This is a genomic window from Rheinheimera sp. UJ63 (genome assembly GCF_021568285.1).
Lineage (GTDB): Bacteria > Pseudomonadota > Gammaproteobacteria > Enterobacterales > Alteromonadaceae > Alishewanella > Alishewanella maricola.
This window is the reverse complement of the sequence record NZ_JAKGTQ010000010.1, coordinates 1-50876: the sequence shown is the minus strand read 5'-3', so window position 1 is coordinate 50876 and position 50876 is coordinate 1. Positions and strand designations below refer to the sequence as shown.

The following is a 50876-nucleotide window of genomic DNA, read 5'->3' as shown; positions in this document are numbered from 1 at the left end:
AACCGTTTCCAAAGCCTGACCAATATGCATAAAAAAAGCCTACAGTGTTTATTCTGTAGGCCTTTATATACCAACCACTGGATCGGTCAACCGATCTGAAAAGTTCTTAACTGATCGGCATTAAGCTTCGGCTGCCTTTTTTGTTTCGCCTTTACTGTTTGTAAAAGTGCATATCCCGATATTCGTGGCGCTCGCCAGGCTCCGCTGCATAAGGCTCTAACCTAAAGCCGGTGACTTGCCGCAGATTATTAATCTCAAAATGAATTAACGCATTGCGCGCGACATTGGCATCATCCCACTGCACGATAAAGCTATGATCGGCAAACGGCTGCAAACTGCCTTGTAAATTAATCATTTTGGCCGACTGCAAACGTAAACCGCTATCCGTTTGGCTGATTTCAATGCCACCAAACCATTGGTCCGCATAGTTGCCTGCGTAATCTTGTAAAGCCAACAACACCTCACCCGTACCCACCGGTTGCGGCGGCGCTGCACGCTTTGCCAAGGCTTGTCGTTGATCGGCATAATAACTGACCCAATCACGCTGCAGTTCAGGCGCTAGATAATGTTTTAACACCGTTTGTACCACCGACTGGCGTGCACCACTGTTCGAGCCATTATTTAATACCACAACCCCCAACTGCTGCTCTGGCACTAACAACACATGCGCCTGAAAACCCGATAAGGTGCCGGTATGATGAATCACCTTGTAACCATGCATATCAGCCATGCGCCAGCCCATACCGTAGGCACTAAAATGGGTGAAATCTAATTCCAAATCGAGTGAACTAACGGGCATCAGCGTTTGTGCTGTCCACATTTGTTGTAATTGCTGACGAGTGACCGGCCCCGCTTTTGCGGTACGGGCATCGGCTTGAGCCAATAAAAAACTTAACCATTTCGCCATGTCGGAGGCGCGACACACCACGCCACCTGCAGCTGCGGCCATCAACATTTTACCGTCAATCGCATTTCGTGGGATCGGCAAAAAACCCGCCTCAGCACGAAACTCATACGGTAGTGCCGCCTCGGCTAAGGCGCTATCAGGCACGGCACCGGCATAACACTGCATCTCCAGCGGCTGAAAAATCTGCTCAGCAACAAAATCCTGCCAAGGCTGGCCACTGACTTTGGCCACTAATTCGGCGGCAGTGATATACAGCACATTACTATAAGCATATTGGCTGCGAAAACTGCTTAACGGTGTTAAGTAGCGTAAATTGTTGATCACTTCATCACGACTAAAACCACTGGGCTCAGGCCAAATCATACTGTCGCCTGCGCCACTGGCTAAGCCACTGCGCTGACTCAGTAAATCACGTATCGTAAACTCGGCGGTGACCCAAGCATCTTGCAAACGAAATTGCGGTAGATGCTGTACGACTTTGTCGTCCCAATTTAACTTCCCGGCATCCACTAAGATCGCCACACTGGCAGCGGTAAAGGCTTTGCTCGCAGAGGCCAAGCGAAAGTACGTCTCCGCGGTCACTGGCGCTTGGGCACTAATATCACGTTCACCATAACCCGCCTGATGCACCAATTGGCCATCTTTAATAATAACCACAGCCATCCCCGGCGTATCAAACTGCTGCAGCGCCGCGGGCACCACTTGCGCTAAATCGAGCGGGTTGGCTTCAGGTGTTAGCGGTTCAGCCTGCAGCATGGCCGCCGTGGTTAAGCCTAACAAGAATGTGCAGAGTTGCCGTTGCATCGGTTTATCCTTAAATTTTTGGTCGCAATAAGCTAAATTTATTCGCGGCATTTAACGTGTAATAATCGCCAGGGCCACCCGCCCGCAATACCGGATCTGCAGCCAAGGTGTCATACACCCCATCAATTAATAACGATGACGCAATATGCACCCCGACTACCTCTCCAAGCACCAACCAAGTGGGTACCTGCTCGCCATTCGCTGCCTGTAATGGGATTAACTGGCTTAGCTTACATTCAAATCGCACAGGGCTTTCGGCTACCTGTGGCGGTTTAATCAATTTAGACGCAGCCATGGTTAACCCCGCCAAGGCAAACTCGTTCACCTCCGCGGCGACACTGGCACTGGTTTGATTCATCGCCTCCACCAAAGGCCGATTCACCAGGTTCCAACAAAATTCGCCTTGCTCGGCAATATTTTGTACTGAGTCTTTCCAACCGGTGCTGGCAAAGCCAATAATCGGTGGCTTATAGTTAAACAAATTAAAAAAACTGTAAGGTGCCAGATTAACCTGCCCAGCATTGCTAATGCTAGAAATCCAACCAATGGGCCGTGGCGCAATAATGCTATTAAACGGGTCATGTGCCAAACCATGCCCCTGCTGTGGTTCAAAAAAATAATCAGCCATGCTCTTCCTCTTTACTCTGTCGCTGGCCCTTGTCTAGCAAGCGCAAGCAACTTGCTTTTAGCCTGCCAGCAATCTAGCCTGAACGCCAGATGTTAGCCGCAGAGATGAGACCAGATGCCAGATTTTCGCAGTGATACGGTAACCCAACCTTCTGTCGCCATGAAACAGGCGATGCTCAACGCCGCTTTGGGCGATGATGTGTTTAATGATGACCCGACTACTATAGCACTGCAACGCTACGCAGCAGATATGCTGGGGTTTGAAGATGCGTTGTTTGCACCAAGTGGCACGCAAACCAACCTGATTGCGATGATGAGCCATTGCCAGCGCGGCGATGAAGCCATCGTAGGCCAACAATGGCATACCTATAAATGGGAAGCCGGCGGTATGGCGGTGCTCGGTTCAATTCAACCGCAACCGATTGCGCTGCAAGCGGATGGCAGCCTAGCGCTACAAGATATCAGCGATGCTATCAAGCCAGACGATCCACACTTTGCCCGTTCGCGCTTGATCGTGATTGAAAACACTATCGGCGGCAAGGTACTGCCGTTGCGTTATATGCAGCAAGTGGCCGCGCTAGCGAAAGAAAAACAACTGCAATGCCATATCGACGGTGCGCGCTTATTTAATGCCGCTGTGGCTTTAGCGCCTCAGCATCAATTGAGCCCAACCGCCATGGCTAAAGCCCTGTGCCAGGGGTATGACTCGGTCTCTATTTGTTTATCCAAAGGCTTAGGCGCACCAGTAGGCTCGTTATTACTGGGCTCGCAGGCTTTTATCCAGCGCGCGCGGCGTGTACGCAAGATGCTCGGCGGCGGCATGCGCCAAACCGGTATACTTACCGCCGCGGGATTATATGCCTTGCAACATAATATTCAGCGTTTGGCAGAGGATCATCATAATGCTGATACGCTCGCGAAAGGGTTACAAGCCTTAAGCTCTCAAGGCTGTTTTGCTGGGCATTTGCAGTTAGATTTGCCGCAAACCAATATTGTGTTTACTGATATCACTCCGGCTGTGGCTAATGAGCTGCTTGATTTTCTGGCTAAGCATAACGTCAAACTCACCAGCAGCAATTACGCCAGTGCCAGTGGCAACCTCACGCGCTTGCGCTGGGTGTGTCATTTAGATGTATCAGCAGCAGATATTGCCACGACACTGGATTTATTAAGCCAATTTGCGCATAGTAGATCTCACTAACCTTTCCTGGAGTCTCATCATGATCTTACGCCCCCTTGTGGCCGCTCTGCTAGCCAGCCAATTCGCCTTTATGGCCATGCCACTTTTCGCTGACACCCAACGCATTAGCCCTGAGCTAGAAAAGAAAGTGATTGAATGGCGCCGGGATCTGCACCAGCACCCTGAATTAAGTAATCGCGAATTCCGTACCTCGAAATTGGTTGCCGCACACTTAAAAAAACTCGGTATGACCGTGCAAACGGGTATTGCGCATACCGGTGTCGTGGCGATTTTAGACAGTGGTAAGCCCGGCCCCTTACTGGCATTACGCGCTGATATGGATGGTTTGCCGGTCGTCGAACAAACCGACTTACCGTTTCGCTCAGAAGCCAAAGGCGAATATCGCGGTAAAGAAGTGGGCGTAATGCATGCCTGTGGCCACGATTTACATGTGGCGATGTTGATGGGCGCGGCCGAATATCTCTCAAAAAACAAAGCGCAGCTCACCGGTAAAGTGATGTTTATCTTCCAACCGGCAGAAGAAGGCGCACCGGCAGGTGAAGAAGGCGGTGCCGAATTGATGCTAAAAGAAGGCTTGTTTGCTAAAAACAAACCCGAAGCCATCTTTGGCATTCATGTTTGGTCTGCCGCCAACGCCGGTGTTGTGCAATATCGGCAAGGGCCCTTGATGGCTTCCTCTGATCAATTTCAAATCACCGTTAAAGGTAAGCAAACCCATGGCTCTGCGCCTTGGGCTGGGGTTGATCCGATTGTGGCTGCTGCGCAAATCGTCAATAATGTGCAAACCATTGTCAGCCGCCAAATTAATATTACCCGCGCGCCAGCCGTTGTCAGCTTTGGTATCGTTGAAGGCGGCGTACGCAATAATATTATTCCTGATGAAGTGTATTTAGAAGGCACGATTCGTAACTTTGATATGGGTATTCGCCAACAAATTTTTGGTTTATTAACACAAGCCGCGCAAGCCAGTGCTGCCGTAACCGGTGCCACTGCCGATGTTAAAATCCTCGAAGGTTATCCTGTCACGTTAAATGATCCGGCGCTGACTCGTCGGTCCTTGCCAGTTTTGCAACAAGTTGCGGGTAAAGATAAAGTTGAAGAGAGCGCCCTAGTGACCGGTGCCGAAGATTTCTCATTTTACGCCTTAGAAACACCGGGCTTATTTGTTTTTCTTGGCGTCACACCTGAAGGCCAAGACGCGGCTAAAGCACCGGCGAATCATTCACCGTTTTTCTATGCTGATGAAAAAGCGTTAAAAACTGGCACCGAGCTTTATGTAAACTGGGCGTTATCTTACCCTAGCATGCAAGAGTGAACACTTTAAGGAATAGCATGTTTCGCCTTTTTTCCGCCGCACTGCTGTGCGGCAGCTTTACCCTTGCGGCGCAACAAGATGTGCAGCAACAAGTACAAACGCTGTGGCAACAACAGGCCTATCAAGAAGCAAAAAGCCTGTTAACGCCCTTGGTGAATGCCAAAACAAAAGACGCGGCCTTATTGGCCGCGCTTGGCCGTACCGAGTTGTCACTCGGTAACGTAGATCAAGCCGAAAAGCTGTTAGCCCGAGCGGTAAAAAACGCCCCTAAGCAGGCGCAGTATCAATTTTGGTATGGCCAAGCTAACTGCGACAGCGCACAAAAAGCCAGTATGTTCAGTGCACTTAGCGCGGCAAAACGCTGCGCTAAAGCCTTTGCCACGGCAGTAGAACTGGCACCAGATAATGCACAGTATTTACAAGCCTTAGCGAAATATTATGCACAAGCACCCGGTATTGCTGGTGGTGATAAAGCGCAAGCGTTACAACTCAGTAAACAACTGCAGCTTACCTCACCGCTGCAAGGCCAATTACTGGAACTGGAATTGCTACTGCAACTCGATGACCCGGCCGCTGCGCAGGCGTTATTAGCTAAGGCAACGGCGCTACAAACTCGACCTGAGCCCTATTTTTTGCAAGGGGTAAAGTTTGCGCAAAGCCGTGATTATGAGGCAGCGATTGAACAGTTTGCCAAAGCCAGTGCACAGCCCGCTGTCGATAAAGAAGCTAGCCGCAGTCGTTTATTGTCGCTGTATCAACTCGGTCGTGCTGCCGCTGTCGGTAAAACCGCAGAGCAACAAGGCATTCGCGCGTTAGAACGCTTTCTTGAAGCAGAAGGCTTGCCCGAATTTCGAGAATGGGCACAGTTTCGCTTGGGCCAACTGTACCTGGCGACAGAGCAACGCAGTGCTGCCGAAGCCATACTGAAGCCATTGCAAAACAGCAGCAAAGATAGCACCCTAGTAACCGAAATTAAGAAGATCCTCTAGTGCAGCCACCCAAATTAAATGCGATCCACCATGTGGCGCTGATTGTCAGTGATTATCCGCGCAGCAAAGCCTTTTATACGGAAGTATTGGGTTTAACAATATTGGCCGAAAATTATCGGGCTGCGCGCAGCTCATGGAAACTGGATTTACAGCTGCCAGATGGCAGCCAATTAGAGTTATTTAGCTTTCCAGCGGCCCCCGCCAGACCCAGCCAACCTGAAGCGCAAGGCTTACGCCATCTGGCGTTTGCCGTCACCGACCTCGACCATTGGGTCAGTTATTTACAAAGCAACGCTGTTGAGGTCGAAGCCATTCGTGTCGATGAGTTTACCGGCAAACGCTTTACCTTTTTTCCAGATCCCGATGGCTTACCGTTAGAGCTTTATCAACATTAAAGACATCTTCGTTATATTGGATACAAAAAAACCGGCACGCCCAAGCTTGCCGGTTTTTTTATTAACACACCGTGCTTAACCCGAGTTACGCATCCCTGCCGCGATACCGGCGATAGTGACCATCAGCGCCCGATTACTTTGCGCACTGATTTTCTCCGGATCGTGCCGAGAGCGTTTTAGTAGCTCCACTTGTAAAATATGCAGCGGATCGACATAGGTATTACGCAGCATTATCGACTCACGGATCCAGCCTTCTTTGGCCATCAACGTATCACTGTGGATCAACTTTAACAGTAACTCGCGATCCGCCGCCAGTTGCTGCCGCAACTCAACGCCAAGGTGTTGCAGCTCTTTAGGCACTAACACCTGATCATAATAGGCAGCAATTTCTGGATCGGCTTTTAAAAACACCATTTCCAGCATCGACAACCGCGTCGCAAAAAATGGCCACTCTTGCTGCATTTCGTTCAGTAAATCGGTTTGCCCAGCCTCAACTGCCAAGGCTAATGCATTGCCGGCACCCAACCAAGCGGGCAGCATTAAACGATTTTGTGACCACGCAAAAATCCACGGGATCGCTCGTAAGCTTTCAACGCCACCGGTCGGGTTACGTTTAGCGGGTCGGCTACCCAATGGCAACTTACCTAATTCTTGCTCTGGCGTGGCGGCACGGAAATACGGCACAAAATCTTTATTGTGTCGCACGACGGCCCGATAGGCGTTACAAGAATCATCGGCTAGCTTACTCATCAGGCTGCGCCAGCTTTCTTTTGGTACCGGCGGTGGTAACAACATGCCTTCTAATACCGCGCTGGCATACAGAGCCAAGCTACGGATGGCTAGCTCGGGCAAACCAAACTTAAAGCGGATCATCTCGCCTTGCTCGGTCACGCGCAACCCCCCAGCTAACGAACCCGGCGGCTGCGATAAAATCGCCGCATGTGCAGGGCCGCCGCCACGGCCGATAGTACCGCCACGGCCGTGAAACAGCGTTAGCTTCACGCCATAATCTTTACTCAGCTTCACTAGCGCTTCTTGCGCACTGTATTGTGCCCACGCGGCCGCGAACACACCGGCATCTTTAGCCGAGTCAGAGTAACCGATCATCACCTCTTGACGACCATTAATATAGCCGCGATACCAATCAATACTGAGCAATTGCCGCATACAATCGGGCGCGTTTTGTAAATCACTTAAGGTTTCAAACAGCGGTGCGACTGGCATAGCAAAGCTACTACCGGCTTCTTGCAACAGTAATTGTACTGCCAACACATCGGAAGGTTTACCCGCCATTGAGATCACATAGGTACTGAGTGCTTCGTTACCATGGCGCGCCACGATATCGCAGGTATCCAGCACTTCTTGAACGTCGGCTGAGGGTTGCCAGTTTTTCGGAAATAACGGCCGTTTATTTGCCAGTTCTCGCAATAAAAATGCTTGCCGATCCGTTTCAGTCCAAGCGCTATAATCACCTAAGCCTAAGTAACGGGTGAGCTCGGCAAAGACATCGGCATGACGCGCGGCATCTTGGCGAATATCTAATTTCAATAACGTTAAGCCAAAAGCATAGGCGCGGCGCAGCGTATCAGTTAAGCGGCCTTGCGCAATTAATTGCATGCCACTTTGCTGTAATGATTCAAAGCACAGTAATAACGGCTCAAGCAACTGCTGGTTATGCCAAATTAAATCAGCCGGCCGCTGTAAGCGATCATGTTTTAACGCTTCAGTTAACCAATCTCGGGTGATGATCAGTTGTTGGCGTAACTTGTTAAGTACCGCACGATAGGGTTCAGAAGCCTGCTCACTGGCGTCGAGTAGCGCCGCAGAGCCCGTATTCATCGATAACTCGGTAGACAGTAAATCTAAGTCCCGAATAAACAAATCTGCCGCTTTCCAGCGACTCAGTAATAACACCTGACGGGTTACTTTGGAGGTAACAAAAGGATTACCATCGCGATCGCCGCCCATCCAAGAAGAAAAACGCACGGGTGCGGCATCAAGCGGTAAGCCGGTGCCAAGATCACGACGTAAATCGGCATCAAGTTCACGTAAAAAGTCAGGGATGGCTTGCCACAACGAACTTTCAATGACTGCAAAGCCCGATTTCGCTTCATCAACCGGGGTTGGCCGCTGCTCACGAATTTCATTGGTATGCCAAGCTTGGCTAATTAATTCGGTTAAACGTAATTGTAACTGTTGCTGTTGCCAGTCGGTTTGCGGATGCTCTAACTGCGCTAAGCAGGCGGCAATTTCGGTCAGTTTATGAATCAGGGTACGCCGCGCCACTTCAGTAGGATGCGCCGTTAGCACCAACTCAATGGATAACTCACGTACGGCTTGTTGAATGTCGCCCTTGGCGATAGCGGTGTCTTTTAAGCGCTGAAACAACTCCGTTAACGGTTCCGGTTTTTCAATGCTGCTGCGCCCTGCCGCGCTGATACTAAAATGTTGCTCGGCGAGGTTAGCTAAATTTAAAAACTGCGCGAAAGCCCGAGCGACTGGCAGTAATTCATCATCACTGAGTGCCGTGAGTACTTGGCGTAGCTGCTCGGCTTGCTGGCTATTGCCTTGGCGCGCTTCTTTAGACAGCTGGCGGATCTCTTCCACTCGTGCCAATACCGCATCACCAAGATGCTGGCGTAAGGTCTCACCCAACTCCGTACCTAATAACCCGACATTCGCCCTAAGGGCGGCGTATTGATCCATTTCAGTGCTCCACTGCGTTTAGAATTAATACACCCTAGCCTGTTCTGCGTTGGTACTCAACTATGATTGCTTACCAACTGGGCAACAACTGTGCATAGGCGATAACTTGGGTTCTTGCTATACTGCGCTTAACGGTATTTTACGACTTTTAATACGGCATCTTATGACTTCGGAAACACGTCCTACCCCAGCAAAAAAATCGACAGGCCTCATCAGTAACCTACTGCTAAACGTGGTGATCCCTGCGATTATCCTGAGTAAATTCAGCGGTGAAGAATACCTTGGCCCCGTCTGGGGCATTGTGGTTGCACTGGCTTTTCCTATTGGTTTTGGTATTTGGGATTTACGCCAAGCCGGTAAGGTTAATTTCTTTTCGGTGCTCGGTGTGATCAGTGTGTTACTAACTGGCGGTATTGCTCTACTGCAACTTGATGCCGCGTATATCGCCATTAAAGAAGCCGCGATCCCCGGCGCTTTAGGCTTAGCGGTTTTGATTAGCCAATACACACCCTATCCGTTGGTGAAAAAGTTTTTATTGAATGGCGAGTTGTTGGATAACGATAAGCTTTATGCGGCCTTGGATGCACAACAACAACGCGCACAATTTGAAAAGAAAATGGCAATAGCCGGTTATTTAGTGGCGAGCTCGTTCTTTTTATCGTCGGTACTTAATTATATTTTGGCCAAGGTGATCTTGGTTAGCCCTCCTGGCAGCACCGCCTTTAATGAAGAGCTGGGCACGATGACGTGGCTAAGTTACCCCGTTATCGTTTTGCCCAGTATGTTGGTATTATTTTTTGCAATGTGGTTTATGTTTAGCAGTATTAGCAAGCTGACAGGCCAAGAACTCGACACCTTTATGCATCAACCTTGATCCGATTTAGCTGCAGGCGGCAGCTGCGCGCGTAACGCCGCTAACTCTGCCTGCAACTGCTGCATCTGCGCCACGAGATCGTGTTGTAATTGCTGTTTGGCATCGATTTCGTCTTTGTGCTCTTCATCATGCATGCTTTGTACGGCATTGACGATCACGGCAATAAACAAGTTCAACATAGTAAAAGTGGCGATCAGAATAAAAGGCACAAAGAACGCCCAAGCATAGGGGAACTGTTCCATCACCGGCCGCGAGATCCCCATCGACCAGCTTTCTAGCGTCATCACCTGAAATAACGTATATAAGGTGGCACCAAGGCTGCCGAACCACTCAGGGAAGGCTTCACCAAAAAGCTTCGTTGCCATGACCGCAGACACGTAGTACACCAAGCCCAGCACCATCGCAATCGACAACATACCGTTTAACGATTGCACTAAAGCGCCAACAATTTTCTTCATCGACGGTACAAAGGTTAGTACACGAAGTACCCGTAATACGCGAAGGGCGCGTAATACCGCAAAAGGCCCGCTGGCTGGCACTAAGGCAATGGCCACTACGGTAAAATCAAATAAACTCCAGGCATCTTTAAAAAACGCCAAACGATGAGCGTAAATGCGCAGCGCAATTTCGATGACAAAGACAGCAAGAATAAACTTGTCGAGCAGCATTAATGGTTGGCCAAATGCGGCCATCACTGCACTGGATGTTTCTAAACCTAAAATTGCCGCATTAATTAAGATCAATGCCAGTAAGGTGCGTTGCACCAGATTTTTATTTAACCAGGTCGCAACCTGTTGCTGCATGCTGACGCCTGCTGAGCGGGTAACTTCTGTCATAACAGCCTCCATAAAGATCAGGGCGCTATTGTAGAAGAACCATAGAACAGGTCAATGCATTGCGAACGTTATAGCGTTGCAGTGGCTAAGATAACTCCTTTCGGGCAGCACAGCATAGTCAACCGGCTTCTTCTGCCTTTGTACTGCTAAACAGTTCGGTGCGATTGCGGCCATTGCTTTTGGCTTGATATAGCGCTTGGTCGGCCGTTTTCATCAGCTCAAGCAATGCGCGGTGCTTACCGTCATTGCTACTGACACCAATACTGGTTGTGATGCTAATCCGTTGCTGATCGTGCATCACTAGAGGTGTGGCAGCAAGCTGCACTCTAAAATATTCCAACAACTGCAGCGCATCGGCCTGTGAGCATTCGGTCAGTAAAATGCAGAACTCTTCACCGCCGACTCGACTGATAATATCACTGGAGCGGAAACAACTGCGCATTATGCTAGCGAAATGACTTAACGCCAGATCACCGACCTCGTGACCATATTGATCGTTTATTTTTTTAAAGAAATCAATGTCTACCATGCCGCAAGTTACCGCACTTTTTTGCCGTTCAGCCAGCTTAAGTGCTTCGCGGGCTACGGCAGTAAAACCTCGGCGGTTCAATAACTTCGTTAACGGATCGCGCGTGGCTAATTCACGCAATTGGGCCTCTTTCGATTTAAGGGTAGTGATATCTTTTTCAATCGCAGCAAAATAGACCACGTCACCCACATCGTTACATAAAGGCACAATATTTAAATCGAACCAAAGCGGTTCGCCTAGTTTTGTGTAATTCAACAACTGCGCTTGCACTGCAACGCGATTTTGCATGGCCGCTGCAATGTCGGCACGGCTGTTCGGATCGGTATCGATACCATCAAACATGGTATGGGGTTGTCCATAAACTTCGGCTTTTTGATAACCGGTAATTCGAGTTAATGCTTGGTTGGCATAAATGATTTTCGGGCCACCGGCAATGTCGTCTTTAGCATCTAACACTAAGACTAAGTCACTGGCTAATTCCACCACATCTTGAAAAGGAATATTGCGCTTACTACGCGTGGTATCAATAAAGGTGACGACGATATGGCTGAGATGCTGCTGCTCATCATACTCGGGGTAAGCATTACACAAAACCCAGGTCACCCGCTTAGAAGAGCTATCGGTAATACCGACCTCAAGGTTTGATACGGGTTGGCCAGTAGCTATAACGCGGTTAACTGGGAAAGCTTCATATGGCATGATGCTGCGGTAGCTGTCTAAAAAGTGCCAATGCGGGTCTAACGCATCTTTACCAATCATTTGCGTCTCTGTTAGTCGTAACATCTTCAGCGCAGCCGGATTGGCGAATAACACAGCGGTATCTGCCGCGTGCACCACCACACCCGCATGCAGATTATTAATTAAGGAAGCGGCATTAATGAGCGATAAATTCAATTGATACCCTTCAACTATAGAATCACTTTGCAAATCAATACTTAACTATAGCCGATATTGGGGTATTTACATCAGGCAGCGGTAATATAACGTGCTACTTGCGTTGCTGTTAAACTAACGCTGCCTTTAAACGTTTGTCAGGCTCTTTACACACCGAGCGCACCAAAGCAGAGTATTGAGGTGTAAGTTTAAGCCAACGCCATTCGCGCAAATGCCTGTTCCAGATCAGCCAATAAATCTTCTGGATCTTCCAAACCAATATGTAAGCGCAATAAAGGCCCAGCATAGGGCCAATGAGTCACCGAACGAAGCGCTTGCACATTAGGCACCGCAGTAATCAAGCTCTCATAGCCGCCCCATGAGAAACCCATTTTAAAATGCTGCATACCTTCAATAAAGGCTTGCACCTGCGCAGCACTGCCCTGTTTCAATACAAAAGAAAACAAACCATTGCTACCGTTGAAGTCGCGCTGAAAAAACAGATGCCCTGGATGCTCAGGAAAAGCAGGATGGCGCACTGTTTCAACTTCTGGACGCTGTGCTAACCACTCTGCCACTTCTAAAGCATTTTTTTCGTGTTGCTTTAAACGCACGCCCAATGTACGCAAACCACGGCTAGCTTGATATACATCATCTGGCGAAGCGCAATAACCTAACAAATAACTCTGCTCACGTAATTGCGGCCAATGCTGTTCATTCGCACTTGCTGTGCCTAACATCACATCTGAATGACCAATGATATATTTGGTGGCAGCTTGAATAGAAATATCCACACCAAGCTCAAACGGCCGACATAGGATCGGCGAAGCCCAAGTGTTATCTAGCATAGTGATAATATTATGCGCCTTTGCAACCTGACAAATTGCCGGTATGTCTTGCACTTCCATGGTCAACGAACCTGGTGATTCTAAAAAGATCACCTTAGTGTTCGGACGAATTAAGCTCTCAATCTCGGCACCCAGCAAGGGATCGTAATAGCTGGTTTCAATCCCTAAACCGGCGAGCACTTTTTCACATAATCCTCGTGTTGGCTCATACGCGGTATCGACCATCAACAAGTGATCGCCTGCTTTTAAAAACGCCAATAAAGCGCCACTGATTGCTGCGGCACCGCAAGGATATAAAGCACAACCGGCCCCACCTTCTAACTCACACATGGCTTCTTGAAATGCAAAATGTGTAGCCGTGCCGCGCCGACCATAATACGGCACAGCGTTACCTTTATTTTTACTGGCGTTTTTAAGCTCTTCCATGGTCTCAAACACAATCGTTGAAGCACGTACGATAGGCGGATTAACCGCACTGCCAGTCCACTTTTTGCCACGACCTGCATGAATTAACTGGGTATTCTTTTTCATGTATTGCTCCAACGTTAATCAAAGGCGAAAAGACTTCTAGAAGTCTGCTTTATACTATGTCATTATTTTGCCGCTGCAAGCAATGTTTAATTCTGTTACACGTTTGACACCAGCAAGTTCAGCAACTAGATTCAATAAAAATAACAAAGGGATAACTCACATGCACCAAATAAAACCGCATCCTATTGCGTTAGCTATTACCTTAGCGTTGTTTACACCGCTAACAATGGCGCAACAAAGCAATACCAGCGAAAACGATGAAAAAGCAGAAAAAATTGAGCAGATTATTGTTACGGGTACTCGGGTTGCCGGTCGTTCGGTGTCTGATACTGCCGTGCCAATCGATATTATCAGCGCAGAAAATTTAACCCGCGCAGGTTCAACCGAACTGAATCAAGTACTATCAACCGTGCTACCGTCTTTTAACTTTCCGCGTCCAGGCTTAAGCGATGGTACTGATACCGTGCGCCCAGCTACTTTACGTGGTTTAGGGCCAGATCAGTCTCTGGTGCTAGTTAACTCAAAGCGCCGCCATTCCGCTGCTTTAGTTAACGTAAACGGTACCGTGGGCCGTGGCTCTTCTGCTGTTGATTTAAATACCATTCCTACCGCAGCGATTAACTCAGTTGAAGTATTACGTGATGGTGCTTCAGCCCAGTATGGCTCAGATGCCATTGCCGGGGTATTAAACATTCGTTTACGCGAAGCGAGTGAAGGCGGTAACTTTACCTCGTCTTATGGCTGGCGTGAAACCAGCTACACCACGCCAACAACACCAACCCCAACAGGCGCCACTTGGAGTGCACCGGCTAATCTTGAGCGTAGTCGTACTGACGGTGAAACGCTAACCTTGAGCGGCTGGCGTGGTTTTGAACTTGGCAAAGATGCTTTCCTCACCGTATCTGCAGAATACAAAGACGCCGAACGCACAGAGCGTGGCGGCTGGGATTATCGTCAACAGTATCCGTTGGTCAATGGCCAATATGATACACGTGAAACCTACTTCAACCGCTTCAGTGCTTGGTATGGTGAGCCTGAGTTATCGCAATTTACCTTGTTTGCTAATGCTGGTAAAACCTTAGATAACGGTAAAATTTATGCTTGGTTAAGCTACCAAGATCGTGAAGCGCGTTCAGGCGGTTTCTATCGCCCAGCCAACGATTCCCGCAACATTCTGGCGATCTACCCAGATGGTTTCTTACCTATTATTGCACCCGATGTGACGGATGCCAGTGCTGCTGTAGGTTATGAATTTGATGTAGGCGAGTGGACCGTTGATACGTCTTTAGTTTGGGGCCAAAACCGTATGGCCTTCACTATTGAAAACACCTTAAACCGCTCAATCGGCCCAACCAGCAAAACCGAGTTTGATGCTGGTGGCTTCCGTTATGGCCAAACCGTATTTAACTTATCTGGTGTGCGCTCAATTAATGTCGATGCGTTAGCTTCGCCGTTAAACATTGCTACCGGCATAGAATTACGCCGTGAACGTTACGGTATTTTCGCCGGTGAACCTGATTCATGGCGCAATGGCGGCGAACTGTTAAATGGTAACCCAACGGCTTCTGGCGCGCAGGTGTTCCCCGGCTTCCGCCCGTCTAACGAAGTGCGTGAAACACGTCGTGCTATTGGCGCTTATGTCGATTTAGAAGCGAATATCACGGATAACATGCTGGGCTCAGTAGCGCTGCGTGCTGAAGATTATTCTGACTTTGGCAGTAATGTTACCGGTAAAGCCGCGTTACGTTACGATTTTACCGATGACTTTGGTATTCGTGGTTCATTACAAAACGGTTTCCGTGCCCCATCGTTACAGCAACAGTACTTTACCGCAACCTCGACTAACTTTATCAACGGTGTACCCTTTGATATCACGACTTTCCCGGTAAGCAACCCGGTTGCGCAAGCGTTAGGTGCCAAACCGTTAGATGCTGAAGAGTCAGTAAACTACTCGTTAGGTGCCGTGTTTAAAGTGGGCGGTGTTTCTATCACGGTAGATGGTTATCGCATTGATATCGATGATCGTATCGTGCTATCAGAAAACTTAACCCAAACGAACGTGCGCGATTATTTAAGCTCGCAAGGCTTTATCGGTATCGGTGGTGGTCGTTTCTTTATCAATGGTGTAGATACCGAAACACAAGGCGTGGATGTTGTTATTAACTGGTCAACACCAACAGAAGATTTTGGTTTGTTCAGCTTTACGGTGGTAGGTAACATCAACGAAACGAAAGTTACTGCCGTGCCAGTAACCGCAGAGCTGTCAGCACTTGATCCCGCCCCCACCTTGTTTGGTCGCGTTAACGTACTGACCTTTGAAAAAGGTGCGCCTAAAGATAAGTTTGGCGCCACAGTAAACTGGAGCTACGACAATTTCAGCGCGACCTTTAAAGCAACTCGCTACGGTGAGGTATTATCACCGGGCACTACGGCAGCTACTGATCTGACATTAAGCCCGAAAGTCTTGATGGATTTGGAAGGCCGCTATGACTTTAACGATAGTTGGACCGTGGCAGTGGGTGCTGATAACATCTTTGATGAATATCCAGATGCTAACCCCATTAACTTAAATACCACAGGCGCCACCTCGTTCTCGAACTATTCACCGTTCGGACGTTCAGGTCGCTTAGTGTATGGCCGGGTATCTTATAACTTCTAAGTTTCCGCCCAAATAGACAAGGCGCCTTAAGGCGCCTTGTTTTTTGTTTTGGGTTATACGTTTAATTTAACGCTTTCATCCCTGTTAAGCCTTCTAACGGTGTCAGCACTTCTAAAGCCGGCTTGGCAAAATAATATCCTTGAAACAAGCGCACACCAATACCCACTAAGTAATCTAGTTCTTCTTTTGTTTCAATGCCTTCAGCTAACACCTTGGTACCTTGCAACTCGCATTGCTCAATTGTTTTGGCCACAATAAATTGTTTTGCGCAGTTAAGGTGAATATTACGGATCAGTTCCATATCTAGCTTTAATAAGTGAGGTCTTAACTCAATTAGCCAATCTAATGTTGCAAAACCCGAACCGTAATCATCAATCGCAGTTTGAAAACCACGTTTAGCATAACTGCGAAAGATGCGATTCAAATGCGCTTTATCTGGGATCTGCTCACCTTCAGTCACTTCAAAAATTAGCTTGGTTAAATCAAAGCCATAGAGATCGGCAGCTTCAATGGTGGCTTTAATACAGGTTTCTGGGTTATACACCGCGTTCGGCAAAAAGTTAATATTCAAATAGGTACTACATTTTAGACGCGCAGCGGTTTCAATGGCTTTTACCCGACAAGCCTGATCAAAGTAATATTTATTGCTATCGTTTATCCGAGAGAAAACCCACCCTGCACCTTCACCGTTCGGCCCGCGCACCAAAGCTTCGTAAGCAACAATCTGCTGCGTGTGCCAATCGATAATCGGTTGAAATGCCATACGGATTTCAAAACCAAGATCTTGACCACTTAAACAATCCTGGCAGCTCTGCTGTTTAACTGAATCGGGAAACTGCATAAAAAGCGCTCTCTAGTGGGAGTAAAAATGAGATAAAATAACATTAAAGCATTGTGACTGCTTTTTGATAATTTATCAAAGACAATCACCGATTTGGTGTCGCACCCAGCGCCAGCGCAGCCGCATAATAACGCATTAAAATTTGAAAGCTGGTTTCAGCATTCTTGCCAAAGGTCACCACACCATCTTCATGCCCTGCCATAGTGAAGATACCTTGTGCCGCGGCCTCACTTTGTTGGAACAAGCGGGACACTTCCTCCGCCATCGCCACCGTGCCGTAAGGCACTTGCGCAGCCGTTTGCGCTAACGCTAGTGCATCTGCATACTGCCAAATTGCCGGGCAATGCGCATGAATAATAAAATTAACCTGTGGCAGTAACTGATAAAGCTGGCCATGTGTCATCGCTTCAGAAGAGGGTTTAGTTACGCCCTGTGCGCTAATTCGGTTTAGTGCCGGTAGACAAGCGGTGACCAGCGCGTAATCTGCTGCGCTTAACTGCAGTTTACCACCCGTTTGCGTGCCACTGATGATAAAGTGTTCACCACCTGCGACCCGCTGACTAATATTCCCAAAACCATAATTATCATAGCGCTCAGGATGCTGCCCTAACATGCCCGTTTGTACGCAAAGCGTACGCCACGCATTTAACTCGGTAATATCTATGTTGGCAGGTAATGGCGCAGCTTGATAAAACAATTGAAATTTTATAACCCCTTCTTGCTCTTGCATCGTATAACCCGTCGAAATATGTTAACAACAGTATAAGTCGCGTCAGCTGCGATGCCAGCCGCATAGCAGGCTAAAACGAGCAGTCTGTTATATCGCACAGTGCTAACGATGCGTTTAGCACCGCTAAACTGACTAAATTTGGCAAAAAAAAACCGCCAGCGGCGGTTTTTACAAGGGACATCCCTGTCTCACTGCGTAAAATGATTAGCGCTTTCTTCTCAAAGTTAATAACCCTAACATGGCTAATAACCAGAAGTTGACGCTACCACCTGATGAACTGCTCGACGGTTGAACCACCACTGGCGGTGAGACCGTTACCGGTTCCTTACCATCGGACACAACGGTTAATTTAAACTGTGTGCTTGCTTTATCCGCTGGGTTTTCAACATCAGCAACACTGACGGTAACGACCACTTCGCCATGAAAATCTTTGTCTGGCGTAATGCTGATCTTACTACCTGACTCATGGCCAGTAGTTGTTGCCGTGATCTTATCGCCAGTCACACTGATTTTATTAACACTGTTTTCTTCATCAACGTAGTACACCACAAGGTTGCTTAAAGTCGTGTTTTCATCGATTTGCTGATCAGCAATAGTGCCCAGCGTAATATTACTTGGTGACTTAATACTGTGGCTCATTGCAATATCTGCCATGCCATCGATTTGACTCACTGCGTTAAATTGCAAGTCGCTACCCGCTGCTGCCGCAGTGACTTCCGCCCAAACGGTGACTTCAAACTGCGAAGACTCAGGCCCTACATAATCGAAGCAATAGACCAAATCATTAGCCACTTTATCGGTCAAGTCGTTATAAGCTACATCACTGGCTAAATAAGCAGTAAACGGGCCACGGTTATATATTGGGCCACGGAAACCTTGCACACCAATCGAACCACGCTCATCTTGTGAGCCAAAGTCTATGTTGTCGTACGCCATAAACATTTCGTATTGACCTTTTTGATGGTTTACATCGACATTAAAGATCCATTGGAAATCGAAACGATCATCACGTTCGGTATAGCTATAAGTGCGATCAGCGGCACGTACTTGATTACCGTAAGAGCGTGCATTATCAAATTCAATAATCCCCCAACCGCTTTGTGTGCTAGCCAAAGAAATGCCTGAACGATCTGAACCAGCGTTATCCAACGGCACACTCATCAAATCGGTATTAAAATTAGACCCAATACCACCAGCAGCTCGCCACAACGGAGAGATCGACTCGTAAGGGAAAGAGTTATAAGGATAACGATAATGATAAGGTGCAAACAGTGGCTGCCCTTCCCATAAAGAAATTAAGCCTGTACCTCGGATCTCAACGGCATTTTGCTTATTCACATTCAACTGATCACGATTGTTGTAAAGATGGAAGCTATCGTAGTACCCGTTAAATATGCTGCTCATCGGAATGACCACACCGTTACGATGCTGGATGCTATTGTCTTTATTAGAGAGAGCACGACCGTTGCTGTCATACTCAACAGGTGCAAAACCACCGAACACAGGTTGAATACCAAACTCGGCTAGGTTGACATAACCCCCCACATTAGTATTACCAAAGTTAGGCGTGCGGCACATCGCATCATCCAGATTGGAGGTTACAATATAATCCGACACCCACTCTGAAGTATCAGGTTGCATACCCGTGATGACAAGCTGATCGCCTTCTAACTCTATACCGGTCACAATATCGCTGTTAGAAGAAAACACATCTTGTGTACTCACGGTTAAACCCGCTGGGATGGTTGCACTAATGGTAAATTGACGATCCGCCCCGGTATTATTAGGTAACACTTCAAAAGTAAACGGGACCTTATCACCACGCTTGGCTGCGGTTCTAGGTACATCTAAACTAATATCGTTTTGACCTCGCACCAGTTTTAAACCGACCTTACCAATATTGCCTGCATTCACCATTGACGAACCAAAGTCGACGACCGAATAATAAATATCGTCTTCCGCCATTTCGGGTAAATCCCAATGCAAACTCACATCAACCGGCGTTTTACCATCGCTGTATGGTACTTGCACGGTAAGCTCGTTGTTGATGTCATCACTCACTACCGCGACGGCATACTTAAAGGTTTCTTCTACCGCATCATAATAGTTGTTCTGCGCAGACCCCTTTCTTGAGCTGTAGAACACTACCCAGTAATCACCTGCTTCCGGATTATTAATATTACAGAAGTTGTTATACATAATATGATTAGAGAAACATAAGATTTCATCATTCATATCGGGGAAGCCATTACCGTTGTAGTCTTTACCTACATAAACCAGTAAGTTACCCACATCAAAACTTTCACCTAATGGCGATACCGTTTTGCCGATGGTTTCTGCCACAAGGCGCTTGGCACCCTCAGGTACATTAACAAAATGCGTGACGGTCGCTTCGTCCAATCGCTCTGCCACATCGACAGACAGATCCATATTGGTACTCCACGGGAACTGGGCGTCATCATCCTTGGGTAAAGTAACTTCAATAACCTCTGCTTTTACGGGAGTAAAGACCCGACCGAAATTATCACCGGCAGGTAATTCTATCCCTTTGAAAACGGCACTGGCATTGTTGGCATGGGCAATCGCTTCCAGCTTAGCCGGCATGTTATTCATGTCGTACTTGAAAACCATCGGCCAATGCGCTTCAGGACTGGCGCCGTTCACTTCGGTTAAGAATAATTGTGAATGCAATTCAACTTCTGCGTTGGAGAATAAGTCTTGCGTATCCATCACTGAAGCTTTGACAATAAGCACCTGAGTTTCACCCTCAGCCAAGGTAAACTCGCTAGGCGAAACTTCAATAGTGACACCGTTTTGCTTTACTTGTGAACGTGAATCATAGGCCCAATTCATTACATCGCCAGCACTGACTGACCAACTGCCGTCTTTCGTCGCTTTCACGGTGCGCAGCCAAGTACAATGTGGCTTACAACTGAAGTTAACTAACTGCGGTAAATTCAGTTTATGCACTGCACCACCATTTTCAGGATCCGCGGCGCGGAAATTAGCCGCCGTTTCGTCCATCACTAAACCGGCGTTTACTGCATTTTCAACGTTGATTCGACCGGTACCCGCACGATAGGTACTGGCTAACTCCACATCACCAGTTGCTGAGTTTAAACGGCGATATTGCACGACATTATCTGCGGTCATCGCTAGAGCAGATTGGATCTCGGTGGCGCTCCACGTCGGCTGAGCTTGACGTAATAACGCCATGGCACCGGCTACATGTGGGGAAGCCATTGACGTACCACTTAAAAAGGTAAAATCAGCGGTAGTCGGTGTATCAACAAAGGGTTTTTCATCGGCATAAGCCGCATAAATACTCACGCCCGGCGCCGCAACAGCAGGAATTAACGCCTCTGCAGTTGACGAACTTGGACCACGTGAAGAAAAAGGCGCCAACCAATCGGCATTAGCTTGATCAACGCGACGTTCAATCACCGTGGGTTTAATGGTAATCATATGACTCTTACCATTACTGCTGCGTGTCCAATCCTCTAAGCCATAAGAGCCATTACTGACATGACCGTACCAATCTCCATAGCTCAAATGTACTGAGGGTAAAGAATATTTAGCGGTATACACTATGGGATCAGAGGAACCAAAGTTGTACATGATAAAACCGTCTGCACCACCGGCTTTCACATTGTCTGACTTTAACGTACGTGCCACACCATTAGGGTTATCTAGGTTGTCACGAGCACAAACCACTAAGGTATCAACAGGATTATTATTCGCATCAACTACTGGGCTACCATCGGGGTAAGCCTCAAAAGTACCTGGCGCATAGGCTGCACCACAATATTGATCTTTTACACCATTCACATTCAAGTAGTCTGCGGCACGCAATACCACACCGGTAACGGCGGTTTCAGTAATAGAGCCACCCGTTAAACTTTCCCAAGTTGGCATCCGGCTGCCCGCTAACGCAGGATCAGCATATTGCGGTTCAGCTAGCAGGGTTTCTACTACGACTTCACGACCATGCGTTGTTGCCGCCACGTTCATCAACCAGGGTGACGCATGATCGATGGCGCTAAAAAATTCTGCTGCACCGTTCGCTTGACCGGAGTTACCTGCAGCGGCGGCAACAATAATGCCAGCCTCACGTGCATTCAAAAAAGCCATTTCAACGGAGTCGGTCCAAGGGTGAGAGTCCTGACCACCAATGGAGAAGTTGATCACATCAACCCCATCACTGATTGCATCTTCAATACCGGCAATTAAAGCTTCACCAGGACAGCCTGATACTTCTTCGGCGGCGGGATAGCACACTTGATAAGACACGATATTTGCCCGCGGTGCTACACCGCTGATCTGTGGAAACATGGCCTCTTGAATGACTTCACCATCACCCGCGCTAGCGCTTTCTGGTGTAACAAAGGCCACATTGTTTAACACGTTACCCGCTGCCGTAGAGGCTACATGCGAACCATGGCCTTGATAATCTTCACCGCTGGCTGGCATCACCGCGCCCAATTCACCCGAGGTAAATAAATCCGTGATCACCGAATAGCTGCGTACCCCAATTAACTTATCGTTACATAGGCTTTCAAAACCACTTTTTGTGCAGTCGCCCACATAGGTACCGGCGCCCCATGGATTGCTATGGGTGTAGCCGTCTTCGGCAGTCGCCGCAAACGACGGGTGATCGGTATTAATACCGGTATCGATGATACCAATGATGGTACCTTCACCTTTAAACGGTATACCTGCTGTTGCTGCAGCCTGCCCTGTCCACACGGCATCGGCTTTAATCAATTCCGGACCCGCGTCAGTTAACAGCTCATAAATTTTCGAACGCTGCACCGAGAGCACTTGAGGCAGCGTCGCTAATTGAGCGGCTTGCTCTTGCGTCATGGTCATCGTCATACCATTGATCGCATTAGTAAATTGCCGACGAACTTGTACATACCCGACGAGACTTCCAGCCTGACGCATAAATTCGTTTTGCTGAATCATCAACTGATTACGGTACTGCTCAATTTCTACCGACACCGCTTTACCGGCACGAAACAACTTTTGCTCGTTATTATTGATTTGTTGCAGTGTCTGTTCGCTAAAGGTCGCCGCTGAGATAGCAGGCTTGGCTAATCGGACAATATAGACATGCTCACCACGAAGATCTTGTTCGGGCGTAAACTTACCGTGCTGGCGATTAACCTGCACATTGAGTCCATCATTTTGTGCCATGGAATCGTAACGCTGTCGCGCTTCATCTGAATATTGATAAATCTTTTCAATATCCAGCTTAGGTTGTTCCAGTTTATGTTGAATGGGCTGCCCTGGGACGCCTACCCCAGCGGCATAGGCGGAGCTGGCACTGTAAAGTGCTGCCGCTATTGCGATGGTGACATGTTTTAGTTTCACGATTATGCTTCCTGGATTGTTTTAATATGTGCGTTTTGCACCAGCAGATGTTTCTGCCAGAATTAAGATATAATCACAGGCTAATAATTAACCGATAGCATCTTGGTGTTACAGTGTGTATCAATTGCCATAAAGCATGCGTCACACTGGGTCTATTCTGTGTTTTAATAACGCTATACATTTTTAGTGGAGCAAGCGTTTGAATTTTCAGCTCAGGCTAAAGCTGTTTGTCGGCTGCTGGTTAGCATGTGCCATGCTAACTAAGGTCGCTACAGCAAACGACGTACCTGTTGGAGAATGGCAAGTTGCTGTGGCCTTAGGCTATGGTTACGTCGAAAACCCGCGTGCCCATGCTGAACCGATAAAAACCTATGTGCTACCCAGCGTGCTTTACTACGGTGAGCGCTTTTATCTGGAAAATTTCACTTTAGGCTATAGCCTGTTCGAAAATGAACAGCTGTTTGTCGATATTCAAAGTCGGCTAAATGAAGATGGTTTATTTTTTGAACTGGATGGTATTGGCAACTTATTAGTCACTGATCTATTTGGCATTACTAATGGTAAGACGCCTGGCCGCCCCAGCCGACCCATAAATTATGCCGCGATAGAACGTAAAGTATCTTATTTGCTTGGCTCGCAACTCACTTGGCAAAGTGCAGTAGGCGATATGACTGCCGGCGCCTATACCGACATTTCCGGTGTGCATAATGGTTATGAACTACACTTACGCTACAAATATGTCTTTGATTGGTATGACGTATCTTGGGGGCTAGAGCTTGGGTTAACACAAAAAAGCCGTGAACTGGTTAGTTATTATTACTATTTAACGGATGCCGAATTACAAACAGCGCGCACAAGCTATCAACCACGAGATACGCTTAACTCGCATATTCGCTGGGTTGCCAACAAAACACTTAATGCTCACTGGACGCTAATCAGTGTGCTGGAATATAACCATTTGGGGCATGGTATTAGCCAAAGCCCGTTGATTGAAAAGTCTGATTATCTTTCTGCCTTTGTGGGGGTGAGTTATTCTTTTTAAACAGGTACCGCATGCAGGGTAAAATAGTTGCCTCGCTAGGCTTAATTCTGACGACATGGTGGGCATTACCGGCGACCGCTAAGGATCTTGATGACCTGATCTTAACGCCTAACTTATGTGTCGTCACAGACGAGCAACCTGCGTGTCAGCTTAATTTATCGATAGAGTATCAAGCCCCCTTAACCGAGCAAGCCTGTTTATGGCGCAGTGATGACGAAGCCCCCTTATCCTGTTATGCCGCTTTTAATCACGTTAGCTTAACCCTCTTTCTCAGTATTAAACGCAATACCATGTTTCGTTTATTGGATATGAATGCCAATTTAATAGCCCAAGCTGAATTTACTACCGCTAAATATAACCCCGTAAAATCACGCCGCCGGCGCGGCCTTGGTTGGAATCTATAATGGAAGCGAGTCAATCAACACGGCTTTTACTGATAGAAGATGACTTGCCACTGGCCGAACTCACGCTGTCTTATCTGCAACAACAAGGGTTTAGCGTACAACATATCAGCCAAGCTGAACTGATCAGCCAAATTCCACAAAGCGTGGGCTTTGATTTAATTATTTGCGATGTCATGTTACCCGGTGTCAGCGGCTTCGAAGCCAGTAGCTGGCTGACACTACGTTTTAATTGTCCGATTTTATTTCTGACAGCGCTCGATGAAGATCATCAACAAATCAAAGGGTTAGAACTAGGTGCTTGCGACTATATTGTCAAACCGGTGAAGCCAACAGTACTACTCGCCCGCATCAATGCAAACTTACGCAAAATGAGTACACTGAATCGCCATGAATTACGATTAGCGGATCTCACGATTAACCGCTTAACGCATCAACTTAGCGTGCAAGATAAAAGCGTTAAGTTAACGACTAAAGAATTAGCTTTATTGTGGATCTTTGCCTGCCACAATGGCCAAGTATTACATCGCGAGTTTTTATTTGAGCAACTAGTGGGGCGTGAATACAACGGTCTGGATCGCACCATTGATGTTAAAATCAGTCGTTTACGCACGAAACTACAACAATTAGATATTATCGGCTTAGATATTACCACGCTGGTTAGCCAAGGCTATCTATTCCATTATGATCCTAGGACTAACCGCTAATGCAACAACAGTTTTATCGCCTGTTTCTCTTCTTAGTACTCTCATGCGCCTTGGTCATCTGGAGTTTTAGTCAAATCGTTGAGCAACTGTATCCAGAACACAACCAGTACATGCTCAACATTGAGAGCCTAATTGCGCCAGAGCACCCCCTGCCAAGTAGAAGCTTAATAGCACGTAATCAACTGGCACTGCCTGAGTCGTTAGCGAACTTACTGGAGCAAGGTAAAACCATTGCCTTGGCTCACGATGCCACCTCTTTGTACTATTACCAACTGAGCGCTGATCCGACACAAGTCGTTAGGCTGGGTCCGCTGCAAAAAACAGCACAAACTGAAGATGTGATGCCAATACTGCTACTGGCATTTTATGGCTGTTTAACGCTGATCGCTATTATGCTCATTTGGCCAGTATTTAGAGATTTACAACGCTTACAAAAAACCGCTATCGAATTTGGTGAGAACCCACAGCATCTTACTTTAAACATCAGCAAGCACTCCGCCATCTATCCACTGGCAAAAGCGTTTAACAAGGTGGCCAATCAAATAGTGAATTTAGTTGATCTACACAAAGCGCTATCAAAAATAATATCGCACGAAGTACGTACGCCACTAGCACGTATGCGTTTTGCTTTAGCGTTATCTCAACAACAACTTGCACCACAATATCAACAGCGGCTAAATGCTGATTTAGACGAAATTGAACAACTTGCCACTAGTTATTTAAGCTTTGCCAAATTGGAACATCTACAGCATGAAAAGACATTACAACCGGTTCTGCTGGTAGAGTTTATAGAGAAGCTAAGGCCACGCTTTACTCACCTACCGCCGGCCATTACGCTCCGCTTTTCTTCGCAAGGTGAACAAGCTTGCTTTGACCCCGCAGCCATCAGTATTGTGGTGCAGAATCTGGTCACTAACGCGGCGCGTTTTGCAAAACAGCAGATTGAAGTGCAATTAACAGCAAATGACCAAGGTTGGAGCTTGAGCGTTGAAGATGATGGTCCAGGCTTCTTGCAGAGCACTCAAGATGTATTAAAGGCCTTCAAACGCCAACAGCAAGATGATAAAGGCTTTGGTTTAGGTTTGTATATTGTTAGTCAAATTGCCAATTGGCATCAAGCTCAGGTGCAAGTAAAGCAATCGGCCTCACTTGGCGGCGCCGCTGTTTCTATAAGCACCCAGCCAACACCCCCTTAACACTGCAGTCCCAGCGTTAGCTGACATTTTTTGACATTAATTTCTAACCCCTTCTGCTCGTTATCGCGTATATCTGCCCATGTATTTATCGCAGCATAGCTCTAATGTGCTACGACACTTGGCCACAGCGTCGGCCAGAACTGGCAGATAGCCCTTAGAAATGTATAATAGTCAGCGAAATGAAGCTCGATGTTACGCTGGCATTGATGAAGGCAACCAATGAAATATAAAGATTTACGTGATTTTATCGCGCAGTTAGAACAACGTGGTGAATTAATTCGCATCAAGCAGCCCGTTGATCCGGTATTGGAAATGACTGAAATTGCCGACCGTACTCTGCGTGGCGGTGGCCCAGCGTTATTATTTGAAAACCCAAAAGGGTATTCGATCCCAGTATTAGCCAACCTATTTGGTACACCTCAGCGAGTGGCTTTGGGTATGGGCCAAGAAGATGTGGCGGCCTTACGTGAAGTCGGTAAGTTGTTGGCTTTTTTAAAAGAACCCGAGCCACCAAAAGGGCTGAAAGATGCCTTTAGTAAATTGCCTATTTTCAAACAAGTTCTGAATATGTCGGTCAAACAGGTGAAAAAAGCCGTTTGCCAACAAGTCGTACTCAGTGGTGATGAGGTCGATTTGACCCAGTTGCCGGTTATGACTTGCTGGCCGGGCGATGCCGCCCCCCTGATCACCTGGGGTCTTACCGTAACCAAAGGGCCGCATAAAGACCGCCAAAACTTGGGTATTTATCGTCAACAAGTGCTGGGCAAAAATAAGCTGATTATGCGCTGGTTATCGCATCGTGGCGGCGCTTTAGATTTCTTTGAATGGCAAAAAGCTCACCCAGGCAAACCCTTCCCGGTGTCGGTTGCACTGGGTGCCGATCCTGCCACCATTCTAGGTGCCGTTACGCCTGTACCTGATACGCTGTCTGAATATGGTTTTGCCGGATTATTACGTGGTGATAACACCGAAGTGGTTAAATGCGTGAGTAACGACTTGCAGGTGCCGGCCAGTGCTGAATTTGTGCTTGAGGGCTACATTGAAGCGGGTGAGATGGCCCCCGAAGGGCCTTACGGGGATCACACGGGTTATTACAATGAAGTCGATAATTTCCCAGTATTTACTGTAACGCATATTACACATCGTAAAGATCCGATTTATCACAGTACTTACACCGGCCGTCCACCAGATGAACCGGCTATCTTGGGCGTCGCACTGAACGAAGTGTTCGTGCCCATTTTGCAAAAACAATTTCCGGAAATTACCGACTTTTACTTACCCCCTGAAGGGTGTTCGTACCGTTTAGCTGTTGTCACGATGAAAAAACAGTATCCTGGCCATGCCAAACGCGTAATGATGGGTGTGTGGTCGTTCTTACGCCAGTTTATGTATACTAAATTTGTAATTGTCTGTGATGACGATATCAATGCCCGCGATTGGCAAGATGTGATTTGGGCCATTACCACCCGTATGGATCCCGCGCGCGATACCACGCTGATTGAAAACACGCCAATCGACTATCTTGATTTTGCTTCACCTGTATCGGGATTAGGGTCAAAAATGGGTATGGACGCCACCAATAAATGGCCAGGTGAAACCACTCGTGAATGGGGCGAGCCGATTGTCATGTCTGACGAAATTAAACAGCGGGTTGATAGTTTATGGCCAAGCCTGGGCATCACTTTACCCGCGGCCAAACCATGAGCCATAAGGTCACGGTACTGCCAGCGCAGTTAAGTTTTGAAGTGCGGCTTGAAGAAACTATTCTGCAGGCCGCGCTGCGCCAAGGTATCGATTTTCCTTACCGATGCCAGCAGGGCGTATGCACCAGTTGCGTGTGTAAACTACGTGACGGTAACGTGAGTTATATTGAACCAAGCCCATTAACAGACGTTGACCGTCAGCAGCGATTTGTTTACTGTTGCGTGGCTTATGCCCAGTCCGATCTGCAACTACACCACCCTTTTATACGCGGTTAACCCCGCTTAACATGAGATGTTTATGAACGCTATTGCTTGTCAGGTTGTTGCCATTGAAGCCCTTACTCACGTTGTCAGTAAAGTTGTACTCGCGCCAACTGCGCCCGTTAACTTTATTGCCGGCCAATACTTACAACTGTGTCTGACAGCAACAGATAAAAGACCTTTCTCTATCGCCAGCACCCCAGAACAACCTTTATTGGAATTGCACATTGGCGCGGCAGCGGGAGATAACTGGTCTGGGGCAGCGTTAACTCATCTACAACAACAATTTGCTGCCGGTGAGCCGGTTCAAGTTGAAGTCGGTCTGGGTCATGCCGCTTGGCAAGCGAACAGTGATCGCCCCATCGTGTTATTAGCCGGTGGCACCGGGTTCTCTTATGTACACAGTATTGCCTTGGCTATCGCGGCTGCGAAAAAAGACATCCCGGTATTATTGTACTGGGGTGTAAAAAGCGAAGACGCCTTGTATTACCAGACCGAATTGGCGAGTTGGGCAGCCAGCAATCGTAAATATCAAGTGATTCCGGTGGTGCAAGAGCCTAGCGCACAATGGCAAGGTCGCAGTGGCTTAGTGCATGAAGCCGTGTTGCAAGATATTGTTTCTCTTGAAGCCTACGACATTTATATGGCTGGCCCATTTGCAATGGCAGGGGTGGCTCGCGAGGCTTTTATCGCGCAAGGCGGCCATCGCGAGCACATGTTTGCTGATGCGTTTGCTTATATCTAACTATAAACTTAATATTTGTAATAACTCAGTCGCAGGCTTGTAACCTGCGGCTTGTGCTTGCTCTAGCAGGGCTTTAGCTTCGGTCTTCTCTCCATCTAACCATAAACGTGCGCCATGCCAGGCCGTCGCGAGCGGATCTTGCTGTTGAATAAGATAGAACTGCCAATCTTCGCGTTGCGCACCTAAAATACGCTGTGCTCGGCGATCACCATTTGCAGCCGCGGTTTTCCACCAGTAACCCGCTGTCAACTCTTGATGCACGGCATGATATTGTTCAACCAAAATGCTGTTTTTCTTACTAACACGGCTAAACGAACGATCTTGCGATAAGCTATTACTTAACCGGAAAAAGCCACTATTAGCACCACGGATCCGCATTCCCTGCAGTGTTTCTGCCGCGGGATGAGTTAACTCACTGGCATCCAACAATCGAACAATTTCACCTTTTTCGTTGGTTGCTACGCTGACTGCTCCGGCCAAACCCGGGATGTTGATATCAAATTTTCTGCTTTCAAACCATGCCGAAACATCTGGTTCATTGGCTGGTGCGGGCAAATCTTCGTCGATATACACTTCAGCACCTGACACCATCGACACTAAATTCAGTACGCTGCCTAGCATTTCTTGATGCCTACTCGAGCCCAGTTGCGCATAGGACCATAAATTTTGCCCCTTAATAATCTGATTAGCAGAACGCGCATTCATTGAACCCGTGGCCCAAAAGCTCAGGCGTACCGACATCAAATGGGCTTTGCCGGTTGCTTCATATTGCCAACGCCCCATAGTACGGAAAACATAAGGATCGAAAGCTCCTTCCGGGAAGCCGTCTACGGCATCGGCAACTTTTACCCGCCCCTCACCATCCACTAAAAACTGTACAACGACATAACCAAATGGATGCTTTCTGGTGACATCATTGGGAATATCGGGCATCGGTGTGGATATTTCAGCTGGCGGTTGCTCTTTACTTAACTGATAGCGCTGAGCATTTTTTTTGATAAACACTCCCGCTAAAGCTTTAGCCGCCGCTTCTTCTGCACCAGCTCGTTGTGCTGTGCTAGCTTCTTCATAAATACGCTTAACAATGTCTGCAGCTTGTTCATGCTGTAATTGCTCTGCTAGTAAAAAATAAGTTAAGGCCTGTTCGAGATCAACCTCCTGACCTTCACCATAATATGCCATCACACCAAGGTTGAAAGCGGCATTGGCATTACCTAAAGGTAATAAGTTAGTGAAACCTGTTTTTGCAACAGCGTATTGTTTATTTTCATATGCTTGCAAAGCGCTCAGCCAATCAGCCCGCACCCCAAAGCTGAGTAGCAAAAATCCTAGCACTAAAATTAATCGCATCGATTCATCCTTAACATATAAGCGTTTTATTTATGAAGCAGTTATCAGCATATTAACAAAGGCGTGTTAAGCGTCAACTATTAAAACATAATGGTCACTGGCCGCGGTGTTCGAACTATGCCAAAATCAGAGCAAATACACTAAAAACAGGTGCTATGGATGCAACATAAAACAGTGATTAAAGTTCGGGGCTATCATTTAGATATTTATCAACATGTAAACAACGCCCGCTATTTAGAGTTTTTAGAAGAAGCCCGCTGGGGGTATTTAGAAGACAGCGGGGATATTCAGTGGTTTAGCCAACACAATTTGGCCTGGGTAATTGTCAATATCAATATTAACTACCGCGTGGCAGCGACCATGGGCCAAACCCTAGAAGTGTATACACGCTTTAGTAAAGTGGGTGGCAAAAGCGCTGTGGTCACTCAGGAAGTTCGGATAGCCGGTTCCGACGCTATTGCGGCAGATGCTCAAGTGACATTCGTTTGCCTGGATCAAAAAACCGGTAAAGCGGTAGCCATTGAGGGTGATCTGCGCCAGCGTCTAGAGCAGCATTTAGTGGAGTAAACTGTTAGCGGGCTTGCAGGCCCTTTTCAGTTTTGCGCAAATGCGCTGTTTTTAATGTTCAACCAATAACTATGGTATTAGGTTTTCTTTGCTGTTACGCGCTATTGCGCTGAACATTAAGCCGCTGGCGAAACACTTTTTTAAGATCAAAAAAGCGGCCTTAAGCCGCTTTCTAACGTCACGTCTGTTGCTTACAACAGCTGCTTTTTAAGCGCTTTCGCGGGCTGATACTGCTTAGCGATGGCGGCATCTAACAGGGCTAAACCTTCATCACGTTGCCCTTCCAGTAACAAGCGACTACCTACCCAAGCCATGACTTCGGCATCTTTTTGCTCTAATAAATACTGCTCCCAACGCTCATCATAAGCCGCCATAATACGTTGTGCCTCTTTACTACCATTCTTAGCGGCTTTGTCCCACCAAAAACGCGCAGAAAAATTGGATGGCACGGAAAATAACGCCGTTACCCAAGGCGCCTGCTGCGACGGGCTGTCATTGTTCTTCGTTATACGATAAACGTTGTGTTCGACCTGACCTTTTAACTTTAAACCTACTAGATTTTGTACTGTGCTAGAGGGGGCAATTTCACCCGAGATGTGCTCTGTAATAGTACCATCGTCCGCTACTCGGACCACCGCAGTGCCCATAAAACCATCAAAATCGACTTTTAACTGCTTTATTGGCCGAAACACGGCTAAATCCAGATTTGCAGCAATCGGCAATTCGCTATCTATGTGCAAAGTATTACTACTTTGCACATCAGCTAAACGCAATAAACTGCCTAGGGTTAATTGATGTTGCGGCAAACCTATTAAAGCGCCCTGCCACAATTGATGTTTTTGGATAAAGTTATCCACTTGCCCCACATTAACACCGCCGCCCAACATAAAATCTAGTTGTACTTTGAATAGATGGCTTTTACCACTGGCTTCATACTTCCAGCGCTTTAACGCTCTGATAGATTCCCTGACAAAAACACGCTCAGGAAACGCATCCAACACATCTATGGTTTGCACATTACCCTCTGCATCAACTAAAAAACGCATAGCCACATAACCGAATTGACCTTGCGCAGCGGCTGATACGGGGTATTTTGGAGGTATGCGCTTTATCGGTTGTGGTAAGTCGACTTCAACACTGTCATCTTCTGGATTCAACGCCGCAATTTTCACTTGCTGCCGAATTTGCAGCAGTTGCGTTTCGACAACGGCTAATTGCGCTGCGGTAAAACTTTGCTGTAATTGCGCAATCACATGTCCAATATCTGCTTTACCGAGTTCAGCCGCCAACATAAAGTACGCTAACGCCAGTTGGCTGTCCTTTTGCACGCTTTCACCAAGGTGATGCATGACGCCTAAGTTGAATATAGCGTCTTCGTTACCGAAAGGGACTAAACGTTCAAACTCCACTTTAGCGACCGCATAATCTTGTTTGTCATAGGCGGTCATTGCTAGATTCCAATCGGCAGAGAGGGGTAAACTGCATATCAGGCCTAACATTAAAGTCCATGTGCGTTTCATTGATCGTCCTTGTTTTTGTTTACTATTGACACATAATCTACACCTATCGCTCAAAATTGCAACACAAAAACCACGTAACCGCTTACTGAAAAACGACTATGCCTTTTCAATTACTTTCAGGTGATGTCGAACGAGCCACTGGCTCGCAGTCAACTTTAAACGGCAATATCTTTTGCAGAGATACAAAATGCAGCGTAGTAACAGGCATTTACAGTGTGCAGTAACCAAAGCGTTATGGGCGCTTGGTTATAAGCATACCTTTTCCCACTGTTATGCTTGTCTCGTGTTTTAACATACTTGCTATTTTTAACGTTCAGCCCGTTTAAACATGCCCCGCCGATTACTATGGAATCAGATTGACATCGCTTTTAATCACTATTGCGTTGAGGGAGCAACAGGTCTGTGCTAACAAGCATAACCTGTACCTTTAACTGTGGTGTTTTGCGTACTTAACGGCTTAACCACTTGGCCATGGTTTGACGAAACAACAGCGCATCATCACTCTCTTGGCAAGGTGCGCCCTTGGCTTGCATCATTTGTTCAAAGCCACTTAGTTGTGGATCGACGATTAAACAGTTGTCGCCGAGCTTAACCAATTGCTGGCCATCATTATAAGTAAATAACACGGCTTTTTCTGGATTGGCACCGGCATGCTGATGTTGTTTTGCTACGGTTATCCGAGGTTGCAGCTGCTGTTGCTGCCATTGTTGATAGCTCGCGTCAGCGGCTTGTGCTAACGCTTGCTGATTAGGCTGCGCTAATTGCTTTAAACTACGCTCAGCTAAGCTGGACCTTGGCGTAATAGGCAAGGAGATAATGTCGCTTGACGCTAACACGGGCTCGTCCTGCCGCGCTTTGCTAACGATTGTAGCACTGACTTCAAGCGGCTTGATGGAATGATTAATGTGGCTAGCTGCAGCCTGTTTTGCTGCGATCTTATCTGCATGAGCCAAAGGTTCCTTTACTGGACGCTCTACTTTCATTTCTGCAACAGGCTCTGGCGATTTAATTGCTGGTTGATAAAGAAAGGTGCTGATCGGCTCGGCTTGTGGCAAAGCAACCGGTTTTTGTAGCGTGGTGTGTAATAACAAAACCAACACGAGGCTGTGCAACAATAATGCCCAAGCAAAGGCTGCTGCATATTCCCGAAATAGCTGTTTTAGTTTAACCATTAAGCAGAGTTCACTCACATAACCAGGTTACTGCTGGCCTCAAGATAAAGTGTTCTGTTTAGATAAGCTCACCGTCGTTTAGTTGCATTAAGTATTTTATAGCACTGTTGTCGCTAGTTAATGAATGGCTAACTATCCAAACCCGCTTAATTGAAGTTCAAAAAAAGCGGCTTTTCGCCGCTTTTCATAATAACTAGAGTTGCTTATAGCAATTGCTTTTTTAACTCTTTCGCCGGTTGATACTGCTTGGCGATAGCAGCATCTAACAATGCTAAACCTTTTGCACGCTGCCCTTCTAACAGTAAGCGGCTGCCTACCCAGGCCATCGCCTCGGCATCTTCTTGCTCTAATAAATACTGCTCCCAGCGCTTATCATAAGCGGCCATAATACGTTGCGCTTCTTTACTGCCATTCTTCGCGGCTTTATCCCACCAAAAACGTGCAGAATAACTTTGCGGCATCTTAAAAGAAGCGCTAACCCAGGGCGCACGATGCGCTGAAACATGACTGTACTTCATGATTTGATAAACGTCGTGATCTATCTTGCCTTTTAACTTTAACCCCAACAAATTTTGCACCTGACTACTGGGGTCAATATCGGCATAAATTTGCTCAACAATAGTGCCGTCATCGGCTATTCGCACCACCGCATAACCGACAAAACCACTAAAATCGACTTCCAATTTATTCATCGGTTTAAAAACGGATAAATCTAACTCTGCCGTAATCGGCATATCTCGGTCGATAGAAATGTAGTTACTGTTTTGTATATTAACCAGACGTAACAAATGGCCTAACATAAATTGATGTTGCGGTGAGCCGATTAACGCGCCTTGCCATAGTTGATGCTGCTGTATTAAATCATCAACTTTTGCAACATTGACACCACCCTCGAGGAAAAAATTTAGCTCTGCGCTAAAAATATGGCTTTTGCCACTGGCTTCGTATTTCCAACGACTTACCGCTCTAATAGCCTCCCTATCAAATACGTTGTTAGGAAATGAGTCCACCACATTAATGGTTTGCACATTACCTTTGCCATCAACTAAAAAGCGCATAGCCACATAGCCAAACTGCCCCTTTGCCGCCGCTGCCGCGGGGTATTTTGCCTGAACACGCTTCACCGCTTGTGGCGCTTTAGTCTTATCGTTGTCATCGATCGATGTCAACATTGGCACTTTTACTTGTTGCCGGATACGCTGTAATTGTGTGTCAACTAGGGCTAACTGCGACGCGGTTAGGTTTTGCTGTAAACCCGTTACCACATGGGAAATGTTAGGCTTACCTAGCTCTGCTGCCAACATAAAATGCGCCAGACCTAAAATACTGTCTTGCGGTACACCTTCACCGAGGTGATACATCGCGCCCAAATTAAAAATAGCCTCTTCGTTGCCGAAAGGAACCAAGCGTTCAAATTCCGTTTTAGCTACCGCATAATCTTGTTTGTCGTATGCCGTCATTGCCGTATTCCAATCAGCTGAAAGGGGCATGCTGCATAGCCATGTCAGGAGCACAATCCATAAGCGCTTCATTGTTAATCCTTGCCAGATTTAAAAACACACTTAATATACACTAAATACACTTTAGCGCAACAATAGGCACGCATTAAAGGATGAATGGGCGTCTTACCGCTGCACATTTCTCAAGCACGAAAAACACGATTTTTATGTTGAGCCGTCATGTAACTGTTAGCGTTGCTTAATTTGCAGCCATTGTTGCAATTTAGCATCAAAAGACATCGCCGCATGTGCCGGGCTGGTAGAAGGAAGGGTTAACAAGCGCGGGGGTGTAATGGCTAGCGTTGGCAATACCTGCTTGTTAAAGCTTTGCTGTGCTTTGGCACCATTAAAGGCGATCAGTTTTAACTGGCCGTGCTCGGCTAAGAAGTGATTAAAATCATTGGCTTGCTCGTGGCGAATGGCGCTGTCTAAACTGCCCTGACGCTGACAATACGCCAGCACATCCCATAACGCAAAACCATGTTGTCGCAATAAGACTAAGCGCTCGTGATAAGCGAGATTGGCAGAGAAACCGCATAACGACGCCATAATGGGCCAAAAGGCGTTACGCGGGTGGGCATAATACTGCTGGCTGGCGAGCGACTGAGCCCCCGGCATACTCCCCAGAATTAACACCTTGGCATCGCGGTTTGCCACCGCGGCCAAGCCTTGCAAAATTACCGGCACAGCTCGGGGTTATATTGCCGTACTTTTTGCCACGCCATACTGGCTTGCTCACGATCGCCTTCTTGCTCGGCTAAGTAAGCAAGTACCGCATAAATATAGCCATTAGAAGGGCTAGAGCGCAGCCAATGCTGCACTTCTTTACGTAACTTTAATACTGAGTTATTTAACGGGATCTGTTTTAAGTAAGGCCAAGCTGCCGGTAAGTCTTCTAAGGTGAGTGCTTGTACTAAACGCTGTTCGGCCCGCTCACATTGCCCCGCCTGAGCTTGCGCCCATGCTAAGCCCAACATAGCGGCAGCCGATTTACGCTCTTTTGACGGTAACGCTTGCCAGATTTCAGACTCTTCGCTAAAACCTTGCTGCGCACTCAGTTGGCTCAATGCCGCAGGATAAATGGCATAACGCTGCAACGGCCATTCTGTTTTACCAAACCATTGCTGAGTTAATGATAACGGAATCGTTTGCAGCAACGTTTGCCATTGGCCGGCTTGTTTTAATGCTTGCAGATATAATTGCCCTAAAGCGGGATCGGTTTTCGCAGCATCAAGATGTGCCGCCAATAAACGACACGCTTGTGCAGGCTTATTTTGTTGTAGCATCAAATCAGCTTGCACAAAGGTCGTGCTACTTTCATCGGCCGTTAAGGCCGCAGCTAACTCATTTGCATGCTCGCTATTGCCGGCATAAAAACTGGCATAACTGGCCAACATGCGTTTTTCATTCACGTATTGTGGATCTAATAAAGCATGTTGTAACTCTTCGCCGGCCAACCGCCATTGCTGCCGCGCATACGCTTGCAGACCAATGGCAAAAGATTCTCGCCCTTTGCGTTGGCGTCTACTACGAAAGAAGTTTAGCGACAATTGCTGCCAATAAGCTAATTTTCGCAGCAATATTAAGCAGATTTTTAACACTAACACCACAGCGACGATGGCCACGAATAAGCCTAATAAGGTCATTTCAATGGTGTAACCTGCTGCAACAATCTTGATATAACCAGGGTTATTAATGAACACCGGCCCCAGCAACATGGCTAGAATTAAGACTGCTGTTAGGATCAACAGCTTACTCATAATTAGCCTCCGTTATGACGCTAAGTTGCCGGTCTAACTGATTGATACTTTGCAGAGCGGGCAATGCGGGCTTTTGCATCGCAGCCGAAGCTAATTCGACAATACTGGCGCTGGTTTGCTGCACAATAGGATCTTCGGCGGCAAAGTAACGCTGCAATAAATCGGCGGCTTGTTGTAATGCGTGCTGATACACTTCCGGCTCTTGCTGTAAAATTGCCAGCTCCGCAAGCAATAACTGCTGCTGTAAGCTTAAACGCACCGTAATTTGCTGCTCTGAAGATAAACTGAAAAAATCTTGGGGTTGCACAGCACGCACACTAAATAATTTACCTGATACCTGCTCCCAATAACTTGATAGGTTATCGCGCCAATTTGCTAAATCATCACTCGGTTGATGCGAGCGAATTAAACGTTGCTCTTGCTGTTTTAAAGGCAACTGCATACTTTGCCGGCGTAATTGACCCAGCTGCAAATATAACGGTGAAAAATCCGTTTTAGGGACTTGTTGCAGCGCAGCCAGATCATCCTTAATTGCCTGTCTAACCATTAACAACAGCACATTATCTAGCTTAGCAAGTTGCTCATCCGCCGCTTGCAACAACCAACGCGCGCTTTGCACATCTTGTTGCAAGACCAAACTTTGACTCGCTCGTTTTAACAAGAAACGTACTTCCATCAATACCCAGTGTTGTGGCGGTGCGCCATCACGCTGTTGCACTTGCTGGCGTAAGCTCTGTATTTGCATTTGCAATTGTTCACGATCTTGCTGCATCGCTTGTTGATACTCTTGCTGCAAGCGTAACTGTTTTTGTTGCTGAGCCTCTAACCATTGCTGTTGCTGCTGACTGATCGTCGCTGTCGTTTGCTGCAGTTTTTGTTCAATGCCCTGCTCTGTGATCTGGCTCTGCTGTTGGAGTGATTGCCATTGTGGCCACAGCCAATACCCCCCCGCCACCATAGCGGCGGTTAATAACAACACAAGAAAAATGGCAAACCAGGCCAGACCATTACCTTTGCGCGGCGGTGTATTTGATGATTCCGTGTGGGTCGTATCGGATGCAACCTCAGCGGGTGCTGTCACTTTTTCCGAAACGGTCGCCTGCCCTTGCTCACTCATAGAATGTTCCTCTTAAACTGCGTCACCGCCTCTAACAAGGCATCGTCATTGGCGCTGCTTGCTAGATGAATATGCTGTAGTGGGATCCCTAGTGCCAGCGCACTGTCGCGTGCCCGTGGGCTAACCAGGATCCAATGTTGTTGAGCAAGCCAAGCATGCTGCTCTGTGGGCACTAACCCAAAAATGCGCTGCAAAATTTCATTACTCGTGGCTACGATACACTGCACGCCCAGCTGTTGCCATTGCTGCTTCAGCTGAGCACCATCTAACGGCAATGGCAAACGGCTATAGCTTTGCACATAACGCACCGTGGCACCACGTTGCACCAAGGTTTGTTTAATCAGTTCACGACCGCCATTACCTCGCACTACCACCACTTGTTGCTCTGCAACGCTGTTCAACTCAGGTAGTGCTAACAACCCTTCACTGCGCTGATCTTCTGGGATGATCACCTGACGCCCAGTCCAACGTTGTAAAGCGGCACCGGTAGTGGCACCGACAGCAAATAAGCGCCCCGGCAATTGTTGCACTGTCACTTGTTGCTCTAGAGTGTTCACCGCACTGATGCTGACAAAAATTAAGCTATCCGCTTGCTCTAGCCAGCGAATATCTTTCGGTTTTAATTGCACCATTTGTGTAGTAATCACCGGCTGATACAGATAGGGAATACCGTAGCTGTCTAATGATTCCAGTAAATGGTCTGCTTTGCCAGCAGGGCGCGTGATTAAGAACATAGTAAGCGCTAACTTTGCTGATAAACAGCAGCGAGGATCTCTCCGGCGCCTGCTGCCAACAATTGTTCAGCCAATTGCTGACCTAATTGCTCAGCCGCATCGATGCTACCGCGAACGTCATCACGAATAATCTGCTGACCATCCAGTGAGCCAACTAAACCTCGCAGCCACAGTTGTTCACCTTCTAATATAGCAAAAGCACCAATGGGCACCTGACAACCCCCTTGTAGCGCGCGGTTCATTGCTCGCTCAGCCAACACACATTGCCGCGTTAAACTGTGCTCTAAAGGTGCCAACAGGGCTTGTACCTGAGCATCATCACTACGACACTCGATACCCACTGCCCCTTGACCGTTGGCTGGCAAACTGCTGTCGACGGTTAAATAGCTGGCGATACGCTCAGCAAAACCTAAACGTATCAGCCCGGCCGCAGCCAAAATAATCGCTGCAAATTCCCCGTTATCAAGTTTCTTGAGCCGAGTATTAACATTACCGCGTAAATCGCGCACTTGTAAGTCAGGCCGTAAAGCTTTTATTTGGCATTGCCGACGTAAACTCGAAGTGCCCACAACAGCGCCTTGTGGCAATTCAGCTAAACGACGAAACTGGTTAGAAACAAAGGCATCACGCGGATCTTCGCGTAAGCAAATTGTTTGTAACTGTAAGCCCTCAGGAAACGCTACCGGCACATCTTTCATACTGTGTACGGCAATATCGGCTCGGTCTTCCAATATGGCGGTTTCTAACTCTTTAACAAACAGACCTTTACCGCCAATCTTCGCCAGCGGCGTATCTAAAATTTTATCGCCTTGCGTCGACATCGGAACTAATTCAACATCTAAATCAGCATGATATTTCAGCAACTCGGCTTTCACAAATTCGGCTTGCCAAAGTGCCAAGGCACTTTTGCGTGTCGCAATACGGATTTTGGCCATGCTTATACCTCTGCCTTATTGATCAGGCGGCTTTGAATAAAGCGGCTGATTTCATCCACTTCTTGCGCACAAACACTGTGCGGCATCCGATAATCGCGCCAGCTGACGTTAAAGCCAGCAGCTTTATAGGTATTGTAGGCCTGCTGACCAGCAGCCATTGGCACGACAGGATCTTGTGTACCGTGTGCGATAAATACCGGCGTATTTTTGTTGTGGCTCAACTGCTCTGCGCTCAGTTTATCGGGGCAAGCCATGTAGGTAGATAACGCCATAAAACCCGCCAACTTATAAGGCAAGCGCGGTAATAAGTGCAGTGCAATCACGCCACCCTGACTAAAACCCGCCAGCATAATGCGTTCACTCGGGACACCTGAGCTGATTAATTTATCGAGCAATGCCGTGACCGCGATAGCTGATTGCCTTACGCCAGCTTCATCTGCGCGATTGGTCAAATCCATGGTTTTAATATCGTACCAAGCCCGCATCCGCATACCGCCATTTACCGTGACCGGAATTTCAGGTGCATGTGGAAATATAAAACGAATACCGGCATTCGCAGGTAAACGCAACTCCGGTACTATCGGTGCAAAACCGTGACCAGAATCGCCTAAACCATGTAGCCAAACTACAACGGCTTGAGCCGTGCCTTGTGCCGGTACATCAACAAAAGGAAGTAATGCCATGTTATTGCGGCCCCAACACAACTGTTGCACCCGCTTGTTTAGAAGCGGCCTCGTTAACTAATTGCCAGAATTCAATACCGGTACGATTATCAATCCATTGGCCATCGCGCCATTCAAAGTGATGGCCGTTAAACTTAGTTGCTACCCATAGCTGGTGTAGTGGCGGTTGTTTGTTAATGATGATTTTACTTTTGTCGGGAAACTCAATACTCAACAAACCACCATTCGACTCATAATCCAGATCAAGGTCCTGTTGCTCGATGCCATCTTCTACCGCTAACAACATTTGGTCAGCTAATTCATCATATTCTAGGTCATTCATCTGCTTCACCTGTTTGCTTTTACTGCTAAGGATGCGATTATAGAGCGTCAATTAATTAATGAAATAAAAACCATGTACGCTCAGCGAATTTCACGCCCGTTACGCCTGCTATTTAGCGGACTATTATGCGCTGCTCTGCTTACGGCTTGCGGCCAGAAAGGCCCACTTACCTTACCACAGGCCGAGCCAGAAGTGGCAGAGCCCGCATCGCAAAAGATAACAACACAATCTGAAGAACAAGGGTGACTAGATTGGATTACTTTAATTATCAGGGTGATACCTTATTTGCAGAGCAAGTTGCTCTGTCAGAAATTGCGGCCAATTATGGCACACCAACCTATGTCTATTCTAAAGCCACCATTGAACGGCATTATTATGCCTTTGCCGATGCCGCCGCGCAGCATCCGCACAGCCTCGTTTGTTATGCTGTGAAAGCCAACAGCAACTTAGCCGTGTTAAATATACTGGCTCGACTCGGTAGTGGTTTTGATTTAGTTTCTGCCGGTGAGTTACGTCGTGTGATTGCTGCTGGGGGTGATCCAGCCAAAGTGGTCTTTTCTGGGGTGGGTAAAACCGCTGAAGAAATGCACTTTGCGTTACAACTCGGTATTAAATGCTTTAATGTTGAATCAGTGAGTGAATTACACCGCTTACAAGAGGTGGCAAAGTCGCTGAATAAAAAAGCCCCGGTGTCGCTGCGCGTTAACCCCGATATCGATGCGAAAACGCACCCTTATATTTCGACCGGTTTAAAAGCGAACAAGTTTGGGATCGATATTTTATTAGCCGCAGAGATTTATCGTGATGCCAAGCAACTAAGCCATATCGAGTTGGTTGGCGTAGATTGTCATATCGGCTCTCAACTCACTGAAACACAGCCATTCTTAGATGCCTTAGAAAAACTGCTGGCACTGATCACTCAGCTTCGTGCCGATGGTATCGCATTAAAGCATATCGATATTGGTGGTGGCTTAGGGGTAACTTATGACCAAGAACAACCGCCGCAACCTTCAGACTATATCAAAAAAGTGGTCGAGCGCTTAAAAGATTATCCCGAGTTAGAACTGATTATGGAACCTGGCCGGGCCATCACTGCAAACGCGGGGGTGTTACTGACGAAGGTTGAGTTCTTAAAACCAGGACAAGAAAAACACTTTGCCATCGTTGATGCGGCGATGAACGACTTAATCCGCCCCGCTTTGTATAGTGCTTGGATGAACATTGTACCGGTGGTCATACAGCAAAACCTGACACCACAAACTTATGATGTGGTAGGCCCGGTCTGTGAAACAGGCGACTTTTTAGGTAAAGACCGGCTGCTCGCCATTCGTGAAGGCGATTTATTAGCCGTGCGTTCTGCGGGGGCTTACGGTTTTACCATGAGCTCGAATTATAATAGCCGCCCGCGTGCTGCTGAAATCATGGTGGATGGCGAACGCAGTCACCTGATCCGTGCCCGTGAACAATGGCAAGATTTATGGCGTGGCGAACAATTGCTCGCAGACTAAGCATTTAGGGCTCATATGTTACTTAATTTCACCAAGATGCACGGTTTAGGCAACGACTTTATTATGATTGACGCAGTCAGTCAGAATGTCTTCTTAACCAAAGAGCAGATCAAAAAATTAGCCGACCGTAACTTTGGGATTGGCTTTGATCAGCTACTCATGGTTGAGCCGCCTTACGATCCGGATCTGGATTTTCATTATCGGATTTTTAATGCTGATGGCTCAGAAGTCGAACAATGCGGCAATGGCGCCCGCTGCTTTGCTAAATTTGTGCGCTATCGTGGTTTAACCAATAAAACTAAGATCAACGTGAGTACCAAATCAGGCAAGATCACCTTGTATGTGGAACAAGACGGTCAAGTCACGGTGAATATGGGGATCCCACAACTTGAACCGGCCAAAGTGCCGTTTAAAGCCCAAAAACAAGAAGCGACCTACATTATGCTGACAGAGCAACAAACCGTATTTTGCGGTGTTGCTTCAATGGGTAACCCGCATGCGGTACTTGATGTGCCTGATGTTGCCACAGCCGATGTTCACACGCTGGGGCCACAACTGGAAACGCATGAACGCTTTCCAGAAAAAGCCAATATTGGCTTTATGGAAGTATTAAACCAACACCATATTAAATTGCGAGTATGGGAGCGCGGTGCTGGTGAAACCCTAGCCTGTGGCACAGGCGCTTGTGCTGCGGTAGTAGTAGGCCAACTTCAAAAGAAACTGGGACAACAGGTTCGCGTTGACTTACCTGGTGGCAGCCTACAAATTCGTTGGAACGGACCGGGCACACCGGTAAAAATGACCGGCCCCGCAGAACATGTATTTGATGGACAATTATCCTTATGACAGACAGCCTGATCCAGAAAAAAGAGCTGCTCGCCGCTTCTGTGGTGCTCGATTACTTACAACAGCACCCTGATTTTTTTCAGCACTATCCTGATTTACTGCCGCAATTGCGTTTACCGCATCAACAACGCGGAACAGTGTCATTAGTTGAGCGACAACTTGAATTACAACGTGAAAAAATTCATCTCCTTGAAGAAGATATAACACGCTTAATGTCGGTAGCACGGCAAAACGAACATATCTTCATCGCTCTTAATGCCTTGCATATCGCTATTCACCAAGCAACGAGCTTTAAACAACTGACCGCAGCGTTACAGCAATTTGCTGATACCATGCCCTTAGTAAAGTATTGTCGTTTGTTAGGTTTAGAAAATGGCCAACAAGATTTAGCCCCCTATGAACTGTTATTAAGCCGCCGCTTGCAGCAACAGTCGGTTTATTTAGGTCGCTTAAACAAAGAAGAGCAACAAGGCATTTTTCCTGCGAAAGTGCATTCTGTAGCCCTACTTCGCATTGACCATGCCAATGAGCCATTGGCTATTTTGGCGTTTGGTAGTGAACAAGATGAGCACTTTCAACCGGGTATGGATGTGTTGTTTTTAAGTCATTTAGTGACACTGCTCGCCTTAGTGTTGCCGCCTTATGTCCGCAACTGAGCTACCGCTGCACTGGTCTGAGCCGGTGCAGCAATTTTTAAGCTATCTTCGGCTGGAACGCGGTTACAGTAAACAAACGCTGCAAACCTATCAGCAGCAACTTAGCAAACTCGCGCATGCCTTACAGCCTGCACATGAAAGTTGGTTTAAATTAAGCCAAGCGCATATCCAACAGCAATTGCTGCAATTTCGCAAAGAAGGCCTTAGTGCCCGTAGCTTGGCACTTAGCGCGTCGTCTTTACGTAGCTTTTATCGCTGGGCTCAACAAGCAAACTTAACTCGCGAGAATCCTGCGCTGTCTTTAAAGTTGCCCAAAGCCAGCAAAACCTTACCGAAACAACTCGAAATTGAACAACTCAGTCAATTACTCAGTTTTGATAGCACTGAAGATATTTTGGCGTGCCGCGATAAAGCCATGTTGGAGTTGTTTTACTCTTCCGGTTTACGCTTAGCGGAGTTAGTGGCGATTAATCTGAACGACTTAAATCAGGCTGAAGCCTTAATTCGTGTTACCGGTAAGGGTAATAAGCAGCGCCAAATTCCGGTTGGTTCGGTAGCACTTCGTGCGTTGCAGGCTTGGTTAAACATGCGCCCGTCGCTGCTCACCGACAGCACTGCCGAACAAGACCGCAATGCACTTTTTTTAAGTATTGAGCATCAACGTATTTCTCCAAGGCAAGTGCGCGAGCGCGTGCTGCATTGGGCTAAACAGCAAGGCTTAGGCCAACATTTACACCCGCATATGCTACGCCATTCATTTGCCAGCCATTTATTGCAATCCAGTGGTGACCTTCGCGGCGTACAAGAGCTATTGGGCCATGCCAATCTGAGCACCACTCAGGTTTATACCCATCTCGATTTTCAGCATTTGGCCAAGGTGTACGACAGCGCCCATCCGCGGGCAAGGAAAAAATAATGCAATTATATAAGTCACTTAAACCCATATCGGTATTGTCTTTTGACTTAGACGATACGCTATATGACAACAAGCCAGTGATTGCCGCGGCTGAAGCCGCTATGTTGCAAAGCCTGCATATGCATGCCCCTCTGACAAAAAATACCCACAGTGATTTTTGGTGGCAGCAACGCCGTTTATTAGCGAAAAACAACCCCGACATTCGCCACGATATTGGCCGCTGGCGCTTACTGGGTGTTGAGGCAGGTTTAGTGACATTAGGCTTAACATCTTGCGAAGCAGGCGAAATTGCCGAGTTAGCATATCAAGCGTTTTGGGATGCACGTACGACCATTAACGTATTACCTGAAGTAACAGAACTGCTGGTAAGTCTAGCCAGCCGCTATCAACTGATTGCCATCACTAACGGTAATGCCTGTATCAAAAAAATGGGGCTTGGCGACTTATTTGAACTTAGCTTGCAAGCTGGCCCTGATGGCCGCATGAAGCCTTATCCAGATCTCTTTTTAGTTGCAGCTCAACGTTTAGCTGTGCAACCCAGTGCTATATTGCATATTGGTGATAGCCATCGCGCGGATGTGATGGGTGCCCTAAGTGCGGGTTGCCAGGCGGCGTGGCTTGATCATTACCAAACCCCGGTGCCCATTTTACCTCACTTGCACTTTAACCAATTACAGCAACTGCGCGACCTAATATAACTGGTTATTTATACACTAATACCACGCGTATGACTTGGCGCTTAGACCAAGGCTGTTATAATGGCTAAAAATAGCGAATCGAGAGCGACGAATGGATGTTTCTTACCTGCTGGACGGGCTAAACGATAAACAACGCGATGCCGTGGCGGCACCGCCACAACATATGCTGGTACTTGCTGGCGCCGGTAGTGGTAAAACCCGGGTGCTGGTGCATCGTTTAGCCTGGTTAATGCAGGTAGAGAGAGTGGCCCCTTACAGCTTGCTCGCTGTTACCTTCACCAATAAAGCCTCGCAAGAAATGCGTGGTCGGATTGAGAGCACCATTGGCGTTAGCTTAAATAACTTATGGATGGGGACCTTCCACGGTTTATCTCATCGCATGTTGCGCGCGCATTATCAAGAAGCTAACTTGCCACAAAGCTTTCAAATCATTGACTCTGATGATCAGCATCGCTTAGTCAAACGTGTATTAAAAGCACTGAATCTGGATGAAAAGCATTGGCCTGCCAAACAAATTCAATGGTTTATCAATGCCCGCAAAGACGAAGGGCAACGCCCAGGCATGATTGATGCCGGTGCTGATTTTAGCTTACAACAAATGGTTAAAATTTATGCGGCTTACCAAGATATGTGTGACCGTGCTGGCTTAGTCGACTTTGCCGAAATTTTACTACGTAGTTTTGAATTATTGAAAACACATGATGCCGTCAGAAACCACTACCAACAACGTTTTCGGCATATTTTGGTTGACGAGTTTCAAGACACCAATGCTATTCAATATAACTGGTTACGCCTACTGGCAGGCAGCAGTGCCAAGGTGATGATCGTAGGTGACGATGACCAATCTATCTATGGTTGGCGCGGCGCAAAAGTTGAAAATATTCAGCAATTTTTAAAAGACTTTGCTGGTGCCGATACGATCCGCCTTGAACAAAACTATCGTTCTACTGCCACTATTCTTAAAGCGGCCAACGCGGTGATCAGCAATAACAGTGGTCGACTCGGTAAAGATCTATGGACCGACGGCAGTGAAGGCGAAACCATTTCTTCCTACAACGCTTTTAATGAACTCGACGAAGCGCGCTTTATTGTCAGTCGCATTCGCGATTGGCATAACAAAGGTAATCCACTTACCGAAAGCGCTATCTTATATCGTAATAACGCGCAATCGCGGGTATTAGAAGAAGCCTTAATCCAAGAAGGATTACACTATCGGATATACGGTGGCTTACGCTTCTATGAACGACAAGAAATCAAAGACGCTTTAGCCTATCTGCGCTTACTGAATAATCGGCAAGATGATGCGGCGATGGAACGGGTAATTAACACTCCGGCGCGGGGCATCGGTGAAACCACCATGAACAAGGTACGCCAGCAGGCTCGCGCTAGCCAACAAACCTTATGGCAAGCCCTTGAGCAAATGCTCGCAGAAAAACAACTCAGTGGCCGAGCAGCGAATGCGATTGAGCAGTTTATGCAGTTGATCACGCAATTAGATACCGATCTTAACGAGCTACCGTTACACGAACAAGCCGAGAAAGTGATTAAGCAGTCGGGATTATATGCAATGTATCAAGCCGAGAAAGGGGAAAAAGCTCAAACTCGGATAGAAAACTTAAATGAATTGGTTACCGCCTGCCAGAACTTCGACAGTGTGCTGCAAGAAGAAATGACCCCGTTAGCAGCCTTCTTATCACAAGCCGCGCTCGAAGCAGGTGAATACCAAGCAGAAGAACATTCTGATGCCGTACAATTGATGACCTTACACTCCGCTAAAGGCTTAGAGTTTCCGTTAGTATTTATGTGTGGTTTAGAAGAAGGTATGTTTCCAAGCCAGCAAAGTGGTGATGATCCAACACGGTTAGAAGAGGAACGTCGCCTCTGTTATGTCGGCATGACGCGAGCGATGCAAAAACTGTATTTATGCCATGCGCAAAGCCGTCGTTTATACGGTCAAGAGCAATACCCAAAACCATCACGCTTTTTACGCGAAATCCCGGATGATTGCGTTGAAGAGATCCGTTTAACCACGCAAGTCAGTCGCCCGGCACAGTTCAACCGATACAGTCATGCCGCCAGCCATAGCGCTTTTGAAAATACCGGCTTTAAACTGGGTCAACGAGTGTTACACGAAAAGTTTGGCGAAGGAACCGTGTTAAATTATGAAGGTAGCGGCCCACAATCACGTATTCAAGTGAACTTTGACCAGTTAGGTAGCAAATGGTTAATGACTGCCTATGCACGACTCGAGGCGGTCTAAGCCGTGCTTGCCGCTCTGCAACAAGCATTAGCGAAAGCGGCTAATTGCCGCATTCGCTTACCCGTTGTGTTGCAAGGTGACGAAACGCAATTACTGGCTCAAGCGCAACATTTGCTACTGGCATTACAACCTGAGCGTGGTTGGTGGTTAGGCGAACATACACCAGCGCAATGCCAGAACATCGGACAATACAAAGCGCATCAACTATTGGGAATTGAGTGTGACTGCTTAATTATTAATGCCTTTAGTGGTTTTGATGCCGACAAAATTGCCGCCAGTGCCGGTGCGCTCACCGCAGGCGGTCTCTGGTTATTATTAGCACCTGAGTCATTACAATGGCAGCAACTCGCTAACTCCGCACATCATCGTTTACGCTCTTATCCAACCCCCACTGATTACCCTGGTTACTTTATAGCGTTTTGGCTTGGGCAATTACAACAAGCTAATGTTTTGCGCGGCAACGCCACAACACTTTTTAATGACTTAACTTGGCCTGAGGCAGAGGCAACCTCTACAACATTAGACGTTACCATACCTTATAAAACGTCTGAACAAGCTACAGCGGTTAGCGCTATTTTAAACGTCGTATCAGGCCATCGTCGCAGGCCATTATTATTACTTGCCGATCGCGGCTGTGGTAAATCAGCGGCATTAGGTATTGCCGCCGCACACTTAGCCCTATCAGGGAAAAAGCACATACTGATCACCGCACCGGCAAAGGCACAAGCGGCAGTCGCCTTAGCACATTTTGCGCAACTTACCGAACATGAGGCTTCTGCTTCATCGGCACTGCGCTTTGTTGCTGTAGATGAGTTATTAACTTCACAACCCGAAGCCGAACTATTATTGATCGACGAAGCAGCAGCAATACCAACGCCCTTGCTACAACAATTACTAGACCATTATAGTCGTATTGTCTTTGCTAGTACCGAGCATGGTTACGAAGGCACCGGCCGCGGTTTTCAATTACGTTTTCAACCTTATTTGACGAAACGCTGCCCAAATTGGCGATTATTACGTTTAACTCAACCTATCCGTTATCAAGCACAAGATCCGCTAGAACAATTAATTAGGCTAGGCTTTCTTTTAAAGCAAACAGATGAGACTACCGTGACGCTCACTGCTGAAAGCCTTGAACTTAAACATTATCACGCCAGCGACTGGCTAACTGAACCGAAGAAACTACAACAAGTCTTTGGTTTGTTGAGCTTTGCGCATTATCAAACGCAGGTAAAAGATCTGGCTGCACTGCTAGATAACCCAGCATTGAGTGTTTATTCCCTTGAACAAGATAAACAAATACTGGCCTGTGCCCTGATCAGCCAAGAGGGAGAGATCGATGACGCGCTAAGCCAAGCAATCTATCAAGGACAGCGCCGGATCCAAGGGCATTTATTAGCACAAAATCTGGCTTTTCATTTGGCCAGCCCGGCATTAGCCACCGTTAAATTGGCGCGCATTATGCGTATTGCGGTGCAACCTCATTTGCAACGACAGCAATTAGGAAGTCAGTTGCTAACTCGATTAGAAAAGCCATTGCAGCAACAAGGTTATCTTTATGTTGGCAGTAGCTTTGCTGCTTCCGCTGATTTAGTGCGTTTTTGGCAAAAAGCGGGCTTTGCGGCTATTCGACTCGGCATGCAGCTAGATAAAGCGAGTGCGGAGCCTTCACTGGTTATGCTAAAAGCATTATCGGCAGAAAATGTATCAAAGGTTCAGCAGCTAAAACTAGAATTTGCTTCGCGCCTTTATCAAGAATTACCCGAATACCCAAGCAATATAGCGAGTGATTTGCTCTTGCAACTTATTCAGCCAACTCAACACGCTATGACGCCCCTTACTCTTAGCAATCTGCAATTATTTAGCGCAGATCAACGCCCCTTTGAACTCGTGATCAGTGAGTTACTACAGTGGTTTAATCAATACGCGGTCGTATTATCAAAGCAGCAGCAGCAAGTGTTCATTGCTAAACTTTGGCAAAAACAAAGCTGGGCAGTGATTTGCCAACGCTTTTCTCTCACGGGAAAACCTTGCGCTATTAAACTGATGCAACAAGCAATAACACAGCACATAGATTCAGCCTAAACTATTGTCATTGCGTTATTAATGCTAGAGTAAGGCCTTATTATTGGAGACATTATGTTTAGCTTATTTTCATTATTGCTCAGTAGTACAGCACCCACTCTTGATCATCTTACGCTGTCTGAGCGAAGCTTATTACAAACAGCTATCCATACCCAAACCAGTTATAACGTTATTGCTGAACAATATGCTCAATGCCAACAAATCAAAGATTATCAAATATTGGGTTTACCTGAGAAACGAGAATTAACCAGCATCATTGAAGCCACTTTAAATATTCCTTATAAAGATTTTCTATTTGCAATTAACCACGCTAAAGCTTGGCAAAGTTTAAAACCTCGCGAACCGATGCCATTAGTTGATTGTAGTAAAACCATGGTATATCAAGATTATCTTGATCAATATGCACTACAACGTTTTGCATTAGAAATTGCAGAACCCATTACAAAACCCTTACTGACCAACCCTGTAAATAGTCAACAGCAAGAGAGCACCGCTTTACTACAAAGTTATGCCCAACGCAGTAGCACCATAGCTATTGTCACCGTTACTGATAGGCAAACACTTACCGCTATAGAACAAGCCAACTTTTTACATTTAGACTATACCAGTCGTTATATCTATCGCATCAATCAAGGCTGGAAAAACGTGCCACCGTTATACATGGGCATGCACATTCAAATAAACGAAGCTGATTTAAATAAGTTTGATGGCGATTGGCTGATTTTTCTCAACGCACAAAAGCAATATATCGCTGCTCGCCCAGTAGAGGATGTTGAAGATTTCATCAAAAGCCTTGGCAAAACAGAATGGCAAGTTGATAGTAACGGTAACTTACAACGCCCTTAATTAATCTGAAATGTACTGACTGTTTTACGCAGTTATTATATAAATAATGACACGCTTATATTTCATTAATAACAGCTCAGCTTTACAAAGTCAGTTTTATTGATGAGATGACTGAATAGCCAAAAGCTGTGATACGGATGATATTACAGCCAAGTTAACAAATCAGGGTATTCTAAAAGCCCTATAATACCATTCCATCTTGTTTTCTGCTCTAATTGTACTCACCAAATCATCATACTCTGAGTCTTATGAATCATACTGCTGAAGACATCCTTAAGCTTTCTCGCGCCGAGAAAAATGGGCGTAAGC

Annotated in this window: 43 protein-coding genes; 23 read left to right on the top strand and 20 right to left on the bottom strand. The window is 47.0% G+C overall.

Annotated elements, in window-relative coordinates; genetic code table 11:
* Positions 1-151 precede the first annotated feature (151 nt).
* Both L1N97_RS16215 and L1N97_RS16210 read right to left on the bottom strand, forming a co-directional pair.
* Positions 152-1711: a serine hydrolase gene (locus L1N97_RS16215; protein ID WP_236130524.1), complete on the bottom strand. Its 1560-nt coding sequence runs from the start codon at positions 1709-1711 to the stop codon at positions 152-154.
* 10 nt (positions 1712-1721) lie between these two features.
* Positions 1722-2339: a flavin reductase family protein gene (locus L1N97_RS16210; RefSeq protein ID WP_229586098.1), complete on the bottom strand. Its 618-nt coding sequence runs from the start codon at positions 2337-2339 to the stop codon at positions 1722-1724.
* A 114-nt stretch (positions 2340-2453) separates the two neighbouring features.
* On the opposite strand from L1N97_RS16210, the gene ltaE reads away from it, so the two are divergent.
* From ltaE to gloA2, 4 genes are read left to right on the top strand one after another with little or no spacing between them, the layout of a single operon-like run.
* Positions 2454-3539 carry a low-specificity L-threonine aldolase gene (gene ltaE / locus L1N97_RS16205; protein WP_236130523.1) on the top strand — a complete coding sequence of 362 codons (1086 nt, stop codon included), beginning with the start codon at positions 2454-2456 and terminating at the stop codon, positions 3537-3539.
* A gap of 19 nt (positions 3540-3558) precedes the next feature.
* Positions 3559-4854 carry an amidohydrolase gene (locus L1N97_RS16200; protein WP_236130522.1) on the top strand — a complete coding sequence of 432 codons (1296 nt, stop codon included), beginning with the start codon at positions 3559-3561 and terminating at the stop codon, positions 4852-4854.
* Between the two features lie 17 nt (positions 4855-4871).
* Positions 4872-5843 carry a tetratricopeptide repeat protein gene (locus L1N97_RS16195; RefSeq protein WP_236130521.1) on the top strand — a complete coding sequence of 324 codons (972 nt, stop codon included), beginning with the start codon at positions 4872-4874 and terminating at the stop codon, positions 5841-5843.
* Positions 5843-6238: an SMU1112c/YaeR family gloxylase I-like metalloprotein gene (gene gloA2, locus L1N97_RS16190; protein WP_229586102.1), complete on the top strand. Its 396-nt coding sequence runs from the start codon at positions 5843-5845 to the stop codon at positions 6236-6238. The genes L1N97_RS16195 and gloA2 overlap by 1 nt, the downstream gene beginning before the upstream one ends.
* Positions 6239-6313: 75 nt before the next feature.
* Here the strand turns inward: gloA2 and ppc are convergent, their stop codons facing one another.
* Positions 6314-8944 (bottom strand): phosphoenolpyruvate carboxylase, encoded by a 2631-nt coding sequence (gene ppc, locus L1N97_RS16185; RefSeq protein ID WP_236130520.1) that lies wholly within the window; start codon positions 8942-8944, stop codon positions 6314-6316.
* 163 nt (positions 8945-9107) lie between these two features.
* Between ppc and L1N97_RS16180 the strand changes: the two genes are divergently transcribed.
* Positions 9108-9818, top strand: coding sequence for a VC0807 family protein (locus L1N97_RS16180; RefSeq protein ID WP_229586104.1), 711 nt, complete (start codon positions 9108-9110; stop codon positions 9816-9818).
* Here L1N97_RS16180 and L1N97_RS16175 read toward each other — a convergent pair.
* The 3 genes from L1N97_RS16175 to L1N97_RS16165 all read right to left on the bottom strand — a co-directional run bounded on the left by L1N97_RS16175 (position 9809) and on the right by L1N97_RS16165 (position 13435).
* The gene (locus L1N97_RS16175; RefSeq protein ID WP_229586105.1) at positions 9809-10654 is read right to left on the bottom strand and encodes an ion transporter; all 846 of its coding nucleotides are present in this window, start codon (positions 10652-10654) and stop codon (positions 9809-9811) included. The two genes, L1N97_RS16180 and L1N97_RS16175, sit on opposite strands and share 10 nt — an antisense overlap.
* A gap of 118 nt (positions 10655-10772) precedes the next feature.
* Positions 10773-12077, bottom strand: coding sequence for a sensor domain-containing diguanylate cyclase (locus L1N97_RS16170; RefSeq protein ID WP_229586106.1), 1305 nt, complete (start codon positions 12075-12077; stop codon positions 10773-10775).
* 188 nt (positions 12078-12265) lie between these two features.
* Entirely contained in the window at positions 12266-13435 is a 1170-nt protein-coding gene (locus tag L1N97_RS16165) for a cystathionine beta-lyase (protein ID WP_229586107.1), read from the bottom strand.
* Between the two features lie 160 nt (positions 13436-13595).
* Here L1N97_RS16165 and L1N97_RS16160 point away from each other — a divergent pair, with 160 nt between their 5' ends.
* A complete protein-coding gene (locus L1N97_RS16160) occupies positions 13596-16094 on the top strand; it encodes a TonB-dependent receptor plug domain-containing protein (protein WP_236130519.1) in 2499 nt (832 codons plus the stop codon).
* Positions 16095-16155: 61 nt separating this feature from the next.
* Here L1N97_RS16160 and L1N97_RS16155 read toward each other — a convergent pair whose 3' ends face one another.
* The 3 genes from L1N97_RS16155 to L1N97_RS17045 all read right to left on the bottom strand — a co-directional run bounded on the left by L1N97_RS16155 (position 16156) and on the right by L1N97_RS17045 (position 23038).
* Positions 16156-16935 carry an EAL domain-containing protein gene (locus L1N97_RS16155; RefSeq protein WP_236130518.1) on the bottom strand — a complete coding sequence of 260 codons (780 nt, stop codon included), beginning with the start codon at positions 16933-16935 and terminating at the stop codon, positions 16156-16158.
* Between the two features lie 85 nt (positions 16936-17020).
* Positions 17021-17665: a class II aldolase/adducin family protein gene (locus L1N97_RS16150; RefSeq protein ID WP_236130517.1), complete on the bottom strand. Its 645-nt coding sequence runs from the start codon at positions 17663-17665 to the stop codon at positions 17021-17023.
* A gap of 204 nt (positions 17666-17869) precedes the next feature.
* A complete protein-coding gene (locus L1N97_RS17045; RefSeq protein WP_329605568.1) occupies positions 17870-23038 on the bottom strand; it encodes a S8 family serine peptidase in 5169 nt (1722 codons plus the stop codon).
* Positions 23039-23291: 253 nt separating this feature from the next.
* Between L1N97_RS17045 and L1N97_RS16135 the strand changes: the two genes are divergently transcribed.
* The 7 genes from L1N97_RS16135 to fre all read left to right on the top strand — a co-directional run bounded on the left by L1N97_RS16135 (position 23292) and on the right by fre (position 29093).
* The gene (locus tag L1N97_RS16135) at positions 23292-24080 is read left to right on the top strand and encodes a MipA/OmpV family protein (protein ID WP_236130516.1); all 789 of its coding nucleotides are present in this window, start codon (positions 23292-23294) and stop codon (positions 24078-24080) included.
* A gap of 11 nt (positions 24081-24091) precedes the next feature.
* Positions 24092-24484, top strand: a complete 393-nt coding sequence (locus L1N97_RS16130; RefSeq protein WP_236130515.1) for a DUF3019 domain-containing protein — start codon at positions 24092-24094, stop codon at positions 24482-24484.
* On the top strand, positions 24484-25188 hold the full coding sequence (locus L1N97_RS16125) for a response regulator transcription factor (RefSeq protein ID WP_236130514.1): 705 nt from the start codon (positions 24484-24486) through the stop codon (positions 25186-25188). The genes L1N97_RS16130 and L1N97_RS16125 overlap by 1 nt, the downstream gene beginning before the upstream one ends.
* Complete coding sequence (locus tag L1N97_RS16120; RefSeq protein WP_236130513.1) at positions 25188-26384, top strand: ATP-binding protein; 1197 nt, start codon at positions 25188-25190, stop codon at positions 26382-26384. Before L1N97_RS16125 ends, L1N97_RS16120 begins: the two co-directional genes overlap by 1 nt.
* 219 nt (positions 26385-26603) lie before the next feature.
* Positions 26604-28088 (top strand): 4-hydroxy-3-polyprenylbenzoate decarboxylase, encoded by a 1485-nt coding sequence (ubiD, locus tag L1N97_RS16115; RefSeq protein WP_226751418.1) that lies wholly within the window; start codon positions 26604-26606, stop codon positions 28086-28088.
* Positions 28085-28363: a 2Fe-2S iron-sulfur cluster-binding protein gene (locus L1N97_RS16110; RefSeq protein WP_236130512.1), complete on the top strand. Its 279-nt coding sequence runs from the start codon at positions 28085-28087 to the stop codon at positions 28361-28363. The genes ubiD and L1N97_RS16110 overlap by 4 nt, the downstream gene beginning before the upstream one ends.
* A 22-nt stretch (positions 28364-28385) precedes the next feature.
* Positions 28386-29093, top strand: a complete 708-nt coding sequence (gene fre / locus L1N97_RS16105) for an NAD(P)H-flavin reductase (protein WP_236130511.1) — start codon at positions 28386-28388, stop codon at positions 29091-29093.
* Here the strand turns inward: fre and L1N97_RS16100 are convergent, their stop codons facing one another.
* Positions 29094-30443 carry an SEL1-like repeat protein gene (locus L1N97_RS16100; protein WP_236130510.1) on the bottom strand — a complete coding sequence of 450 codons (1350 nt, stop codon included), beginning with the start codon at positions 30441-30443 and terminating at the stop codon, positions 29094-29096.
* 159 nt (positions 30444-30602) lie between these two features.
* On the opposite strand from L1N97_RS16100, the gene L1N97_RS16095 reads away from it, so the two are divergent.
* Positions 30603-31010: an acyl-CoA thioesterase gene (locus L1N97_RS16095; protein ID WP_229586118.1), complete on the top strand. Its 408-nt coding sequence runs from the start codon at positions 30603-30605 to the stop codon at positions 31008-31010.
* Between the two features lie 191 nt (positions 31011-31201).
* On the opposite strand, the gene L1N97_RS16090 is transcribed toward L1N97_RS16095, so the two are convergent.
* From L1N97_RS16090 to cyaY, 10 genes are all read right to left on the bottom strand, one after another.
* On the bottom strand, positions 31202-32530 hold the full coding sequence (locus L1N97_RS16090; RefSeq protein WP_236130509.1) for a TonB family protein: 1329 nt from the start codon (positions 32528-32530) through the stop codon (positions 31202-31204).
* Positions 32531-32979: 449 nt separating this feature from the next.
* Positions 32980-33702, bottom strand: a complete 723-nt coding sequence (locus L1N97_RS16085; protein WP_236130508.1) for a hypothetical protein — start codon at positions 33700-33702, stop codon at positions 32980-32982.
* A 203-nt stretch (positions 33703-33905) separates the two neighbouring features.
* Positions 33906-35192, bottom strand: coding sequence for a TonB family protein (locus tag L1N97_RS16080; RefSeq protein ID WP_236130507.1), 1287 nt, complete (start codon positions 35190-35192; stop codon positions 33906-33908).
* A 198-nt stretch (positions 35193-35390) separates the two neighbouring features.
* Positions 35391-35888, bottom strand: a complete 498-nt coding sequence (locus tag L1N97_RS16075) for a DNA-deoxyinosine glycosylase (RefSeq protein WP_236130506.1) — start codon at positions 35886-35888, stop codon at positions 35391-35393.
* The gene (locus tag L1N97_RS16070; RefSeq protein WP_236130505.1) at positions 35879-36961 is read right to left on the bottom strand and encodes a heme biosynthesis protein HemY; all 1083 of its coding nucleotides are present in this window, start codon (positions 36959-36961) and stop codon (positions 35879-35881) included. The genes L1N97_RS16075 and L1N97_RS16070 overlap by 10 nt, the downstream gene beginning before the upstream one ends.
* Positions 36954-38078, bottom strand: a complete 1125-nt coding sequence (locus tag L1N97_RS16065; RefSeq protein WP_236130504.1) for a uroporphyrinogen-III C-methyltransferase — start codon at positions 38076-38078, stop codon at positions 36954-36956. Before L1N97_RS16065 ends, L1N97_RS16070 begins: the two co-directional genes overlap by 8 nt.
* Positions 38075-38812, bottom strand: coding sequence for a uroporphyrinogen-III synthase (locus L1N97_RS16060; RefSeq protein WP_236130503.1), 738 nt, complete (start codon positions 38810-38812; stop codon positions 38075-38077). Before L1N97_RS16060 ends, L1N97_RS16065 begins: the two co-directional genes overlap by 4 nt.
* Before the next feature lie 8 nt (positions 38813-38820).
* A complete protein-coding gene (gene hemC / locus L1N97_RS16055) occupies positions 38821-39747 on the bottom strand; it encodes a hydroxymethylbilane synthase (RefSeq protein WP_236130502.1) in 927 nt (308 codons plus the stop codon).
* A 2-nt stretch (positions 39748-39749) separates the two neighbouring features.
* The gene (locus tag L1N97_RS16050; RefSeq protein ID WP_236130501.1) at positions 39750-40430 is read right to left on the bottom strand and encodes an alpha/beta hydrolase; all 681 of its coding nucleotides are present in this window, start codon (positions 40428-40430) and stop codon (positions 39750-39752) included.
* Position 40431: 1 nt separating this feature from the next.
* Positions 40432-40752 (bottom strand): iron donor protein CyaY, encoded by a 321-nt coding sequence (cyaY, locus tag L1N97_RS16045; protein ID WP_226751432.1) that lies wholly within the window; start codon positions 40750-40752, stop codon positions 40432-40434.
* 72 nt (positions 40753-40824) lie between these two features.
* On the opposite strand from cyaY, the gene lptM reads away from it, so the two are divergent.
* The 9 genes from lptM to L1N97_RS16005 all read left to right on the top strand — a co-directional run bounded on the left by lptM (position 40825) and on the right by L1N97_RS16005 (position 50567).
* Positions 40825-40998, top strand: a complete 174-nt coding sequence (lptM, locus tag L1N97_RS17120; protein ID WP_420778856.1) for an LPS translocon maturation chaperone LptM — start codon at positions 40825-40827, stop codon at positions 40996-40998.
* A gap of 5 nt (positions 40999-41003) precedes the next feature.
* Positions 41004-42260, top strand: a complete 1257-nt coding sequence (gene lysA, locus L1N97_RS16040) for a diaminopimelate decarboxylase (RefSeq protein WP_236130525.1) — start codon at positions 41004-41006, stop codon at positions 42258-42260.
* 15 nt (positions 42261-42275) lie between these two features.
* Positions 42276-43106, top strand: coding sequence for a diaminopimelate epimerase (gene dapF / locus L1N97_RS16035; protein WP_226751435.1), 831 nt, complete (start codon positions 42276-42278; stop codon positions 43104-43106).
* Positions 43103-43762 (top strand): DUF484 family protein, encoded by a 660-nt coding sequence (locus L1N97_RS16030; protein WP_236130500.1) that lies wholly within the window; start codon positions 43103-43105, stop codon positions 43760-43762. Before dapF ends, L1N97_RS16030 begins: the two co-directional genes overlap by 4 nt.
* Positions 43749-44678 (top strand): tyrosine recombinase XerC, encoded by a 930-nt coding sequence (xerC, locus tag L1N97_RS16025; protein WP_236130499.1) that lies wholly within the window; start codon positions 43749-43751, stop codon positions 44676-44678. The genes L1N97_RS16030 and xerC overlap by 14 nt, the downstream gene beginning before the upstream one ends.
* The gene (locus tag L1N97_RS16020; protein ID WP_236130498.1) at positions 44678-45376 is read left to right on the top strand and encodes an HAD-IA family hydrolase; all 699 of its coding nucleotides are present in this window, start codon (positions 44678-44680) and stop codon (positions 45374-45376) included. The genes xerC and L1N97_RS16020 overlap by 1 nt, the downstream gene beginning before the upstream one ends.
* 91 nt (positions 45377-45467) lie before the next feature.
* The gene (uvrD, locus tag L1N97_RS16015) at positions 45468-47636 is read left to right on the top strand and encodes a DNA helicase II (RefSeq protein ID WP_236130497.1); all 2169 of its coding nucleotides are present in this window, start codon (positions 45468-45470) and stop codon (positions 47634-47636) included.
* Positions 47637-47639: 3 nt separating this feature from the next.
* On the top strand, positions 47640-49721 hold the full coding sequence (locus tag L1N97_RS16010; RefSeq protein WP_236130496.1) for a GNAT family N-acetyltransferase: 2082 nt from the start codon (positions 47640-47642) through the stop codon (positions 49719-49721).
* Between the two features lie 54 nt (positions 49722-49775).
* Entirely contained in the window at positions 49776-50567 is a 792-nt protein-coding gene (locus L1N97_RS16005) for a hypothetical protein (protein ID WP_236130495.1), read from the top strand.
* Positions 50568-50876 lie beyond the last annotated feature (309 nt).

Coding starts and splice junctions, on each gene's coding strand:
- L1N97_RS16215 (WP_236130524.1), bottom strand. CDS start 1,711: ATGCAACGGCAACTCTGCACATTCTTGTTAGGCTTAACCACGGCGGCC.
- L1N97_RS16210 (WP_229586098.1), bottom strand. CDS start 2,339: ATGGCTGATTATTTTTTTGAACCACAGCAGGGGCATGGTTTGGCACAT.
- ltaE (WP_236130523.1), top strand. CDS start 2,454: ATGCCAGATTTTCGCAGTGATACGGTAACCCAACCTTCTGTCGCCATG.
- L1N97_RS16200 (WP_236130522.1), top strand. CDS start 3,559: ATGATCTTACGCCCCCTTGTGGCCGCTCTGCTAGCCAGCCAATTCGCC.
- L1N97_RS16195 (WP_236130521.1), top strand. CDS start 4,872: ATGTTTCGCCTTTTTTCCGCCGCACTGCTGTGCGGCAGCTTTACCCTT.
- ppc (WP_236130520.1), bottom strand. CDS start 8,944: ATGGATCAATACGCCGCCCTTAGGGCGAATGTCGGGTTATTAGGTACG.
- L1N97_RS16180 (WP_229586104.1), top strand. CDS start 9,108: ATGACTTCGGAAACACGTCCTACCCCAGCAAAAAAATCGACAGGCCTC.
- L1N97_RS16175 (WP_229586105.1), bottom strand. CDS start 10,654: ATGACAGAAGTTACCCGCTCAGCAGGCGTCAGCATGCAGCAACAGGTT.
- L1N97_RS16165 (WP_229586107.1), bottom strand. CDS start 13,435: ATGAAAAAGAATACCCAGTTAATTCATGCAGGTCGTGGCAAAAAGTGG.
- L1N97_RS16160 (WP_236130519.1), top strand. CDS start 13,596: ATGCACCAAATAAAACCGCATCCTATTGCGTTAGCTATTACCTTAGCG.
- L1N97_RS16155 (WP_236130518.1), bottom strand. CDS start 16,935: ATGCAGTTTCCCGATTCAGTTAAACAGCAGAGCTGCCAGGATTGTTTA.
- L1N97_RS16150 (WP_236130517.1), bottom strand. CDS start 17,665: ATGCAAGAGCAAGAAGGGGTTATAAAATTTCAATTGTTTTATCAAGCT.
- L1N97_RS16135 (WP_236130516.1), top strand. CDS start 23,292: ATGCTAACTAAGGTCGCTACAGCAAACGACGTACCTGTTGGAGAATGG.
- L1N97_RS16130 (WP_236130515.1), top strand. CDS start 24,092: ATGCAGGGTAAAATAGTTGCCTCGCTAGGCTTAATTCTGACGACATGG.
- L1N97_RS16125 (WP_236130514.1), top strand. CDS start 24,484: ATGGAAGCGAGTCAATCAACACGGCTTTTACTGATAGAAGATGACTTG.
- L1N97_RS16120 (WP_236130513.1), top strand. CDS start 25,188: ATGCAACAACAGTTTTATCGCCTGTTTCTCTTCTTAGTACTCTCATGC.
- ubiD (WP_226751418.1), top strand. CDS start 26,604: ATGAAATATAAAGATTTACGTGATTTTATCGCGCAGTTAGAACAACGT.
- L1N97_RS16110 (WP_236130512.1), top strand. CDS start 28,085: ATGAGCCATAAGGTCACGGTACTGCCAGCGCAGTTAAGTTTTGAAGTG.
- fre (WP_236130511.1), top strand. CDS start 28,386: ATGAACGCTATTGCTTGTCAGGTTGTTGCCATTGAAGCCCTTACTCAC.
- L1N97_RS16100 (WP_236130510.1), bottom strand. CDS start 30,443: ATGCGATTAATTTTAGTGCTAGGATTTTTGCTACTCAGCTTTGGGGTG.
- L1N97_RS16095 (WP_229586118.1), top strand. CDS start 30,603: ATGCAACATAAAACAGTGATTAAAGTTCGGGGCTATCATTTAGATATT.
- L1N97_RS16090 (WP_236130509.1), bottom strand. CDS start 32,530: ATGAAACGCACATGGACTTTAATGTTAGGCCTGATATGCAGTTTACCC.
- L1N97_RS16085 (WP_236130508.1), bottom strand. CDS start 33,702: ATGGTTAAACTAAAACAGCTATTTCGGGAATATGCAGCAGCCTTTGCT.
- L1N97_RS16080 (WP_236130507.1), bottom strand. CDS start 35,192: ATGCCCCTTTCAGCTGATTGGAATACGGCAATGACGGCATACGACAAA.
- L1N97_RS16070 (WP_236130505.1), bottom strand. CDS start 36,961: ATGAGTAAGCTGTTGATCCTAACAGCAGTCTTAATTCTAGCCATGTTG.
- L1N97_RS16065 (WP_236130504.1), bottom strand. CDS start 38,078: ATGAGTGAGCAAGGGCAGGCGACCGTTTCGGAAAAAGTGACAGCACCC.
- L1N97_RS16060 (WP_236130503.1), bottom strand. CDS start 38,812: ATGTTCTTAATCACGCGCCCTGCTGGCAAAGCAGACCATTTACTGGAA.
- hemC (WP_236130502.1), bottom strand. CDS start 39,747: ATGGCCAAAATCCGTATTGCGACACGCAAAAGTGCCTTGGCACTTTGG.
- L1N97_RS16050 (WP_236130501.1), bottom strand. CDS start 40,430: ATGGCATTACTTCCTTTTGTTGATGTACCGGCACAAGGCACGGCTCAA.
- cyaY (WP_226751432.1), bottom strand. CDS start 40,752: ATGAATGACCTAGAATATGATGAATTAGCTGACCAAATGTTGTTAGCG.
- lptM (WP_420778856.1), top strand. CDS start 40,825: ATGTACGCTCAGCGAATTTCACGCCCGTTACGCCTGCTATTTAGCGGA.
- dapF (WP_226751435.1), top strand. CDS start 42,276: ATGTTACTTAATTTCACCAAGATGCACGGTTTAGGCAACGACTTTATT.
- L1N97_RS16030 (WP_236130500.1), top strand. CDS start 43,103: ATGACAGACAGCCTGATCCAGAAAAAAGAGCTGCTCGCCGCTTCTGTG.
- xerC (WP_236130499.1), top strand. CDS start 43,749: ATGTCCGCAACTGAGCTACCGCTGCACTGGTCTGAGCCGGTGCAGCAA.
- L1N97_RS16020 (WP_236130498.1), top strand. CDS start 44,678: ATGCAATTATATAAGTCACTTAAACCCATATCGGTATTGTCTTTTGAC.
- uvrD (WP_236130497.1), top strand. CDS start 45,468: ATGGATGTTTCTTACCTGCTGGACGGGCTAAACGATAAACAACGCGAT.
- L1N97_RS16005 (WP_236130495.1), top strand. CDS start 49,776: ATGTTTAGCTTATTTTCATTATTGCTCAGTAGTACAGCACCCACTCTT.